The sequence below is a fragment of the Cryobacterium sp. TmT2-59 genome (genome assembly GCF_004403545.1).
GTDB classification, from domain to species: Bacteria; Actinomycetota; Actinomycetes; order Actinomycetales; family Microbacteriaceae; genus Cryobacterium; species Cryobacterium shii.
Genome location: NZ_SOGM01000014.1, coordinates 1 through 55,917 on the forward strand (window position 1 = coordinate 1; position 55,917 = coordinate 55,917).

53 protein-coding genes, 1 tRNA gene and 1 riboswitch (1 of these 55 only partly in view) are annotated in these 55,917 nt (G+C 69.4%); of the genes, 24 read left to right on the forward strand and 30 right to left on the reverse strand.

Annotation, left to right across the window (positions count from 1 at the left end; all coding sequences use genetic code 11):
• Positions 1-129 precede the first annotated feature (129 nt).
• The 4 genes from rlmB to E3T24_RS01840 all read right to left on the reverse strand — a co-directional run bounded on the left by rlmB (position 130) and on the right by E3T24_RS01840 (position 4,430).
• Positions 130-1,239, reverse strand: a complete 1,110-nt coding sequence (gene rlmB / locus E3T24_RS01825; RefSeq protein ID WP_134365281.1) for a 23S rRNA (guanosine(2251)-2'-O)-methyltransferase RlmB — start codon at positions 1,237-1,239, stop codon at positions 130-132.
• Positions 1,239-2,654, reverse strand: coding sequence for a cysteine--tRNA ligase (cysS, locus tag E3T24_RS01830; protein ID WP_134365282.1), 1,416 nt, complete (start codon positions 2,652-2,654; stop codon positions 1,239-1,241). The genes rlmB and cysS overlap by 1 nt, the downstream gene beginning before the upstream one ends.
• Positions 2,651-3,862: a 2-C-methyl-D-erythritol 4-phosphate cytidylyltransferase gene (ispD, locus tag E3T24_RS01835; RefSeq protein WP_134365283.1), complete on the reverse strand. Its 1,212-nt coding sequence runs from the start codon at positions 3,860-3,862 to the stop codon at positions 2,651-2,653. Before ispD ends, cysS begins: the two co-directional genes overlap by 4 nt.
• An 85-nt stretch (positions 3,863-3,947) precedes the next feature.
• Positions 3,948-4,430 (reverse strand): CarD family transcriptional regulator, encoded by a 483-nt coding sequence (locus E3T24_RS01840; protein ID WP_134365284.1) that lies wholly within the window; start codon positions 4,428-4,430, stop codon positions 3,948-3,950.
• A gap of 167 nt (positions 4,431-4,597) precedes the next feature.
• On the opposite strand from E3T24_RS01840, the gene E3T24_RS01845 reads away from it, so the two are divergent.
• Positions 4,598-5,077 (forward strand): hypothetical protein, encoded by a 480-nt coding sequence (locus E3T24_RS01845; protein ID WP_134365285.1) that lies wholly within the window; start codon positions 4,598-4,600, stop codon positions 5,075-5,077.
• A gap of 74 nt (positions 5,078-5,151) precedes the next feature.
• Here E3T24_RS01845 and E3T24_RS01850 read toward each other — a convergent pair whose 3' ends face one another.
• Both E3T24_RS01850 and E3T24_RS01855 read right to left on the reverse strand, forming a co-directional pair.
• A complete protein-coding gene (locus tag E3T24_RS01850; protein ID WP_134365286.1) occupies positions 5,152-5,832 on the reverse strand; it encodes a response regulator transcription factor in 681 nt (226 codons plus the stop codon).
• Positions 5,829-6,983, reverse strand: a complete 1,155-nt coding sequence (locus E3T24_RS01855; RefSeq protein ID WP_134365287.1) for an ATP-binding protein — start codon at positions 6,981-6,983, stop codon at positions 5,829-5,831. Before E3T24_RS01855 ends, E3T24_RS01850 begins: the two co-directional genes overlap by 4 nt.
• A 179-nt stretch (positions 6,984-7,162) precedes the next feature.
• Here E3T24_RS01855 and phoU point away from each other — a divergent pair, with 179 nt between their 5' ends.
• Positions 7,163-7,819, forward strand: coding sequence for a phosphate signaling complex protein PhoU (gene phoU, locus E3T24_RS01860; RefSeq protein ID WP_134365288.1), 657 nt, complete (start codon positions 7,163-7,165; stop codon positions 7,817-7,819).
• A 76-nt stretch (positions 7,820-7,895) separates the two neighbouring features.
• On the opposite strand, the gene E3T24_RS01865 is transcribed toward phoU, so the two are convergent.
• From E3T24_RS01865 to E3T24_RS01880, 4 genes are all read right to left on the reverse strand, one after another.
• Positions 7,896-8,648 (reverse strand): phosphoglyceromutase, encoded by a 753-nt coding sequence (locus E3T24_RS01865; RefSeq protein ID WP_134365289.1) that lies wholly within the window; start codon positions 8,646-8,648, stop codon positions 7,896-7,898.
• Between the two features lie 54 nt (positions 8,649-8,702).
• Complete coding sequence (locus E3T24_RS01870; RefSeq protein ID WP_134365290.1) at positions 8,703-9,896, reverse strand: folate-binding protein YgfZ; 1,194 nt, start codon at positions 9,894-9,896, stop codon at positions 8,703-8,705.
• Between the two features lie 18 nt (positions 9,897-9,914).
• Complete coding sequence (locus E3T24_RS01875; protein WP_134365291.1) at positions 9,915-10,529, reverse strand: FABP family protein; 615 nt, start codon at positions 10,527-10,529, stop codon at positions 9,915-9,917.
• 155 nt (positions 10,530-10,684) lie between these two features.
• Positions 10,685-10,948 (reverse strand): hypothetical protein, encoded by a 264-nt coding sequence (locus E3T24_RS01880; RefSeq protein WP_134365292.1) that lies wholly within the window; start codon positions 10,946-10,948, stop codon positions 10,685-10,687.
• A 73-nt stretch (positions 10,949-11,021) separates the two neighbouring features.
• On the opposite strand from E3T24_RS01880, the gene E3T24_RS01885 reads away from it, so the two are divergent.
• From E3T24_RS01885 to pstB, 8 genes are all read left to right on the forward strand, one after another.
• Complete coding sequence (locus E3T24_RS01885; RefSeq protein WP_241976268.1) at positions 11,022-11,714, forward strand: response regulator transcription factor; 693 nt, start codon at positions 11,022-11,024, stop codon at positions 11,712-11,714.
• The gene (mshD, locus tag E3T24_RS01890) at positions 11,689-12,630 is read left to right on the forward strand and encodes a mycothiol synthase (protein ID WP_134365293.1); all 942 of its coding nucleotides are present in this window, start codon (positions 11,689-11,691) and stop codon (positions 12,628-12,630) included. The genes E3T24_RS01885 and mshD overlap by 26 nt, the downstream gene beginning before the upstream one ends.
• 56 nt (positions 12,631-12,686) lie before the next feature.
• A complete protein-coding gene (locus E3T24_RS01895) occupies positions 12,687-14,861 on the forward strand; it encodes an RNA degradosome polyphosphate kinase (protein ID WP_134365294.1) in 2,175 nt (724 codons plus the stop codon).
• Positions 14,858-15,793 (forward strand): NUDIX domain-containing protein, encoded by a 936-nt coding sequence (locus E3T24_RS01900; protein ID WP_134365295.1) that lies wholly within the window; start codon positions 14,858-14,860, stop codon positions 15,791-15,793. The genes E3T24_RS01895 and E3T24_RS01900 overlap by 4 nt, the downstream gene beginning before the upstream one ends.
• 179 nt (positions 15,794-15,972) lie before the next feature.
• A complete protein-coding gene (gene pstS / locus E3T24_RS01905; protein WP_134403388.1) occupies positions 15,973-17,067 on the forward strand; it encodes a phosphate ABC transporter substrate-binding protein PstS in 1,095 nt (364 codons plus the stop codon).
• Positions 17,068-17,215: 148 nt separating this feature from the next.
• A complete protein-coding gene (gene pstC, locus E3T24_RS01910; RefSeq protein WP_134365297.1) occupies positions 17,216-18,160 on the forward strand; it encodes a phosphate ABC transporter permease subunit PstC in 945 nt (314 codons plus the stop codon).
• Positions 18,160-19,248: a phosphate ABC transporter permease PstA gene (gene pstA / locus E3T24_RS01915; protein ID WP_134365298.1), complete on the forward strand. Its 1,089-nt coding sequence runs from the start codon at positions 18,160-18,162 to the stop codon at positions 19,246-19,248. The genes pstC and pstA overlap by 1 nt, the downstream gene beginning before the upstream one ends.
• A 41-nt stretch (positions 19,249-19,289) precedes the next feature.
• A complete protein-coding gene (pstB, locus tag E3T24_RS01920; RefSeq protein WP_134365299.1) occupies positions 19,290-20,069 on the forward strand; it encodes a phosphate ABC transporter ATP-binding protein PstB in 780 nt (259 codons plus the stop codon).
• 138 nt (positions 20,070-20,207) lie between these two features.
• On the opposite strand, the gene E3T24_RS01925 is transcribed toward pstB, so the two are convergent.
• From E3T24_RS01925 to E3T24_RS01940, 4 genes are all read right to left on the reverse strand, one after another.
• The gene (locus E3T24_RS01925; protein WP_134365300.1) at positions 20,208-21,095 is read right to left on the reverse strand and encodes an aminodeoxychorismate lyase; all 888 of its coding nucleotides are present in this window, start codon (positions 21,093-21,095) and stop codon (positions 20,208-20,210) included.
• Between the two features lie 21 nt (positions 21,096-21,116).
• A complete protein-coding gene (locus E3T24_RS01930) occupies positions 21,117-22,049 on the reverse strand; it encodes an anti-sigma factor (protein ID WP_134434221.1) in 933 nt (310 codons plus the stop codon).
• The gene (gene sigK / locus E3T24_RS01935) at positions 22,046-22,630 is read right to left on the reverse strand and encodes an ECF RNA polymerase sigma factor SigK (protein WP_241976266.1); all 585 of its coding nucleotides are present in this window, start codon (positions 22,628-22,630) and stop codon (positions 22,046-22,048) included. Before sigK ends, E3T24_RS01930 begins: the two co-directional genes overlap by 4 nt.
• A 224-nt stretch (positions 22,631-22,854) precedes the next feature.
• Positions 22,855-23,484 (reverse strand): DNA-directed RNA polymerase subunit beta, encoded by a 630-nt coding sequence (locus E3T24_RS01940; RefSeq protein ID WP_134365315.1) that lies wholly within the window; start codon positions 23,482-23,484, stop codon positions 22,855-22,857.
• A 110-nt stretch (positions 23,485-23,594) separates the two neighbouring features.
• On the opposite strand from E3T24_RS01940, the gene E3T24_RS01945 reads away from it, so the two are divergent.
• The 3 genes from E3T24_RS01945 to E3T24_RS01955 all read left to right on the forward strand — a co-directional run bounded on the left by E3T24_RS01945 (position 23,595) and on the right by E3T24_RS01955 (position 25,492).
• A tRNA-Lys gene (locus E3T24_RS01945) sits at positions 23,595-23,667 on the forward strand.
• Positions 23,668-23,708: 41 nt separating this feature from the next.
• Entirely contained in the window at positions 23,709-24,866 is a 1,158-nt protein-coding gene (locus E3T24_RS01950) for a cation:proton antiporter (RefSeq protein ID WP_166789152.1), read from the forward strand.
• 137 nt (positions 24,867-25,003) lie between these two features.
• Positions 25,004-25,492 carry a hypothetical protein gene (locus E3T24_RS01955; protein ID WP_134365304.1) on the forward strand — a complete coding sequence of 163 codons (489 nt, stop codon included), beginning with the start codon at positions 25,004-25,006 and terminating at the stop codon, positions 25,490-25,492.
• Positions 25,493-25,730: 238 nt separating this feature from the next.
• Here the strand turns inward: E3T24_RS01955 and E3T24_RS01960 are convergent, their stop codons facing one another.
• Positions 25,731-27,056 carry a DUF445 domain-containing protein gene (locus tag E3T24_RS01960; RefSeq protein ID WP_134365305.1) on the reverse strand — a complete coding sequence of 442 codons (1,326 nt, stop codon included), beginning with the start codon at positions 27,054-27,056 and terminating at the stop codon, positions 25,731-25,733.
• Positions 27,057-27,177: 121 nt separating this feature from the next.
• Positions 27,178-29,091, reverse strand: a complete 1,914-nt coding sequence (locus E3T24_RS01965) for a primary-amine oxidase (RefSeq protein WP_134365306.1) — start codon at positions 29,089-29,091, stop codon at positions 27,178-27,180.
• Between the two features lie 107 nt (positions 29,092-29,198).
• Between E3T24_RS01965 and E3T24_RS01970 the strand changes: the two genes are divergently transcribed.
• The 3 genes from E3T24_RS01970 (at position 29,199) to E3T24_RS01980 (ending at position 32,489) form a co-directional block, all read left to right on the forward strand.
• On the forward strand, positions 29,199-29,843 hold the full coding sequence (locus tag E3T24_RS01970) for a TetR/AcrR family transcriptional regulator (protein ID WP_134365307.1): 645 nt from the start codon (positions 29,199-29,201) through the stop codon (positions 29,841-29,843).
• A gap of 44 nt (positions 29,844-29,887) precedes the next feature.
• Positions 29,888-30,850 carry a helix-turn-helix domain-containing protein gene (locus E3T24_RS01975; protein WP_134365316.1) on the forward strand — a complete coding sequence of 321 codons (963 nt, stop codon included), beginning with the start codon at positions 29,888-29,890 and terminating at the stop codon, positions 30,848-30,850.
• Between the two features lie 133 nt (positions 30,851-30,983).
• Entirely contained in the window at positions 30,984-32,489 is a 1,506-nt protein-coding gene (locus E3T24_RS01980) for an APC family permease (RefSeq protein WP_134365308.1), read from the forward strand.
• A 93-nt stretch (positions 32,490-32,582) separates the two neighbouring features.
• Here E3T24_RS01980 and E3T24_RS01985 read toward each other — a convergent pair whose 3' ends face one another.
• Entirely contained in the window at positions 32,583-33,587 is a 1,005-nt protein-coding gene (locus tag E3T24_RS01985; protein ID WP_134403384.1) for an aldose 1-epimerase family protein, read from the reverse strand.
• A 9-nt stretch (positions 33,588-33,596) separates the two neighbouring features.
• On the reverse strand, positions 33,597-34,469 hold the full coding sequence (locus E3T24_RS01990) for a DeoR/GlpR family DNA-binding transcription regulator (protein ID WP_134403383.1): 873 nt from the start codon (positions 34,467-34,469) through the stop codon (positions 33,597-33,599).
• 84 nt (positions 34,470-34,553) lie between these two features.
• Here E3T24_RS01990 and galT point away from each other — a divergent pair, with 84 nt between their 5' ends.
• Positions 34,554-35,774, forward strand: coding sequence for a galactose-1-phosphate uridylyltransferase (gene galT, locus E3T24_RS01995; RefSeq protein ID WP_134410464.1), 1,221 nt, complete (start codon positions 34,554-34,556; stop codon positions 35,772-35,774).
• Positions 35,771-36,931: a galactokinase gene (gene galK, locus E3T24_RS02000; protein ID WP_134365312.1), complete on the forward strand. Its 1,161-nt coding sequence runs from the start codon at positions 35,771-35,773 to the stop codon at positions 36,929-36,931. Before galT ends, galK begins: the two co-directional genes overlap by 4 nt.
• A 425-nt stretch (positions 36,932-37,356) precedes the next feature.
• Here galK and E3T24_RS02005 read toward each other — a convergent pair whose 3' ends face one another.
• Positions 37,357-37,833, reverse strand: a complete 477-nt coding sequence (locus E3T24_RS02005) for a YbaK/EbsC family protein (protein WP_241976264.1) — start codon at positions 37,831-37,833, stop codon at positions 37,357-37,359.
• Positions 37,834-38,033: 200 nt separating this feature from the next.
• Between E3T24_RS02005 and E3T24_RS02010 the strand changes: the two genes are divergently transcribed.
• The gene (locus E3T24_RS02010; protein ID WP_134434222.1) at positions 38,034-38,582 is read left to right on the forward strand and encodes a gamma carbonic anhydrase family protein; all 549 of its coding nucleotides are present in this window, start codon (positions 38,034-38,036) and stop codon (positions 38,580-38,582) included.
• 293 nt (positions 38,583-38,875) lie between these two features.
• Here the strand turns inward: E3T24_RS02010 and E3T24_RS02015 are convergent, their stop codons facing one another.
• From E3T24_RS02015 to E3T24_RS02050, 8 genes are all read right to left on the reverse strand, one after another.
• On the reverse strand, positions 38,876-39,760 hold the full coding sequence (locus E3T24_RS02015) for a bifunctional methylenetetrahydrofolate dehydrogenase/methenyltetrahydrofolate cyclohydrolase (RefSeq protein ID WP_134365734.1): 885 nt from the start codon (positions 39,758-39,760) through the stop codon (positions 38,876-38,878).
• A 300-nt stretch (positions 39,761-40,060) separates the two neighbouring features.
• Complete coding sequence (glyA, locus tag E3T24_RS02020; protein WP_134365733.1) at positions 40,061-41,359, reverse strand: serine hydroxymethyltransferase; 1,299 nt, start codon at positions 41,357-41,359, stop codon at positions 40,061-40,063.
• A 44-nt stretch (positions 41,360-41,403) separates the two neighbouring features.
• Positions 41,404-41,493: riboswitch (ZMP/ZTP riboswitch) on the reverse strand.
• A 23-nt stretch (positions 41,494-41,516) separates the two neighbouring features.
• A complete protein-coding gene (gene mnhG / locus E3T24_RS02025; RefSeq protein WP_241976262.1) occupies positions 41,517-41,855 on the reverse strand; it encodes a monovalent cation/H(+) antiporter subunit G in 339 nt (112 codons plus the stop codon).
• A complete protein-coding gene (locus E3T24_RS02030; protein ID WP_134365732.1) occupies positions 41,852-42,115 on the reverse strand; it encodes a monovalent cation/H+ antiporter complex subunit F in 264 nt (87 codons plus the stop codon). Before E3T24_RS02030 ends, mnhG begins: the two co-directional genes overlap by 4 nt.
• Entirely contained in the window at positions 42,115-42,750 is a 636-nt protein-coding gene (locus E3T24_RS02035; RefSeq protein ID WP_134403381.1) for a Na+/H+ antiporter subunit E, read from the reverse strand. The genes E3T24_RS02030 and E3T24_RS02035 overlap by 1 nt, the downstream gene beginning before the upstream one ends.
• Complete coding sequence (locus E3T24_RS02040) at positions 42,747-44,315, reverse strand: Na+/H+ antiporter subunit D (RefSeq protein WP_241976260.1); 1,569 nt, start codon at positions 44,313-44,315, stop codon at positions 42,747-42,749. The genes E3T24_RS02035 and E3T24_RS02040 overlap by 4 nt, the downstream gene beginning before the upstream one ends.
• Complete coding sequence (locus E3T24_RS02045) at positions 44,312-44,857, reverse strand: NADH-quinone oxidoreductase subunit K (protein ID WP_134403380.1); 546 nt, start codon at positions 44,855-44,857, stop codon at positions 44,312-44,314. Before E3T24_RS02045 ends, E3T24_RS02040 begins: the two co-directional genes overlap by 4 nt.
• Positions 44,854-47,808 (reverse strand): Na+/H+ antiporter subunit A, encoded by a 2,955-nt coding sequence (locus tag E3T24_RS02050; protein WP_134365729.1) that lies wholly within the window; start codon positions 47,806-47,808, stop codon positions 44,854-44,856. Before E3T24_RS02050 ends, E3T24_RS02045 begins: the two co-directional genes overlap by 4 nt.
• 228 nt (positions 47,809-48,036) lie before the next feature.
• On the opposite strand from E3T24_RS02050, the gene E3T24_RS02055 reads away from it, so the two are divergent.
• Positions 48,037-49,542 carry an amino acid permease gene (locus E3T24_RS02055; RefSeq protein ID WP_241976270.1) on the forward strand — a complete coding sequence of 502 codons (1,506 nt, stop codon included), beginning with the start codon at positions 48,037-48,039 and terminating at the stop codon, positions 49,540-49,542.
• Between the two features lie 73 nt (positions 49,543-49,615).
• Here E3T24_RS02055 and E3T24_RS02060 read toward each other — a convergent pair whose 3' ends face one another.
• Complete coding sequence (locus tag E3T24_RS02060; RefSeq protein WP_134410462.1) at positions 49,616-50,983, reverse strand: hypothetical protein; 1,368 nt, start codon at positions 50,981-50,983, stop codon at positions 49,616-49,618.
• Positions 50,984-51,043: 60 nt separating this feature from the next.
• Positions 51,044-52,363 carry an MFS transporter gene (locus E3T24_RS02065; RefSeq protein WP_134410460.1) on the reverse strand — a complete coding sequence of 440 codons (1,320 nt, stop codon included), beginning with the start codon at positions 52,361-52,363 and terminating at the stop codon, positions 51,044-51,046.
• 174 nt (positions 52,364-52,537) lie between these two features.
• On the opposite strand from E3T24_RS02065, the gene purU reads away from it, so the two are divergent.
• The 4 genes from purU (at position 52,538) to E3T24_RS02085 (ending at position 55,597) form a co-directional block, all read left to right on the forward strand.
• A complete protein-coding gene (gene purU, locus E3T24_RS02070; protein ID WP_134365725.1) occupies positions 52,538-53,410 on the forward strand; it encodes a formyltetrahydrofolate deformylase in 873 nt (290 codons plus the stop codon).
• Between the two features lie 29 nt (positions 53,411-53,439).
• Positions 53,440-53,790, forward strand: a complete 351-nt coding sequence (locus E3T24_RS02075) for a YrdB family protein (protein WP_241976258.1) — start codon at positions 53,440-53,442, stop codon at positions 53,788-53,790.
• A 66-nt stretch (positions 53,791-53,856) separates the two neighbouring features.
• Positions 53,857-54,807 (forward strand): ABC transporter ATP-binding protein, encoded by a 951-nt coding sequence (locus E3T24_RS02080; protein WP_134434223.1) that lies wholly within the window; start codon positions 53,857-53,859, stop codon positions 54,805-54,807.
• The gene (locus E3T24_RS02085) at positions 54,797-55,597 is read left to right on the forward strand and encodes an ABC transporter permease subunit (protein ID WP_134403376.1); all 801 of its coding nucleotides are present in this window, start codon (positions 54,797-54,799) and stop codon (positions 55,595-55,597) included. Before E3T24_RS02080 ends, E3T24_RS02085 begins: the two co-directional genes overlap by 11 nt.
• A gap of 199 nt (positions 55,598-55,796) precedes the next feature.
• Here the strand turns inward: E3T24_RS02085 and E3T24_RS02090 are convergent, their stop codons facing one another.
• Positions 55,797-55,917 carry the 3' end of an MFS transporter gene (locus tag E3T24_RS02090; protein WP_134365722.1) on the reverse strand. Its footprint extends 1,118 nt past the window's final position, so only the last 121 of its 1,239 coding nucleotides appear in the window; its start codon lies beyond the right edge, outside the window — the gene reads right to left on this strand; its stop codon occupies positions 55,797-55,799.

A 55,917-nucleotide genomic window follows, 5' to 3' on the forward strand; every position in this document is an offset into this window, starting at 1 on the left:
GGACGGGACGGGACGGGACGGGACGGGACGGGACGGGACGGGACGGGACGGGACGGGACGGGACGGGACGGGACGGGACGGGACGGGACGGGTGCCCGGTTGGGCGGGTGCCCGGTTGGGCGGGTGGGGTCAGGACGCGGCGGCGGCCTTCGCCGCTGCGGCGGCGGCGGACTTGACTGCCTTGGCGGCCTTGGCTGCGGCGCGCAGGCGGGAGACCTCGTAGAGGGTCACTCCGGCCGCGATGCCGGCGTTGAGCGACTCGGTCGACGCGCTGATCGGGATCGAGACGATCGCATCGCAGGTCTCGGTGACGAGGCGGGACAGGCCCTTGCCCTCGCTGCCGACCACGATCACGATCGGGCGTTCGGCGAAGCCGATGCCGAGCTCGGGCAGCTGCGTATCGCCGTCGCCGGCCAGGCCGATGACGAGCACGCCCTGCTCCTTCAGCGACTTGAGCGTCTGGGTCAGGTTGGTCGCCATGGCGACGGGGAGGCGGGCCGCGGCGCCGGCGGAGGTCTTCCAGGCCGACGCAGTCACACCGACGGAGCGACGTTGCGGCACGATCACGCCGTGACCGCCGAACGCGGCCGTCGAACGGATGATCGCGCCCAGGTTGCGGGGGTCAGTGATGCCGTCTAACGCGACGAAGAGGGGCTTGTGGCCGCGGCTGATCGTCAGTTCGAGCAACTCGAGCGGCTGGGCGTACTCGTAGGCGGGCACCTTGAGCGCGAGGCCCTGGTGCACGGAATCGCGGCCGGCCAGACGGTCGAGTTCGGGGCGCATCACCTCGAGCACCGGGATGCCGCGGGTGGTGGCCAGGGTGAGGACCTCCTTCACCCGCTCGTCCATCTCGATGCGCGTGGCGATGTACAGGGCCGTGGCGGGGATCTTCGCCCGCAGCGCCTCGAGAACGGAGTTGCGCCCGGTGACGACCTCATGCTCGTCGATCTGCTTGGCGCGACGGGTCGACGCTCCGCCGCCGCCCGTGTTGCCGGTGCTGGCACCGCGAGGCGCGCTCTTGGGGCCCGCGCCGGTGCGGCTGCGGCCGCCGCCGGCCGCGGTGAAGCGGTCCTGGGCTGCCTTGCGCTTGCCGGCGGGGTGGTACGGACGGTCTTCGGCCTTCGGGGTGGGCTTCTTGCCCTCGAGGGCCTGACGGCCCTGGCCGCCGGAGCCGACCTGCGGTCCCCGGCTGCCCTTGCGCACGGCTCCGGTACGGGACTTGCGGTCTAAGTTCTTCATCAGTCAAAGCTCCAATGGGCACCCGACGGGGTGTCTTCGATGGTAATTCCGGCGGCGACGAGCTCGTCCCGGATACGGTCTGCGGCCGCATAGTCGCGGCCCTGCCTGGCGATTTCGCGGTCATCCAGAAGGCGCTCCACGAGTGCGGTGAGCGCGATCATCGCCGGTTCGTCCGTGGACACGGACCAGCCGGGCGAGAGGGGGTTGATCCCCAGGACCTCGCTCATGGCGAGAACGTGCCCACGCGCGGCTGCCGCGGCGTGCAGATCTTCGGCGTCCAGCGCCGCGTTGCCGGTGCGCACGGTCTCGTGCAGCACGGCGAGGGCCTGGGGGACGGCGAGGTCGTCGTCCATGGCCGCGGCGAATTCGTCCGGTACGATCTCCACGCCGGAGCCCGCGAACCGGGTGTCGGCCAGGCGCCGGTCGGCCCGGTCGAGGAAGCTCTCGATGCGTTCGAGGGCGGCTTCGGCCTCGACGAGTGCATCCTCGTGGTAGTCGATGGTGGAGCGGTAGTGCGCGGCCCCCAGGTAGTAGCGCACGACGATGGCGCGGGCCTGGCCGAGGAGCTCGGCGGCGAAGACGGAGTTGCCGAGCGACTTGGACATCTTCTGCCCGTTGACGTTGACCAGCCCGTTGTGCATCCAGTAGTTCGCGAATCCGTCACCGGCCGCAGCGGACTGGGCGAACTCGTTCTCGTGGTGCGGGAAGCGCAGGTCGAGTCCGCCGCCGTGGATGTCGAAGTGCGGGCCGAGGTACCGGGCCGCCATCGCCGAGCACTCGATGTGCCAGCCCGGACGGCCGGAGCCCCAGGGGGACGGCCAGGAGGCGGACTCGGGCTCCTGGGCTTTATGGCCCTTCCAGAGGGCGAAGTCGCGAGGGTCCTTCTTGCCGCGCGGGTCGGCATCCGCGGCCGCTTCCATATCGCCCCGCTGCTGGCGGGTCAGGACCCCGTATTCGGGCCAGCTCGCGGTGTCGAAGTAGACGTCGCTGGATCCGTCGTCGGCGGGATAGGCGTGGCCGAACTCGATCAGCCGGGAGATCAGGTCCTGCATCTGCTGGATGCTGGCGGTCGCGCGCGGCTCGTAGCTGGGGGCGAGGATGCCCAGCCGCTGGTACCCGGCCGTAAACTCGAGCTCGTAGCGGTACGCGAGCGCCCACCACTGCTCCGTGGTGCCGGCCGCATGGGCCAGGATCTTGTCGTCGATGTCGGTGACGTTGCGCACGAACGTGACGTCGAGGCCCCGGTAGGTGAGCCAGCGACGCAGCTGGTCGTAGACGAGGGCGCTGCGCAGGTGCCCGATGTGAGGGGAGGACTGCACGGTGGGTCCACAGACGTAGACCCCCACGGCGCCGGGCACGCGGGGAGTGAAGTCACGGAGGGCCTGGGCCCGGGAGTCGTACAGTCGCATGGTCACGCTTCCCAGCTTAGGTCAGGGTTCGCGGGGCGTTCGGGGAGAATCAGGGCGGTCGCGATCGCCGCAACGCCTTCGCCCCTGCCCGTGAAGCCGAGCGTATCCGTCGTCGTCGCCGACACGTTGACCGGAGCGTGCAGCAGCGCGCTGAGCAGCGCCTCCGCTTCAGACCGCCGGGGGCTCAGTTTCGGCCGGTTGCCGATGATCTGCACCGCGACGTTGCCGACCCGGAAACCGGCCGCCGTCACCAGTCGGAGGGTTTCGGCCAGGAAGACGTCGCCGTGGGCGCCATCGAAACGAGGGTCCGACGTGCCGAAGATCCCGCCGATGTCGCCGAGGCCGGCAGCGGAGAGGAGCGCGTCGCAGATGGCGTGCACGGCGGCATCGCCGTCGCTGTGGCCGGACAAACCGCGCTCCCCCGGCCAGTGCAGACCCGCCAGCCAGAGGTCGGAGTCCTCGTCGAAGGCGTGGACGTCCATGCCGGTGCCCACCCGGGGGGCGGACGCGCCCGGCAGGGAACTGCCCCGGAGAAGGGATTCGGCCCGGCGCAGGTCCCAGGGGGTGGTGATCTTGAAGGCGAGCGGGTCGCCGGGGATCACGCTGACGGGGTGCCCGGCGGCCGCCACGACGGACGCATCGTCGGTCGCCTCGGCGGTCGCCACGGCGGCGGCGGCCACCAGCATGTCCCGGGGGAATCCCTGGGGCGTCTGCACGGCGGACAACTCGGCCCGGTTCACCGTTCCCGTGATCACCCCGGCGCCAGACACGCTCTTGATCGTGTCCACCACGGCAAGCCCCGGCACGATCCCGTGCCCGGTCGAGCCGACGGCATCGACGACCGCGTCGCACAGCGCGGAGGGAGTGAGCGCCCGGGCCGCGTCGTGCACGAGAACCGTTCGCACCTCGGGCCCGAGCACCGCGAGCCCGCGGTTGACGGACTCCTGCCGGGTCGCGCCGCCCGCAACCACGAGAACGGATGCGTCGTCGCTCACCCGTGCCGCCAGCTCGCGCGCGACGGCCAGGCGGTCCTCCGGCGCCACGACGATGACTTGCGCCGGATCACGCATCCCGAACACGGACACCAGGGCGCGCTCGAGCAGGGTGGCGCCGGCCAGGGGGACGAAGGCCTTGGGCAGCTCGTGCCCGAGCCGGCTGCCGCTGCCGGCGGCGACGACGATGACCGCGACCACGGGCGCGGGGGATTCAGTCATATCAGGAGGCTATCTGGTGGGGTCGTGCGGCAGGGGAAACGCGAAAGGCGGCACCTCACGGCGCCGCCTTCCAACGAGAGCGTGGTTATGAAGCGAGGACCTGGTCGAGAACGGTGGAGGCCTTCTCTTCGTCGGTCTTCTCCGCGAGGGCCAGTTCGGAGATCAGGATCTGCCGGGCCTTGGCCAGCATGCGCTTCTCGCCGGCGGACAGGCCGCGGTCCTGGTCGCGGCGCCACAGGTCGCGGACGACCTCGGAGACCTTGATGACGTCACCGGAGGCGAGCTTCTCCAGGTTGGCCTTGTACCGGCGAGACCAGTTGGTGGGCTCTTCGGTGAACGGCGCGCGCAGCACCTCGAACACCTTGTCGAGTCCTTCTTTGCCGATCACGTCGCGAACGCCGACCAGGTCGACGTTCTCGGCGGGCACCTCGATGGTGAGGTCACCCTGAGTGACATTGAGCTTCAGGTACAGTTTTTCTTCACCCTTGATGATCCGCGTCTTCACCTCGGTGATCGTTGCGGCTCCATGGTGGGGATAAACGACGGTTTCTCCGACCTCAAAAAGCATGTATGGATATCCCTTCAGCAGCGTCTATGATACCACAGCCGTCGGTGGTAGGGTTCGCCGCGCCGATTGGCGCGCCGGGCGGCCCGCTCCAGCCAGTAAGCTGGTGCCAAAGCGAAATTTGCAGCGTTTGGCCATCGGGCAAAACGGTGAACTGTTGTGGAGGTCTTGTGAGAGCTCGAATCATCGTGTCCGTCGTCGTGGCGGCCGGCATCCTGTTGGGAACCAGCGGCTGCAATCTGCTGGCTCCGCAGTCGACGACGGCGAAGTATGACGCCAGCGACGGCGTCAGCGGCGATGTGGGCGACCTCGCCATCCGCAATGCGGTCCTGCTGTCCGAGGACGGCTCCACCGCCAGTCTCCTGGTCACGGTCGTGAACACCGGAGACTCGGCGCACAGCCTCAACGTGCAGTACAAGGGGGCCACGGAGAAGGTCACCCAGAAGGTCAACGTCGACGCGAACTCGAGCGTGACCATCGGTACACCGGATGCCCCGACCGTGTCGGTCACCGACGCCGACACCCAGCCGGGCTCGCTCTTCCCCGTCTTCATGCAGTACGGCAACGAGACCGGCATCGAACTGCTGGTTCCGGTCCTGGACGGCTCCCTGGAGACCTACTCCACGCTCGTTCCGACCGCCGCGCCGTAACCACCAGCAGCCGACCAGGCGCGACCGGCCGGGCCCCGCGGGGCTTGGCCGGCGTCGGCACGCCGCGCGAGCGGTCAGGCTTCGAAGCGGTAGCCCAGCCCGCGCACGGTGACCAGCATCTGCGGCTCCGACGGGGTGGACTCGATCCGTGAACGGATCCGCTTGATGTGCACGTCCAGCGTCTTCGTGTCGCCGAAGTAGTCGGCGCCCCAGACCCGGTCGATCAGCTGGCCCCTGGTGAGAACCCGGCCGGCGTTGCGCAAGAGGTATTCGAGCAGCTCGAACTCCTTCAGCGGCAGGTTCACGGTGTCGTCGGACACCGTGACCGTGTGACTTTCGAGGTCCATCCGCACCGTGCCGGCCGCCAGCACGGTGTCGTCCTCGGCGACCTCCTCGGTGCGCCGCCGGGACACCGCCCGGATGCGGGCCAGCAGTTCCCGGGTCGAGTACGGCTTGGTGACGTAGTCGTCCGCCCCGAGTTCGAGGCCGACCACGATGTCGACCTCGGAGTCCTTGGCGGTCAGCATGATGATCGGCACCGAGGAGCGGGTGCGGATCTCCCGGCACACCTCGGTGCCCGGGATGCCCGGGAGCATCAGGTCGAGCAGGATCAGGTCGGCGCCGGTGCGATCGTATTCGCTGATCGCGCTCGGTCCGTCCTCGGCGACCGTGACCTCGTACCCTTCCCGCTCGAGCAGGAAGCTCAGCGGCTCGCTGAGCGCACGCTCGTCTTCGACCAGCAGAATGTGGGTCACGGGGTGTCTCCTATCGCCGCCGGGGCGGGGTGTGGTGCCTCTGGAAGGCGGATGGTGAATGTCGAGCCGCTGCCGGGCTGGGACCAGACGCGGATGTCCCCGCCATGGATCTGCACCACGTGCTTGACGATCGACAACCCCAGGCCCGTGCCGCCGGTGTGTCTGGACCGAGCCTGGTCCACCCGGAAGAAGCGCTCGAAGATGCGTTCCAGGTCGGCTTCCTGGATGCCCACACCCTGGTCGGTGACGGTGATCTCGACGACGCCGTCGTTGCGGCGCACCCCCACTCCGACCCTCGCCCCCTCCGGAGAGTAGTTCACGGCGTTGGCGACGAGGTTGTGCACCGCCATCACGAGTAGTCGCTCGTCACCGTTCACGAGCGCGCCGGACTTCTTGCCGACGGCGATGGTGATCTTCGCCGCGTCGGCCACCACCCGGCTCAGGTCCACCGCGGAGGCGACGATCGTGTCCACGTTAAGGAGTTCGGGTTCGGTCAGGGCGTCCTGGGCCTGCAAACGGGAGAGTTCGATGATCTCCTGGGTCAGCCGGGTGAGCCGGCCGGACTCGGTCGTGAGGCGGCTGGCGAAGCGCCGCACCTGCACCGGCTCGTCCGCGGCCTGCTCGAGCGCCTCAGCCAGCAATCCCACCGCGGCAATCGGCGTCTTGAGTTCGTGGCTGATGTTCGCGACGAAGTCCCGGCGCACCTCGTCGAGGCGGAACGCCTCCGTGCGGTCCTCGGCCAGGAGGAGCACGTACCGTGTGCCCAGCCGGGCCAGCCGCACGCGCACGCGCATGCTCGCGTCGCCGAAGGGCCCACGGGAGAGCACGAGGTTCTCCGAGACCGGCTCGCCGGTGCGTCGCACCCGCTGGGCCAGTTCCAGCAGTTCCGGATGCACCAGCTGGCGGTTCCAGACCAGCCCCATCGACACCGCCGCCTGCGAGGCCTTGACCACGTTGTTGGAGGGATCGAGGACGGCCCCCGCGGTCTCGAGCGCGTCGAGCACCTGGTCGATGCCGTCGGGAACGGCGGGGTTCACGACCTCGGCCGCCCGCCGGCCGTGACGTTCGGCCACGTGCAGCAGGGTCATGAATCCGGCGCCGACGGCGAGGCCGAGTGCCAGCGACACCAGCACAAGCCCTGTCGATTCCATATACCCAGATTACTGATACTTGTTGCGTCGTCTGACGAAGCAACCCGGCGCCCTGACCGATTCAGGTAGTGTTCAGTATCTCGGCACCTGCCGTTCACCTCGGTCCGCAAGGATCGTGAACGGGGCCAGGTGCGTCTCACGTGTCTGCGCGTACCGCGCGCCCAGGAAGGACCACACACATGCGTGAAGTTTTCCAGCAGGAACTCGCCGAAGTGCAGGATCGTCTCATCGAGATCTCCCGCCTCGTCGCGATCTCCATCGACAAAGCCACTCGGGCCTTCAACGAGTCCGACGTGAGTCTCGCCGACGAAGCGATCAGTGAAGACGAGAAGATCGACGAACTGACCATCGAACTCGACGAGCTCGCCATCACAATCCTCGCCCGCCAGCAGCCGGTCGCGCGCGACCTCCGCATCGTGGTCAGCGCGCTGCGGATCAGCGCGTCCCTCGAGCGGATGGGTGACCTGTCCACGCACATCGCCCAGCTCGCCCGTTACCGCTTCCCGGACAAGGTCGTTCCCAAGAGCCTGCGCGGCACGTTCGCGGAGATGGGCGCGCTCGTCACGGCGATCGCGAAGATGCTGACCGAGCTGCTGACGAACGAGGACATGCTCCTGGCCGAGACCATCCGCAACGAGGACGACAAGGTCGACGCCCTGCACCTCAGCGTGTTCGACGCCGTGCTGGGCGAGACCTGGAAGGGCCAGGCCGCTGACACGGTCGACTCGACGCTCGCCAGCCGCTATCACGAGCGTTTCGCCGACCACGCCGTGTCGATCGCGAAGAAGGTGCAGTACCTCGGCACCGGGGCGTGGCAGCAGAACACCAACGCGTAACCCCGAGCGCGAGAAAGCCCCGGAAGCGATCGACTGCTTCCGGGGCTTTCTTCTTAATGGGGTGCGGGGATGCGGTCTACTTCTTGTTTCCCTGCGCCGCGACGGCGGCGGCGCCGGCGGCGGCGGCCTCCGGGTCGAGGTAGCGGCCGGGGCCGAGAGGCATCAGGTCTTCGCCCAGGCGGTAGACCAGCGGGATGCCGGTCGGGATGTTCAGCTCGGCGATGTCGGCGTCGCTGATGCCGTCAAGGTGCTTGACCAGGGCGCGCAGCGAGTTGCCGTGGGCGGTGACGAGCACCGTCCTGCCCGCGCGGAGGTCGGTCGAGATGTCGGATTCCCAGTAGGGCAGCATCCGGTCGACGACGTCGCTGAGGCATTCGGTGCGCGGCAGGTCGTCGCCGAGGTTCGCGTAACGCACGTCGTGCGCCTGGGACCAGGGGGAATCGTCGGCCAGCACGGGCGGCGGCACGTCGAACGAGCGACGCCAGAGCTGGAACTGTTCGGGGCCGAACTTGGCCAGCGTCTCCGCCTTGTCGAGGCCCTGCAGGGCGCCGTAGTGACGCTCGTTGAGGCGCCAGGAGCGCTTCACGTCGATCCACAGCCGGTCGGCTTCCTCGAGCGCGATGTTCGCGGTCTGGATGGCGCGGGTAAGTAATGAGGTGTGCAGGACGTCGGGCAGCAGGCCCGACTCGGCGAGAAGTTCACCGGCGCGCTTGGCTTCGGCGGCTCCCTGCTCGCTCAGCCTGACGTCCACCCAACCGGTGAAGAGGTTTTCCTGGTTCCATAGGCTTTGGCCGTGACGGAGAAGTATGAGGTTGTATGCATCTGACATGACTTCAACTCTACCGATGTGGCGGGCGCCGGGAGTAAGCGCGGCAGGCGGGACCTAACGACCGGGCGTGCGGATGCCCAGGCGCGGCAGCCGGGGGATCTCGGCGACCGACCCGGCCGACTGCGGCACGATCACTTCCTGCGCCGCGGCGACGGAGATGCCCTGGGACTGCACGTGCAGGGTGACCGTGGCCGGCACCGTGCGTTTGACCACGGCGAGCGCGATCGGCCCGAGCTCGTAGTGGATGGCGCTGGAGGTGATGATTCCGACGCCGCGGTGCTCCTCGGTTGCGTCCGGCAGCTTCCGCACCGCCTGGACCTCGTCACCGTGGGCGGGAAGGACCGAGTCCGAGCCGTCGAGGTGCAGCAGCACCAGGCGCCGGGGCGGGTGGCCGAGGTTGTGCACCTTCGCCACGGTCTCCTGCCCCCGGTAGCAGCCCTTATTGAGGTGCACCGCGGTGCGGAGCCAGTCGAGTTCGTGCGGCAGGGTCTTCTCGTCGACCTCGGTCGCCCGGCGTGGACGCCAGGCGGCGATCCGCAGGGCTTCGAGGGCGAGCAGGCCGGCGACGCCGACCGTGCCGTGGCGCACGGAGTCGCGCAGGGCGGGCAGGGTCGCGCGCGGCACCAGGACCTCGGTCCAGCGCCAGGCGGCTCCGGGGTGAGTGGGGGCATCCGCGTACTGGAAGCCACCGCTCGCGACCTGGTTCCAGGGGTCGTGCCAGACCAGCAGAACACCGTTCGGGGCCGCGGGGCTGAGGGGCAGCGCGGACACGTCCGCCGCCATCGACCCGATTACCGCGTAGGCGAGGGTGTGGTCGACGATCTGCACCCGCAGCGTGAACCGCATCTTGTCGAGCCACGCGTGCAGGCCGGGCAGCTGTGCCGATTCCAGGAGCAGCCAGGTCTCCACGCCGTCGTCGATGACCTGCATCGCGTACTCGACGCGGCCGGTCGGGTCGAGCAGGAGGGTCTCGGAGGATTCTCCCGCGGCCAGGTGGCGCAGCTCCTGGCTGGAGATCGAGTTGAGCCAGGTGAGCCGGTCCGGCCCGGCGACGCTCAGCACCCCGTAATGGGACAAGTCGACGATGGCCTCGCCGGCGAGCAGGCGGCGCTGTTCGGTGAGGGGGCCGCCGTAGTGCGCGGCCACGCCGGCGTCGATCCCGTCGGCCTGCACGGCGCCGTCGAGTTCGAGCAGCGGGGACACGTTTTCCGAGGGCACGTTTTCTGAGGGCACGGATGCGGCGGTCATGGCGCTCTTTCCAGCTGGTTATTCGACGCGCTTGAGGCGTCCGGAGGCGTGCGTTCGCAGGCTCTGGCCGAGTGCGGCGATGTCCCAGGCCCAGAGCAGGTGGCCGTCGACCAGGCCGTAGAGCCTCGTCGCGGCGGAGTAGGGTTTAGCGCCCTGGGTGCGCATCACGGCATCCGTCGCGAGGTCGATCCGCGGACCCTTGACCTCGCCGAGGTAGATCTCCGCGACACCGCCGGGGTGCACGATGGTCACGTCGATGTCGAAACCGCCATCCGCGTTGCGGAGCGTTTCCACCGCCGACGCCGTCACGAACGGATGCGCGCCCTCCGCTGGCAGCAGGCCGGGACCCGGGTCGCCGGCGCCCTGGGGGCGGCTCAGCCGCCAGTACCCGGTTTCGGTCATCAGTGGGGTCTTCTCACCGTTGTCGGAGCCGGGTTCCGGCTCGAGCCAGGTGTACGAGCTGTAGTTCAGGTGCGGCAGGCCGTCATGGCTGAAACTGAGCCGGTGGCCGAACTCGCGGCTGACCGACTCCTCGCCGACGACATAGTCGAGCACTCCCGAGCCCTCCCAGACACCGAGCAGCCACGACAGTGGAACGAGTTCGGCGGGGAGCTGGGTGGGGAGCTCGAACATCGAAGGTTACCGCTGCCCCCGGAACAGCTTGAACAGGACCATGCCGGAGACCCAGGCGATCGACAGGCTCGCCAGCGCGAGAAGCCCCAGGAAGAAGATTTCGAGTGCAAGGGTAGACATGCGTTCACTCTATCCCGCCGCGGGAGGTTCGATTACTAGACGAGGCCAATCAGGGCGAAGATTCCGGAGGCGACCGCGAGCACGACCACCGCTCCGGCCAGGCTCCGCGTCACACGGTCCACGTAGCCGTCCTTACGGCCGGTGGCCAGTTGCACGCAGAGGGTTCCGATCACGCAGCCCGCGAAGGACAGGCCGACCCAGACCAGGTGCTGGCCGGGCAGGGACAACGCTCCCACCAGGACCGCGCACACGACGGCGAAGGCCCAGACCCCCACGACACTTCTCCACTGCCAGCTCACTCTCTTATTCTGCCCTGCCCGGCGATCATTCGGCGGCACGCTAGTATGGGGCCACGATCTTTGGAGGGTGCGCGTGGCCCAGTTGTTGATCCTGACCTCGGCGGTCAACACTGACGTTCTTCCCGCCCTCGCATTGCTGTCGCACAGCACACGCATCATTCCGGCCCAGCCGGATCAGCTCGTTCGTGCGCCCGATTCCGATCTGGTCCTGGTCGACGCGCGCACCAACCTGATCGGGGCCAAGTCCCTCTGCCAGATCCTCCGCACCACCGGGAGCCTGATGCCGGTGCTGCTGGTGATCACGGAAGGCGGTCTCGCGGCGGTGAGCCCGGACTGGGGCGTCGACGACGTCATCCTCGACACGGCCGGACCGGCCGAGGTGGACGCCCGCATCCGTCTGGCCGCCGGTCGTACCCCGCGGCCGGAGGAATCCGCCACCATCCGCGCGGCCGGCGTGGTCATCGACGAGGCCAGCTACTCGGCGAAGGTGCACGGCCGCCCGCTCGACCTCACCTACAAGGAGTTCGAGCTGCTGCGTTTCCTGGCCGCCCACCCGTCGCGGGTCTTCACCCGGGAGCAGCTGCTCAGCGAGGTCTGGGGCTACGACTACTTCGGCGGCACGCGCACGGTCGACGTGCACGTGCGACGGCTGCGCGCCAAGCTCGGCGACCAGGAATCGCTGATCGGCACGGTGCGCAACGTGGGCTACCGCTTCAACGTGACCGAGCAGGACGGGACCCGTGGCATTCATCCGGTCCGCGACTAACCTCTCCGACCCGGCCTTCGCGGCCGAGTTCGACCGCGTCGCCGCGGCGGCGACGGCCCACGACGACTACCAGCCGTTCAACGAGCAGGCCCGATTCGACCTGGCCTCCGGGCGGCGCACGCCGTTCCTCGTGACGAGCGGGGACGCGGACACCCACCCCGGGGACGCGGACACCGGCGTCGTGGGCGCGGGGATCATCGGCGCGGGCGAACTCGACCTCGTGATCGACCCCGCCGCCCGGCGGCTCGGGCACGGCGGCGACGCCCTCGGCCGGCTTTTGACGGATGCCCCGGGCGACCTCCGCCTGTGGTCACACGGTGACCACCCGGCGGCCCGGGCCCTGGCCGAACGCTTCGGGTTCGCCGCCGAACGCACCCTGCTGCAGCTGCGGAAGGACCTGACGGCCGCCCCGCCCGTTCCGGACGGGGCCGACCCGGCGAACCCGGCCCACCTCGCCCACCCGGCGGACGGCATCGTCATCGAGGCGTTCCGGCCCGGCACGCACGACGCGGACTGGGTGGCGCTCAACGCGCTCGTCTTCGCGAGCCACCCGGAACAGGGACTGATCACCGAGCAGGACCTCGCGGCCCGCCAGGCGGAATCCTGGTTCGACGCCGGCGACTTCCTGCTCGCCCGGGAGGCCGCGTCCGGCCGACTACTCGGCTACAACTGGCTCAAGGTGGAGCCCGGCTCCCCCGTCGGCGAAATCTACGTCATCGGCGTGCATCCGGATGCCGCCGGGCGCGGCCTCGGCCGCCGGCTCATGCAGGCCGGCCTCGACCGCCTCCGCGAACGCGGCTGCAGCACCGTGGATCTCTACGTGGAGGCCGACAGCGTCGCGGCGGTGAACCTGTACCGCTCCCTCGGTTTCACCGACCGAACGGTCGATGTGCAGTACCACCGACACATTCGTTAGCCGGTGTTCATGCCGGATCGTCGCATCCGTGTGCCTCACAGTGTCAAGATGGGGAGATGGACGGCGATAACATCCAGACCGAATCGGGACTGGGCAGCGACTTTGACGACGACTTCGATCCCCTGATCGGAGTGAACGATCCGGCGTTACCCAAGGAGCGGTACCTCGACCGCGAACTGAGCTGGCTGGCGTTCAACCAGCGGGTGCTCGAACTCGCCGAGGATCCCGACCTGCCGGCGCTGGAGCGGGCGAACTTCCTCGCCATCTTCGCCAGCAACCTGGACGAATTCTTCATGGTGCGGGTGGCCGGACTGAAACGGCGCATCCTCACCGGGCTGGCCGTGCCGACCAACATCGGGCGCGCACCCCAGGACGCCCTCTCCGACATCTCCGCCACGGCGCACGTGCTGCAGGACCGGCACGCCCACGCGTTCCAGGACCTCGTCAGCCCGGCCCTGGCCGAAGCCGGGATCGACATCGTCAACTGGGACACCCTGGACGAAGCCGACCGCCGTTCCCTGCGCGACTACTTCTCGAACCAGATCTTCCCGGTGCTGATGCCGCTCGCCGTCGATCCGGTGCACCCGTTCCCGTACATTTCGGGGCTCTCGCTCAACCTCGCCGTGCGCGTGCGCAACTCGAAGACCGGCAAGCAGGAGTTCGCCCGGCTCAAGGTGCCCACCATGCTCCCGCGCTTCGTGCGCGTGGACCGCCGGGAGAACGTCGACAGCGTGCGCTTCATCACCCTCGAGGACCTGATCGCGAACCACCTCGGCGACCTGTTCCCCGGCATGGACATCCTCGAACACCACGTCTTCCGGGTCACCCGCAACGAAGACGTCGAGATCGAAGAGGACGAGACCGAGAACCTGATCAAGGCCCTCGAGAAGGAGCTGCTGCGTCGCCGCTTCGGCCCGCCCATCCGCCTCGAGATCACCGAGGACATGGACGAGGTCACCCTCGGCCTGCTGGTGCGCGAGCTCGACGTGACCGAGCAGGAGGTCTACCGCCTGCCCGCGCCGCTCGACCTGGGCGGCCTGTTCGACCTGCGCATCGACCGGCCCGACCTGCGGTACGCCAAGCATGTCCCGACGACGGCCGTGCAGCTGCTCGCGCCCGAGCCCAACGCGGAACCGGACATCTTCAGCGCCATCGGCCGCCGGGACATCCTGCTGCACCACCCCTACGAGTCGTTCGCGACCAGCGTGCAGGCGTTCCTGGAGCAGGCCGCCGCCGACCCGAACGTGCTCGCCATCAAGCAGACCCTGTACCGCACCTCCGGGGACAGCCCCATCGTGGAAGCGCTCATCGCCGCCGCCGAATCCGGCAAGCAGGTGCTCGCGCTGGTCGAGATCAAGGCCCGCTTCGACGAGCAGGCGAACATCACCTGGGCCCGCAAGCTCGAAAAGGCCGGCGTGCACGTGGTCTACGGCCTCGTCGGCCTGAAGACCCACTGCAAGCTCGCCCTCGTCGTGCGGAACGAAGGCGGGGTGCTGCGCCACTACAGCCACATCGGCACCGGCAACTACAACCCCAAGACCAGCCGGATGTATGAGGACCTCGGTCTCCTGACTGCGGACCCGCAGGTCGGGAAGGACCTCACCCGGCTGTTCAACGAGCTCTCCGGCTACGCCATCGAGAAGAAGTTCAAGCGCCTGCTCGTGGCGCCGCTGCACCTGCGCCGAGGGCTGCTCAAGAGCATCGCGGCGGAGACCGCAGCCGCCCAGGCCGGCAAGCCCTCCGGCATCCGGATCAAGGTCAACTCCATGGTCGACGAGGCCATCATCGACGCTCTCTACCGGGCCAGCCAGGCCCGGGTGCCGGTCGAGATCTGGGTACGCGGCATCTGCAGTCTCAAACCGGGCGTGCCCGGGATGAGCGAGAACATCAAGGTGCGCTCCATCCTCGGCCGCTACCTCGAACACTCGCGGATCTTCTCCTTCCACACGAACGGCGACCCGCAGGTCTACATCGGCAGCGCCGACATGATGCACCGCAACCTCGACCGCCGCGTCGAGGCACTGGTGCGCCTGGTCGACCCTGACCACCTCACCGAAATCGACGCCCTCTTCACCCGGGCGATGGACGACCGCACCTCGTCGTGGTGGCTGGACAGCTCGGGCGAGTGGACCAGACACCACCAGGACGAATCCGGGCAGCCGCTCGACGACATGCAGAACAGGCTCATGCAACAAATCTCCCTCCGCAAGCGCCCAACGGGCCGTCGATGACCGACCCCGTCTACGCCGCCGGCGCCGTCTGCTGGCGTTTGATCGACGGCAAGATGAACGTCCTGCTGATCCACCGCACCGTGTACGGCGACGTGACCATTCCGAAGGGGAAACTCGATCCGGGTGAAACGCTGCCGCAGACGGCCGTGCGCGAGATCGAAGAGGAGACCGGGCTGGCCGTGGCCCTGGGGGTGCCGCTGGGCATCTCGGCCTACTCTCTGCTCAACGGACGCGAGAAGATCGTGCACTACTGGGCCGCGGAGGTCTCCCCGGAAGCCATCCAGCAGTCGACGTTCGTCCCGAACGGCGAGGTGGCCGCGATCGAGTGGGTCACCATCAAGAAGGCCCGAACCTACCTGAGCTACACGCCCGACGTCGACATCATCGACGCGTTCGCGAAACTCGTCGACACCGGCGTCACCCGCACGTTCGCCCTGATCGCGCTCCGGCACGCCAAGGCGGTGCAGCCGGGCAACTGGGACGGCACGGACAGCAGCAGGCCCCTCACCGAGCGGGGCGTGAAGCAGGCCACCGCCATCGTGCCCACGATCACCGCCTGGCAGCCGCGCCGGATCGTGTCGAGCACGGCGACCCGCTGTGTGACCACCGTCGCCCCGTTGGCCGCGGCCACGGGCATCCCGGTCAAGCGCACCGAGCGGTACAGTCAGGACGCGTTCGAGCAGGGCACCGCGGATGTGCGGTCCGGCATCGGCAAGCGGGTGCGGTCGCGCAAGACGGCCGTCATCTGCAGCCACGGGCCGGTGCTGCCGAAGATCCTGCACGAGATCGCCCTCGCCACGGGCAGCACATACGGTTCCTACATTTCGGATGCCGCGGCGCTGGAAACGGGATCGTTCTCGGTCGTGCACCTCTCCGCCGACAATCCGAGCGCCGGGATCGTCGCGATCGAAACCCACTCGCCCGCGGTCTGACCGGGCATTCCTTCAACGCGTGGTGGCGGACCCATAGCGGCCCGCCACGATGCGTTAACCTTCCGTTCACCTGCGTGCAGGGGTGTCGTTAACCACGAGGAATAGTGTCTCCCCGAGGCCAGCACCGGTCTCGACTACGCAGTCATTTTCTTTGCAGTCAACCCTCGAAAGGGATCCTTGTGAACTTCACGCGTTTTGGCCGACCCGCGGTCATCGCCGTCGTTGCCGCTCTTGCACTGTCTTCTTGTGCCTCGAACGAATCCGCCACTCCTGCCAGCACCGAGGGCGCTGCCAGCGCTCTCACCGGCACCCTCACCGGCGCCGGTTCCTCCGCGCAGGGCTCGGCCCAGGAAGCCTGGATCGCAGCGTTCCAGACGGCCAACCCCGACGTCACGGTCAACTACGACCCGTCCGGCTCCGGCGCCGGCCGCGAAACCTTCATCGGCGGCGGCTCCGACTTCGCCGGCAGTGACTCCTACCTCAAGGACGAAGAGCTGGCCGGCACGTTCGCCGCCTGCGCTCCCGGCTCCTCGGCCGTCGACCTCCCGGTCTACATCTCCCCGATCGCCGTGATCTTCAACGTCGAGGGCGTCAAAGACCTCAACCTGGACTCCGACACGCTCGCCAAGATCTTCAAGGGCGAGATCACGACCTGGAACGACCCGGCCATCGCCGCGTTGAACCCGAAGGCGACGCTCCCCGCGACCGCGATCACCGCCGTGCACCGCTCGGACGACTCCGGCACCACCAAGAACTTCACGGACTACCTGTTCCAGACCGCCCCCGACGTGTGGACCGATGCACCGGCCGACCCGTTCCCGCTGCAGTCCGGTGAGGGCGCCAAGGGCACCTCCGGTGTCGTCGACGCCGTCACCAACGGCGTGGGCACCATCGGCTACGCGGATGCCTCGAAGGCCGGCGACCTCGGCGTCGCCAAGATCAAGGTCGGCGACAAGTTCGTCGGCTACACGGCCGATGCTGCTGCCGCCGTCGTCGCCGACTCGCCCCTCGTCGAAGGCCGCGACAAGAGCGACCTCGCCATCAAGATCAACCGTCTCACCACGGACCCGACGCACTACCCGCTCGTTCTCGTGAGCTACGCCGTCGTCTGCACCGAGTACGCCGACGCAGCACAGGGCGAACTGGTCAAGGCCTACGTCAGCTACATGGCCGGCTCCGACGGCCAGTCCGTCGCCGCATCCGCCGGTGGCGCCGCGCCGCTGTCAACCGAACTCGCCGACAAGGTCTCCGCAGTTCTCGCCACCATCAAGTAACACTCGTCACCAGCATCACCTCAGGTCAGCCCGGTTCGGGAGGCGTCGCATTGCATGCGCCTCCCGGACCGGGCAGACTGAGGTTTGTGGCCAGCGGCTCGAACCTCCCCCACACTCACCACCTCACCACCTCAGGGAGATGCCAGGCATGACCACCGCAGTTGCCCGTGGAACGATCCGGGCGCCTCAGCGCCCGGGCGACCGCATCTTCTCCACCGCCACGGTGGTCTCCGGCGGCCTGATCCTCGCCGTGCTCGCCTCCGTTGCCGCCTTCCTGCTGGTGCAGAGCCTCCCCGCCTTCGTGGCCAAGCCGGAGGACTTCACCGGCGGCTACACCAACTTCTGGTCCTACGTCTGGCCGCTCGCCTTCGGCACGCTCTGGTCCGCGTTCCTGGCCCTGCTCATCGCCGTTCCACTGGCCATCGGCATCGCGCTGTTCATCTCCCACTACGCTCCCCGCAAGCTCTCGCAGGGACTGGGCTACATCGTCGACCTGCTCGCCGCCGTGCCATCCGTGGTCTTCGGCCTCTGGGGCATCGGCGTTCTCGCGCCGCTGCTGCAGCCCTTCTACGCCACCCTGGTGGCATGGTTCGGCTGGATCCCGCTCTTCGCCGGTCCCGTCTCCGGCACCGGCCGCACGATCCTGACGGTCGCGATCGTGCTGGCCGTCATGGTGCTGCCGATCATCACCGCCCTGTGCCGGGAGATCTTCCTGCAGACCCCCGTTCTCTACGAGGAGGCGTCCCTCGCCCTCGGAGCGACCCGCTGGGAAATGATCGCGATGGCCGTGCTGCCCTTCGGCCGCTCCGGAATCATCTCGGCGTCGATGCTCGGACTGGGCCGCGCGCTGGGTGAGACGATGGCCGTGGCCATGGTGCTCTCACCCAGCTCCCAGGTGGTCTTCCAGCTGCTCACCTCGCAGAACCCCACCACGATCGCCGCCAACATCGCCCTGAACTTCCCGGAGGCGCACGGGACCGGCGTGAACATCCTGCTGGCTACCGGCCTGGTGCTCTTCGTGATCACGCTGGCCGTGAACATGGTCGCCCGCCTGATCATCAACCGCCGCAAGGCCTTCTCGGGAGCGAACTGATGAGCACGACCACCATGGCGGCGCCCATGACGAACTCGCTCACGGCCGGCAAGCTTCCGAAGCACTCGGGCCTCGCCGTGCTGCTGGGCAGCTGGCTGGTCACCGCCGCGGTGTTCTTCGTGGTGCAGCTCTCCGGAGCCAGCGAGAGCTTCAACATCGCCGGCACGCTCTTCTTCGGCACGGTGCTCTACTGCGTCGCGATCTACCTGCTGTCCTACTTCGTCGAGGGCGTGCGCAAGGCCAAGGACCGTCTGGTCACCGCCCTGGTCACCGCCGCCTTCGTGGTGGCCCTGCTCCCGCTCATCTCCCTGGTGGCCACCACGGTGATCAACGGCCTGCCCGCCTTCCTCACCCCGACGTTCTTCACGGCGTCCCAGCGCAACGTGGTCGGCGCGGGTGGCGGCGCCCTGCACGCCGTGATGGGCACGCTGCTGATCACGGGAGTCGCCACCCTCATCTCGGTGCCGATCGGGCTGCTCACGGCGATCTACCTGACCGAGTACGGCCGGGGCCGGCTGTCTCGGGCGATCACCTTCTTCGTCGACGTGATGACGGGCATCCCCTCGATCGTCGCGGGCCTCTTCGCCTTCGCCCTGTTCTCCCTGCTGTTCAACGACCCGGGCATCCGGTTCGGTTTCGGTGGCGCGATCGCCCTGTCGGTGCTGATGATCCCGGTGGTCGTGCGCTCGAGCGAGGAGATGCTCAAGCTCGTGCCGAACGAGCTGCGCGAGGCCGCGTACGCGCTCGGCGTGCCGAAGTGGCTGACCATCCTGAAGGTCGTTCTGCCCACCTCCTTGGCCGGTATCGTCACCGGCATCATGATCTCGATCGCACGCGTGATCGGCGAGACCGCGCCGCTGCTGATCATCTCCGGGTTCACGGCGAGCATGAACTACGACCTGTTCAACGAGCGCATGATGACCCTTCCGGTGTTCGTGTACACGCAGTACGCCAACCAGGGCGCTGACACCCAGGCCTACCTGGACCGGGCCTGGGCCGGCGCGCTCACCCTCGTCCTGATCGTGATGCTGCTGAACGCCCTCGCCCGCATCATCGCCAAACTCTTCTCCCCCAAGCTCGGCCGCTAGGCTCCACCGGCGGCCGCTGGCCGTCCAACTCGAAGGAATGCATGTCCAAGCGCATTGAAGTCAACGACCTCAACGTCTATTACAGCAAGTTCTTGGCTGTCGAAGGCGTGTCGCTGACGATCGAGCCTCGCACCGTGACGGCCCTGATCGGGCCCAGCGGGTGCGGCAAGTCCACGTTCCTGCGCACCCTCAACCGCATGCACGAGGTCATCCCGGGGGCCTACGTCACCGGCGAGGTGCTCATCGACGGCAACAACCTCTACGGCCCCGGCGTGGACCCGGTGCTCGTGCGCCGGCAGGTCGGGATGGTGTTCCAGCGCCCGAACCCGTTCCCCACCATGTCGATCGGCGACAACGTGCTGGCCGGCGTGAAACTCAACAACCGCCGGATGGCCAAGACCGACGCCGACGACCTGATCGAGAAGTCCCTGCAGGGTGCGAACCTCTGGAACGAGGTCAAGGACCGGCTCGACAAGCCCGGCTCGAGCCTCTCCGGCGGTCAGCAGCAGCGCCTCTGCATCGCGCGGGCGATCGCAGTGCAGCCCGACGTCATCCTGATGGACGAGCCCTGCTCGGCCCTCGACCCGATCTCGACGCTCGCGATCGAGGACCTGATCGAGGAGATGAAGTCCGAATACACGATCGTGATCGTCACTCACAACATGCAGCAGGCATCCCGGGTCTCCGACCGCACCGGCTTCTTCAACATCGCCGGCACCGGCAAGCCCGGCAAGCTGATCGAGTACGACGACACGACCACGATCTTCTCCAACCCGAGCATTCAGGCCACCGAGGACTACGTCTCCGGCCGCTTCGGCTAACCCGCCGCCCACCCCGGCTCGCCCCGCACGAGGGCCTGCCCCGAACGAATTCGACGGAGATTTTGGCCAAAACGCGCCAAAATCGCCTGATCCGGCCCCGTGGGAGCAGAATCTCCGTCGAATTGGTTCGGGCGGGGCTCAGGTGGTGCGGGCCAGGAGGTGCCGGTTCAGGGCGAGGGTGCGCTCCGGGTCGGTCGGCAGGGACTGCCCGTCGAGTTCGGTGACGTGCACGGCCATCCGGATGCTGGACACCAGCCAGACCGCGTCCGCCGCCCGCAGCTCCGGGGCGGTCAGGTCACGGTACTCCGTGCGCTCCCCGGCCGCCTGCAGGTATTCGAAGACGCTCTGCTGGGTCGTTCCGTGCAGGATGGCCCCGCTCGGCACCGGCGTGACGTAGACCCCGCCGGACCGGATGACGACGCTCGAGGTGGGGCCCTCCAGCACAAACCCGTCATGGGTGAGGAAGATCGTGTCGTCGGCGCCGCGGCGCTTCGCCTCCCGCAGCGCCGCCATGTTCACCGCGTAGCTGAGGGTTTTGGCCCCCATCAGCAGCCACGGGGCCTGCTCGGCCACGCCCCGCGGATAGCCGCGGTCCAGCGTGACCGCGCGCACGCCATCCGTGCGGACGGGCCCGAAGTCGGGCGCCGCGGTCGCCTGCAGCCAGGCCGTGGCGACCGGACCGGGTTCGACCCCGCGGCTGAGCACGATCTTCAGCGCGATCTCGCCCGTGCGCGGCAGCCGCTCCATGGCATGCGTGATCGCGGCGAACCACTGGGCGACGTTGGGCGCCGGCAACTCGCAGATCTCGGCGGAGTTGCAGAGCCGACCGATGTGCGGTCCCACCTCCTGCGGGGACCCGTCGATGAACCCCAGGGTTTCGAAGATCCCGTCCCCGCGCTGGGCGCTGAGGTCGTCCACGCGCAGGGCGGGCGCGTCGGAGTTCACCTCATGGAACGTGTCGCTGAAATCCGTGCGGGGTGAATCGGCCGGAACCGGGTCGATCAGCAGCGTGAATGGCAGTGTCATACGCCGAGCATAAACGATGCGTCAGGAACTCTGGATGGCGACAATCGGGTCGGTGGTGGGCTGACGGGAGCCGCCGCGGGGTTCCACGGTGACGCCGATCGTGTCTCCCGCCGTCATGCTGCCGTCCAGCACGCGCCAGACGGTGCCCGCGCCGGAGGAGTCGAAGGTGCCCGCCGGGACCGCGCCGTCGCCCCCGATGTACCAGAGCTGGTAGTCCTTGTCGGAGGGCAGGGACGGCAGGTCGTCGACCAGCAGCGCCGAAAGGTGGCGCTCGCTGGACCAGACCAGGGTGGCCGGATGCCCGTCGGCCGTGGTCGTCGACGCCCGCTGCGAATCCGGGGCGGCGTTGATCTGGGCCAGGCCGGCGGCCTGCTGCTGCTCGAACTGGTTCGTGTTGAAGGCCTGCCCGGCGAATCCGCCGGCCACGAACAGCGCCACGGCCGCTGCGGCGGCCAGCAGGAGTCCGACCGGGCGCTGGAACCAGCGGCTGCGGGCCCGCTGCGCGGCCGCCCCGCCGATCGGGGTCACGGTCGCGGGGGCCGGCGCGGGGGCATCCGTCGTCTCGGGCTTCGTCGTCTCAGGCCTCGTCTGAGCGGGCTTAAGCGTCTCGGGCCGGGCGGCCTCGGTCGCGCCCGGTTCGGCCTGCGGGGCAGCGACCGGAGCGACCGCAGCCGCCGGACCGGCCAGCGCGGGCAGCTGGGGTGTCGCCGCGAGCTTGGCCATCAGCGAGGCCTTCAGCCCCGGGGTGGGCTGCACGGGCGCCGCGGCCAGACCCAGCGCGACGGCGGTGTCGCCGAGCTCGGCAGCCTCAATCCGGGCCTGCTCCGATTCGGCGAGGTGCCCCTCGTAGGCGGCGGCGTCGTCAGCGCCGAGCGCGTTCAGGGCGTAGGCGCCGGCCAGGTCGCCCGGGTTGTCGCCGCGTTCGACGCCGTTCTGGCGGGTGTTCTCGCTCATGACGCCACGCCCAATTCGTCGCGCAGCCGGATCATGCCGTCTCGCAACCTCGTCTTCACCGTTCCGAGCGGGATCTGCAACCGCTCGGCCACTTCACTCTGGCTGAGGCCGCCGTAGTAGGCGAGGCTGATCGCCTGACGTTGCAGTTGCGTCAATCTGGACATCGCCTTCTCCACCCTTTCGTGCTCGAGCCGTACTTCCACTGTTTCGGATACCTCGTCGTAGGCGACCGCGAGGTCGCGGATGCCGATCTTCGTGTCACGATCGCGACTGGCCTGCGACGACCGGATCCGGTCGACGGCGCGCCGGTGCGCCATCGTCAGAATCCAGGTCGAGGCGCCGCCACGCTGAACCTCATACCGTGTCGCCGACTGCCAGATTTCCAGGAAGATCTCCTGGGTCACCTCTTCCGACTGGGCGGGATCGACCAGCAACCGTCTGACCAGACCCAGCACGCGTGGTGCCATCTGGTCGTACAGCTCGCCGAACGCCGCTTCGTCCCCCCGCGCCACCCGGCCGAGGAGTTGTTCCTTGGATTCCGGGACCGTCGACTCTAGGTCGAAGTCGAAGTCAGCAGTCATGAGAACAAGCATGTCAGGTCTTTTCCCGTTCCATGACTGAGGTTCGGGGCCGAGTCCGGATCGGATTGGTCACGATTGCGACCGCAGACCGCGGGGAGGACGAGTGAAGGCCGGGCCGCAGAACGCCTCTCGGCGCGAGGCCGCTCAAAGCGGCGAATATTGGAGCCCGGGGTTACTGCGGCCCGACCAGGATCCAGTGTAAACGACGCGGCCGGCGAATTCGTCTAGTCCAGCGACTCGCTGCGCCACAGCCGGGCGCAGGAACCGAACTCCTGCGCGGTGGTCGAGAAGCGCAGGGCGCGGGTGGTGAGTTCGGTCGACCGCACCGGCTGCGTCGTCTCCAGGTCGTCGGCGATGCTCGTGCACCCGACGGAGGTGACGCGGCAGAACGCCGCCGCCCGGTCCAGCGCCACGGCGAAGTCGCCGGTGAAGATGCCCCGCAGGATCTGGTCGGCCAGGGCGATGATCTCCCCCGGCCCCGTGGGCGCCACGGCGCCCGCGACCAGCGGATCGATGGCGACCGTGACCTCGGTTCCGCGCTGGTACAGGAACGCGGTGCCTTCCGGATCCTGACGGATCAGCAGCCGCACCAGGTAGAGCCGCCAGAGCGCGCCCGGGAGACTGCGCGGCGTCGCCCGTGACCACAGCTCGGCCACGGCGTCGATGCCGTGCTCGTCGGTGTAGGCCACGAGGCGATCCACGACGGCCGGGTCAGGGTCGCGGCGCACGCGCGCCAGAAGAGCGTGCGCCGTTTCGTGCGCGACCCGGCTGATCAGCGCAGGGTCCTCGCCCCCCTGGAAGGATTCGAATTTGCTGCCGGAGAACTGGGTCGGCTTGTGGAAGTCTTCGGCCATCGCATCCTCCTGTGTGTTCGCTGTGGGCGCATCCGTCTCGACGCTTGCGGGACGTTCTCTCACGGTACCGAGAAAAACCCTCGGGCAATCCCCTGTACATTATTAACCGCGGGCCTCTAGCTCAGTTGGTAGAGCAAAGGACTTTTAATCCTTGGGTCGTCGGTTCGAGCCCGACGGGGCCCACTTTCTTCATTCGGGGCATGCAACCTGAGATGGAATTCGCGATGACCTTCCAGACGCTGGCGATCATCTCCGTGGTGGCATTGCTCGGCCCGTTGCTGGCGATCCCCCGCCGGTGGAGCCTGCCGGTGATGTTCGGGCAGCTGCTGGCCGGCATCCTCGTGGGCCAGACCGGGCTCCGGCTCGTGGATCCGACCGATCCGACGCTCACCTTCCTGGCGGACGTGGGCTTCGCCCTGATGATGTTCGTCGCCGGCAGCCACGTGCCTATGCGGGACGGGCAGCTTCGCTCCGCGCTCGGTACGGGTGTGGCCCGTGCCGGCCTGGTCCTGGTTCCCGCCGTCATCCTCGGCGTCGGCATTGCCGCCCTGTTCGGCACCCTGCACGCCCCGCTGTACGTCGTGCTGATCGCGTCGTCGTCCGCCGTCCTGGTACTGCCGATCGTGCAGTCCCTGCGGCTGCGCGGTACCCCGCTCCTGCAGCTGACGGCCCAGGTGGCCGTCGCCGACATCGCCGCGATCATCGCGCTCCCCCTCGCGATCGATCCGCCCAACGCCGCACGCACGGCCCTGGGCGCGCTCATCGTCTCGGCCGCGGCCCTGTCCCTGTATCTGGTGCTGTCCTGGCTGGAGCGGAACGGATCGCGGATCGCGGTGCACCATCTGTCGGAGCAACGCAAGTTCGCCCTCGAACTCAGGCTCCAGCTGGCCACCCTGTTCGCGATGGCCGCCCTCGCCGTGTACCGCAATGTGTCGATCATGCTCGCTGGCTTCTCGTTCGGACTCGCGGTCGCGGCGGTCGGCGAGCCGCGTCGGCTGGCCCGGCAGCTGTTCGCCCTCGCGGACGGATTCCTGGGGCCTCTGTTCTTCGTCTGGCTCGGCGCTTCCCTCAACCTGCTCGACCTGGTCGACCATCCGCAGATGATCCTGCTGGGGCTGCTGCTCGGCGGTGGGGCGCTGCTGGCCCACATCGTCACGCGGCTGCTCGGGCAGGAGCTCCCGCTCGGCGTCTTGTCCGCGGCCCAGCTCGGGGTGCCCGTCGCGGCCGTGACGATCGGCACCCGGTCAGACCTGCTGCTGCCCGGCGAAGGGGCGGCCGTGATCCTCGGGGCGCTCATCACCGTCGTGGCCTCCGCACTCGCGGGCGGCCGGGCAGCCAAGAAGCAGGCCCGGGCGGCGGAGACGACCCCCGCAGCACCCTGACCGGCCCCGCACGGATGCTCTGCCCGGGAATTCCCGGCCCGCACCCAGCGTTGACACGGTCAGCGCTCGGGTAGCCCCTTCATACTTCACGTCAATGGAGCGGCCAGAGCCGCACCAGCGACAGAAGGAGGTCGCAGATGGGAAAAGTGAATGAAGAAGTTGAAATCGAGTCCGGCGTCGTGACGAAGTACCGACGCCACGCCAACGGGCACGGCCTGGTGTCCCCCGACGCGCGGGTGCACCCCGGTGCGTTCGTGTCCCGCACGGCGTATGTAGAAAGCGGCGCACGGGTCGGACCGGAGGCGTGGATCGGGCCGGGCAGCTGGATCGACCACGACGCCCGAGTCGGATCACGGGTGTTCATCGGCCAGAACGTGCATGTCGGCGCGGAAGCGGGCATCGGCAGCGGAGCGCGCCTGGGCAGTTATGTGCGCATCGGCCGGCGCGCACGCGTGGCCTCGGGCAGCATCCTGGACCGCGACGTGAGCGTGCCGGACGACGGCGTGGTCGGCACCGCACCGGCCTCCGCCGGGCGCGGATCCGCAGCCATGGCACCACGGAGCATCTCCGCTGGCGCGCCCGGATTGCCCGGACCGGCACCGGCCCGGCTCGACGTGGCGGCGTAACGCCCCCCCAGCACCGCTGCGCCGCTGCGGTCGGCCGACAGGTCACTGCCTGTAACCAAGTGCCTGTAACCAGTTCGACGGAAATTCTGCGGTAAAAAACGATATCGGGCCTGTTTCGGGCCGATTTTGGCAAAATCTCCGTCGAATTCGTTAGGGCAGGGTCGTTCAGGGGAGTCGCCGGGAACCGGGCGGGTTCCCGGCCAGAGCAGGACTAGCGCAGGGCGACCAGGGCAGCGGCCTAGAGCAGGGTGAGCAGGGCCTGCGCCGCCGCGAAAATCAGCAGCCCGGCGAGCGCGCCGACGACCGTGCCGTTGATCCGGATGAACTGCAGGTCCTTGCCGACCTGCAGTTCGATCTTCTCGGCGGTCTCGGCGGCATCCCACCGCGCCACGGTCTCGGTGATCACGCCGGCGATCTCATGCCGGTAGCTGCGCACCACGTAGCTCGCCGAGTCGGCCAGCCAGCGGTCGATACGGGAGCCCAGCGCCGCATCCGTGGTCAGGCGAACGCCCACCTCCATGGCGGTCGAACGGATGCCCGCGCACAGTTCGCTCTCCGCATCCTTCAGCGCCTCGACCAGCGACGCTTTCACCGATTCCCAGGTCTCGCTCGCGAACTCGCGCAGCCGGGCGCTGTCGAGCAGCTCCACCTTGACGGTTTCGATCCGGTTGATCATGGCCGGGTCGTGCTGCAGATCGTCCATCACCTCGGCGAGGTAGCGGTCGATCGCCTCGCGGAGGGGATGCGCGGCATCCGCCCGCACGCCGGCGATGAAGGCGAGCACCTCCCGGTGGGCCTTGTCGTCGACCAGTTTGTCGACGAAACCGGGCATCCAGCTCGGCAGCCGCTGGGACACGGCCCGGCCGAAGGCTTCCGGATGCGTGAGCAGCCAGCCCTCGGCCCGCTCGAGCAGCAGGTCCACGAGGGCGTGCTGCCGGCCGGACTCGACCATCCGCTGCCCCACCCGGCCGATCGGCGGAGCCCACTCCGGCCGCAGCAGGTGCTCGCGCGCCACGGTCTCGATCAGATCCTTGATCGCGTCGTCGCTGAGCAGCTCGAGCAGTCCGGCGCCGGCCACGGCCACCTCGTCGGTGAGCCGCCGGGCGTTCTCCGGCACGGACAGCCAGGCTCCGAGCCGGCGGGAGACCCCCATCGACTCCAGCTTGCCGCGGATGACCGCCTCGGAGAGGAAGTTGGTCTCGACGAACTCGCCGAGGCTGGCCCCGATCTCATCCTTGCGGCTCGCGATGATGTTCGTGTGCGGGATCCGCAGCCCCAGCGGGTAGCGGAACAGGGCCGTCACGGCGAACCAGTCCGCGATGGCGCCGACCATGCCGCCCTCGACCGCGGCGCGCACGTACTGGAGCCACGGGTAGGTGTCCTGGAGGGCGAACGAGGTCGCGAACACGACGGCCATGACCAGGAGCAGGCCGATCGCGAGTCGCTTCATCCGGATGAGCGCGCGGAGGCGGACGGCATCCTGCGGGCTCAGCGGCGGGCGGCCCGCCCCCGGCAGGGTCGCTGCCGCGGCCCCGGTCACGTCATTCCTCTGATGTTCGGCCATCCTCCCACCCTGCCCGATCAGCGCCGGGGAAGGAAACCGTGCGGGGCAGGTGCCGCCGAATCGGACAACTGTTGCCGGTGTGACGGCACCAGTGGTCCGGCTCGGGAACAGGTACCGGCGATCAGCAGTGGCAGTGGCCCTCCGGGGCCGGGGTGCTCGCCGGCACGTCCAGCACCGGGCTGCGGTCGAAGAAGCCGTCGGGCTTCAGCTTGAAGCCGGCGGTGTCGACGGGCATGATCGGCCAGTCCTCGATCCGCGGGTAGTGGGTCAGCCCGAAGGTGTGCCAGACCACGATGTCCTGGCCGTCGAGGTCCCGGTCGGCCGCCATGTAGGCCGGCAGCCCGGCGCCGCCGGCGTGCTGGTTCACGAAGTCCCCGGTGGGGTAGCGCTCGTCTTCGGCGAAGCGGGTCACCCAGAGGTCCTTGGTCGCGAAGGCCGCGCGCCGGGCCACCGAGGAATTCTCGTCGGCGAGCAGGGTCGGCTGCCCCTCCGGGTAGAGCTTGTAGCCCACGGGCTCCCCGAGCCGGTTGAGCACGTTCGGGTTGGAGATGAGCCAGGTGCGCCCCGACCTCATGTCGGCCTCCCGCACCGCGTCCGATTCACGGGCCAGCAGGGTGCGCTTGCGGCTGAAGGCGTTGCCGCGTTCGTTCCCCTCGCCCATCGGCACGCGCACGGCCTCCTCCTCCTCGACCCGGTTCGTGTCGCCGTCGAGGGCCATGTCCAGGCGGGCGCTGAACAGGTGCTGGTGGAACGGTGCGCCCAGGCCGGGAGCCAGTTCGGAGGCATAGGGGTAGCCCTTGCCGGGGTAGGCGCTGGTGAAGACGACACCCGTGGCCTTGGCCTCGAACTCGATCGTGCCGTCGAGGTAGAGGTACCAGTAGAAGCCGTAGTCGTAGTTGCCGACCGTGGTGAAGAACGAGATCACGAAGCGACGGTTGCGCCGGGTGTAGTCGATTCCGGTCCAGAGGTCGCTGTGCTTGGCGAGGATACTCCAGTCCTCTTCGTGCATGCAGATTCCGTTTCGGATCTCGCGCGGGTTGCCGAAGCCATCCGTGATCACCGGGCTGAGGTAGGTGATCTCGCCCAGGCAGTCGCAGCCGAGCTCGAGCGAGTTGGCGTACTGGCCCACCAGGTATTCCCCGGTGTCGAAGTAGTTCTGCCACGAGCGCACGGGTGCGGGGTCGCCGTAGGGGACCACCATTTCCGCGATCGAGGCACGCCGGACGATGGAGCGGCGCACCCCGGCGTCGTCGAAGCCGATGTTGTGCAGCACGACGCCCTCGCGCACATCGAAGCCCACGTCCAGGCTCCACTTCTCCCACTCCACGTGGTTGCCGCCGGTCACCGTGAAGCTCGGCCCTTCCGGCTGGGTGATCTCGATCGGCTTGAGGGTCTCGCGGAGGGGACCGGTCAGCGTCGGGTCGGTGTAGTTGCCGTGCTCGGCCGGGATCGGGACCACGCCGAAGTCGATCACCTGGTCGACGGTCTTGCTGACGATGTCGACGTAGGCGACGAGACCGTCGACGGGGTGTGCCCAGGCGCTGTCCTCCGGGAAGTCCTGCACGAAGGCGAGGCCGCGCAGGATGCGCCGCCCCTTCTCCTCGGGGTATTCGAAGACCCCGGCGGACAGCGGCGCGACGCGCACGGTGTCGACGTCGAGGCCGCGTGCGGCGAGCGCCGCCAGCCAGCGCTCGTCATGCGTGAGCAGTTCCTCGACCGCGGCGAACTCCTCCTCGAGGACCGGCAGTTCGCCGGTCTCGGCGGTGTCGAGCACGACCACGGACTCGACCAGCTCCCGGGTGGCGGACACGGTGACGTCCTTCGGCGCCGCCCCGGAGACGTCGTGCAGGAACACGCGGAACCGGCGGTCGGGTTCGGCGGCGGCACCGCGGGGCGGGTCGAGCAGGCCCAGATAGGCCACCCGGATGCTCTCGCCCAGCAGCCCGGCATCGGAGAGGATGCCGCGCACGGCGACGATCTCCGTATCCGAGGCCAGGGCGTAGGCGGCGTTGACTACGAGCGAGACGGGAGTCATGGTTTCCCTTTCCGGGGCTGTTTTCCTATGGTTGTAGAATAATAAGGTGTTACTAAGCTCGATGGCAAGGGTCTGTTTCCGGCCCCGTCCGGTCACGAGAGGGCAGCATGCCGAAGGTTGTCGACCACGACCAGCGCCGAGTGGAGCTCGTCAACGCGACCTGGCGCATCATCGCCCGCCAGGGCATCGAGGGTGCCACCATGCGTGAGATCGCCGCGGAAGCCGGCTTCGCCAACGGCGCCCTGAAGCCCTATTTCCCGACGAAGGACGACCTGCTCACCTTCGCTTTCGGCCACGTCTTCAGCCAGACCAGTCGACGGATGCGGGACGCCACGGCCGGGAAGGCCGGACTCGCGGCCCTGCGGGCCTACTGCCTCGAGATCCTGCCGCTCGACGACATCCGTCTCAGCGAGGCCCGCATCGTGATCCCCTTCTGGCAGAAGGCGCTGACCGACCCGCAGAAGGCCGCGGAACACGAGAACTCGATGCTGCAATGGCGCGCCACGATGCGCGAACAGCTCGGCGAGGCGCGGGAGCTGGGCGAGCTCCGGGGCAGCGTCCCGGACGACGAGGTCACGGGGCTGCTGATGAACTTCGTGCTCGGGGCGCAGATCACGGCCGTGCTCTCCCCGGCCGAGAATTCTCCGGACCAACTCGTCGCCCAGCTGGACGGCTACCTGGGCCTGTTCACCGCCGATCTTTTTTCAACGAGTGTTGAAAAAAGGCGTGACAAGCCGGGTGCGCTGGGCTAGGTTACTGGGAATCCGTTCACGCCAGCAAAGGAGCTACCGTGACCATGGCAACCCTCCCCCTGATCTCACGAGGATCAGACGACCGGGTGCAGAGCGCAGAGGCGAACACCTTCGCCCAATGGCGCACCCTCGTCTCCGATTCCTTCGTTCCCCTCGACGTCCGGTCTGACGCGAGCGAGTTCCACGGCACGCTGCGGTCCCGGGTGCTCGACGAGCTCTCCATCGTCGAGGTCACCGCGAACGGCCACCAGGTGCTGCGCACCCCGGCGCTGATCGCCCGGACGGACCGGCACTACTTCAAACTCAACCTGCAGCTCTCCGGCCAGGGCATCCTGATCCAGGACAACCGAGAGGCCACCCTCCGGCCCGGCGACCTCGCCGTCTACGACACGCACCGCCCGTACACCCTCGCCTTCGAGCAGGATTTCCGCACCCTGGTGCTGATGTTCCCCCACGACGCCCTCGACCTGCCCGTCGACGCCGTCGGCCAGCTCACGGCGAGACGGATGCCCGGCGACGCGGGCCTGGGCCGGATGATCAGCCCGTTCATGGTGCAACTGGCCGAGAACCTGGACGCGCTCAGCGGCAGCACCGGCCACCGGCTGGCCTACAACGCGGTCGACCTGGTCGCGACGATGTTCGAGAGCGAACTGAACATCCACCGCGAGCCGACGTCCGGCCCGCGCGGGGACCTGCTCGCCAGCATCCGCTCGTATATCGAAGGCGCCCTCGGCGACCCGGGGCTCTCCCCCGCGACCATCGCCGCGGCGCATTTCATCTCGACCCGCCACCTGCACAACGTGTTCCACGCGGCCGACACCACGGTCTCAAGCTGGATTCGGGCCCGCCGGCTCGAGCACTGCCGCCGGGACCTGCGCGACCCCATCCTGGCGGACCGCTCGGTGGGCGACATCGCCGCGCGGTGGGGCTTCATCGACGCCGCACACTTCAGCCGGATCTTCCGCGCCGCCTTCGGCGAGCCGCCCAGCGCCTACCGTCGCGGCTGAGCCGGCCGGGGGCGCCGGACCCTTCCCTGGGATCCAAGCTTCGTTCCCGGATTGGCAAGTGCGCAGCCCCGCACTGAGCCAGAGTCGTGACACTGGCTTCCACGAGAAGAAGCCGCTCAATGAGGAGCACCCCATGACAAGCACCCGAACCACCCCCGAGGCCGACGCCCCGGCCACCCTGCACACCGGCCGCCTGGGCGTCATCGGCATCGTCTTCTTCGTTGTCGCCGCCGCCGCACCGCTGGTCGGCATGACCGGCGCGGTACCGGTCGCCATCGTGCTCGGCAACGGCGCGGCCGCCCCCGGCGCCTACCTCGCGGTGGGCATCACCCTGCTGCTGTTCAGCGTCGGCTACGCCGCCATGAGCCAGCGGGTCACCAACGCAGGCGCGTTCTTCGCCTACATCGGCCGCGGGCTCGGCCGGCACCTCGGCAGCGCCTCGGCCTTCGTGTCGATCCTCGCCTACCTGGCCATCCAGCTCGCCATCTACGGTTTTTTCGGCGGTCTCCTGGCGGCCCAGGTCGGCCTGCTGCCCTGGTGGGCCTGGTCGCTCCTGGCCTGGGCCGTCGTCACGCTGCTCTCCCTGCTCAGCGTCGACGTCGGAGCCAAGGTGCTCGGCGTCCTGATGCTGCTGGAACTCGGCGCCCTCATCGTCACCTCGATCGCCATCCTCACCGACGGCGGTCCGGAAGGCCTCAACTTTTGGGCCTCCTTCAGCCCGGCCGCGATCCTCGCCGGCGGACTCACCGGCTCTGCCGGGATCGCCTTCGCCTTCGCCTTCGCCTCCTTCATCGGCTTCGAGGCCACGGCCATCTACGGCGAGGAATCGAAGGACCCCAAGAAGGTCGTCCCCCGGGCCACCTACCTCGCGGTCGGCGTCATCACGGTGCTGTTCGCGCTCACTGCCTTCGCGATGGTCACCGGCATGGGCGCATCCCAGGTGGTCGAAAAGACGGTAGAGCTCTCCACGCTCGACGGCGTGCCGCTGGCCGACCCGGCCGCCGTGCTGTTCGCCCTCGCCACCGAGTACGTAGGCCCGTGGATGGCCACCGTGATGGGCATCCTCGTGCTCTCCAGCCTGTTCGCGGGGCTGCTCGCCTTCCAGAACGCGGCGAGCCGCTACCTGTTCGCCCTCGGCCGCGGCGGCGCACTCCCCCAGCCGCTCAGCCACGTCAACCGCCGCGGAGCGCCCAGCACGGCCTCCCTCGCCACCTCGGTCGTCAGCGGACTCGTCATCGCCGTCTTCGCCCTGTTCCGGCTCGACCCGATTCTGAACATGTTCTACTGGTTCAGCGGACTCGCCGTCGTGGCGATCGTCCTGATCGAGATCCTGGTCTGCATCGCGGTGATCGCCTACTTCCGCCGCAACCAGGGCAGCGAGAACGTATTCCAGACCGTCATCGCCCCGGTGCTGGCCACCATCGGCCTGATCCTCGGCGAATACCTGCTGATGAGCCGCTTCGGACTGCTCGCCGGCACCGTCGCCGAGGGCATCGACCCGACCGTCACCTCGTGGGGCCTCAGCCCGATCGGCTGGGTGCTGGTCGGGCTGCCGTTCGCCGTGCTCCTGGTCGGCTACCTGCACTCACTCTGGACCAAGACCGAGAACGAAGCGCTCGTGCAGGATGTGCTCTCCTAGAGAGAGCACCGCAGTCAGAAAGCGGGTCCCTACCATCGGCGGGGGCCCGCTTTTCGGTGCCGCCCGCTCTTCTGTGTCGCGCGCTTTTCGGTGTCAGAGTCCGAAACCGGTGTGGCGGATGCCCCAGCGCACCGTCCAGGTCGCCCCCGGTTCCAGCCAGCGCAGCCCCGCTCCCGAATTGAACGCATCCGCCGGGGCGGTCATCGGCTCGATCGCGACCGCGCGCCCGGGCACGGGCTCGTCGGCGTCGCTGCCGGGAGCCGTGACGGGGAAGTTCCGCGGCGTGAAGACCTGCACGTAGCGGATGTGCTCGTCCCCCCAGAGGATCACGCTGCGCCCGTCGGGGGCGGTCAGGGAGTGCTCGCTGCGCGCATCCGGGTGCCCGAGGGGGGCCGGGTGACCGAGCGGGTGGGAGGACGACGCGCCCGGTCCCACGCCGCCGAAACCGTCGTCGAGGTCGAGGTCACGCACCTCCCGGCCCTCCCTCAGGTCGAACCGGGTGCCGGCGACGGGGCTTTCCCCGACCGGATTCAACCGGTCGTCGACGTCGATGTGGGTGTCGGCCGCGAGCCGCAGCCGCAGGTCGTCGGTGGGCACGCCGCCGATCTTCAGGTAGGGGTGCGCGCCGAGGGCGACCGGGGCGGGCTCGGTGCCCACGTTCCGCACTGTGTGGGTAACATCGAGCCCGTCGTCGGTGAGGGTGTACGTCACCGTCGTGTCGAGCTGGAACGGATAGCCCGGCTGCGGGAAGACGGTGGCGGCCAGGGTCACCGCGTCCGTGCTGCGACTGAGCAGCCGATAGGGCGAGTAGCGCAGGAGGCCGTGGACGGCGTTGCCGAGTTCGGGTTCGGTCAGGGCGAGTTCGCGCCGCACCCCGCCCTGCTGCCAGACCCCGTCCCGGATGCGGTTCGTCCACGGCATCAGCACGATCCCGGCGCCCTTCGGCGGGACCGACCGGGCCGGGAAGGGCTCGACCAGGTCTATGCCGTCTACGGAATACATCCGCAGGCCGGCGGCAACCTCGGTGACCACCGCCAGGGCGGGCCCGCTGGGCGTCGCCGCCCTCAATTCGTATTGGAACCCCGTCGCTGCGCGCATGATGCCAACTTACTCCGGTTGCAGAACGGTCAGTCCGGCCTCGCGGAGGGAGTCCAGCGCGGCGGCGGTGGCCGTCGCATCCGTCACCAGCGTGTCGAACGCCCGGAGCGGCCCGACCTGGCCGAGGTGCACCTGACCGAGTTTGGACCCGTCGGCCACGACGACGACGCGGGATGCCGCGGCGAGCATGAGCGTCTTCACGCCCGCCTCGGGCAGGTTGATGTTCGTGATGCCGTGCTCGGCGTCGACCCCGTTGCAGCCGATGAACGCGAGGTCGGCGTGCACCTGGCTGAGCACGGTCCGGGCCAACGGCTCGACCAGCGAGTGCTGCAGCGGGCGCAGCGACCCGCCGGTGACGATCACGGTGAAGCGCGGGATCGCCGGTTCGAGTTCGAGGGCGATGCTGAGGCCGTTGGTGATGATGACGACATCCGTGAGGTCGGTGCGGGCCAGCAGCGCCCGAGCGATCGCGAGGGTGGTGGTGCCCACGTCGAGGATTACGCTCTGCCCGCTCGTCACGAGCGAGGCGGCGAGCGCGCCGATCTGCTGTTTCGGGAGAACGGATGCCGCGAGCGCTTCCTCGAACGAGTACTCGCGGATCGGCCGCCCGCTCGTCGGCGTCGCGGGCACCGCGCCGCCGTGCACGCGCTGCACCACCCCGGCGTTCTCGAGCACGTCGAGGTCGGCCCGCGCCGTGACGCCGGACACCCCGAAGGCCTCGCGCAACTCCCTGACCCGCACGAATCCGCGTTCGTCGACCAGACGCTGGATCCGCTCGCGCCGCTGGTATGCGGACAGGGTGTCCCGGTCAGCGGTGAGATCGACCCCGACGCCGGTCGGCTCGGTGGCGACTGCGTCTGTGTCTGGTGCATTAATGGTCATGCTCCATCTTCACTTAGTTTGTTTTGGTTTTCAATACGAAACCTCTGGTTTCGCATGCGCAGATCAGATAGCGTGGTTTCTGCCATGAACACACCACACTTCGTCGCCGACACCGGCATCGTCCGTCACCGCCACACGCTCGCTGATGGGCGTGACCTCATCTACTTCGATGACCCCCAGACCACCCTCGCCCCCGAGCGTGCCGCCGACCTGCGCGAACTGGACCCGCGCCCGGCCACGGCCCGGATGCGGCAGGATCCGCTGACCGGGGAATGGGTCTCGATCGCGGCCGCCCGCCAGAACCGGGTGTTCCTGCCGCCGGCCCACCTCGACCCGCTCGCCCCCTCGACCCCGGGCAACCCGTCCGAGGTGCCGAGCAACTACGACGTGGCCGTGTTCGAGAACAAGTCGCCGTCGTTCGGGCCGTTGCTCACGGATGCCGACGCTCCCGCCGGGCTCGACGACCTGGCCACGATCGGCCTGGGCCGCACGCGGACCTCGGTCGGGCGCTGCGAAGTCGTCTGTTTCAGCCCGGAGCACGAGGGGTCGTTCGCGAGCCTGTCGGTGGTGCGCGCCCGCACCGTGATCGAGGCCTGGGCCGAGCGCACCCATGCCCTGTCCCAGCTGCCCGGCATCGAGCAGGTGTTCCCGTTCGAGAACCGCGGCGAGGCGATCGGAGTGACGCTCCACCACCCGCACGGACAGATCTACTCCTACCCCTACGTCACGCCGCGCAGCCAGCGCGTGATCGCCTCCCTCGACCAGTACGGCCCGAACCTGTTCGGCGACATCCTCGCCAGCGAGCAGGCCGGCGGCCGGGTCATCCTCAGCGGTGAGCACTGGACCGCTTTCGTGCCGTTCGCGGCGCGCTGGCCGATCGAGGTGCACATGCTGCCGCACCGCCACGTGCCCGACTTCGCCGAGACGGTCCTCGCCGAACGCGACGAGCTGGCGGTGCTGTACCGGCGCCTGCTGCGCGGCATCGACGCCCTCTACGACACCCCCACGCCGTACATCGCGGCCTGGCACCAGGCCCCGGTGAACGTGCGCCGCGACGAGATCCGCCTGATGCTGCAGGTGACCAGCCCGCGCCGGGCCGAGGACAAACTCAAGTTCCTGGCCGGCTCGGAAGCCGCGATGGGAGCGTGGATCGGCGACGTCACGCCCGAGCAGGCGGCCGACAACATCCGCCTGGCCGTCGAACGGTCCGCCGCAGCCGACACCGACGAGGCCGCCGCGACCGCTGCCGCCGCCGGGACCGCCGCCGGGACCGCCGCCGCATTCGCCGGGAAGGCCCGCTCATGAGCGCCCTCGCCCAGTCCGTGCGCGCCGGCTTCGAGAGCCGCTTCGCCGCTCAGCCGGCCAGCCTGTGGTCGGCCCCGGGCCGCGTCAACCTGATCGGCGAGCACACAGACTACAACGACGGCTTCGTCTTCCCGTTCGCGATCGACCGGCGCACGGTGGTCGCGATGGCCCTGCGCCCGGACCGCCTGCTGCGGGTGGCGAGTTCGTTCGCCGAGGAGACCGTCGAGCTGTCCCTCGACGACCTGACGCCGGAGAACCTGGCCGGCTGGTCCGCCTACCCGCTCGGGGTGGCCTGGGCGCTCGGCCAGTTCGGCGCGGACCTGGCCGTCGTGGCCGGCTTCGACGTGTTCATCGACTCCGACGTGCCGATCGGGGCCGGGCTCTCCTCGTCGGCCGCGATCGAGAGCGCGGTCGCGGTCGCCCTGAATGACCTCTGGCAGCTCGGACTCGACCGGCGCGTGCTTGCCCGGGTCGGCCAGCTGGCGGAGAATCGCGCGGTCGGCGCGCCGACAGGCATCATGGACCAGTCGGCGTCGCTGCTCGGCCAGGCCGACGCCGCCGTGTTCCTGGACTGCCGCAGCCTCGACGCCGAGGTGATCCCGCTCGGCTTCGCCCCGGCCGACCTCGAACTCCTGATCATCGACACCCGGGTCAGCCACGCGCACTCGACCGGCGGGTATGCCTCGCGCCGGGCATCCTGCGAACTGGGCGCCCGGATGCTGGGCGTCGCCTCCCTGCGGGACCTCACCGTGAACGACCTGCCGCGGGCCGCCGAGCTGCTCGACGACGAGACCCTCCGCCGGGTGCGGCACGTCATCACGGAGAACCAGCGCGTGCTCGACACCGTGCGCACCCTGCGCGAGCAGGGACCGACCGCGATCGGTGCTCTCCTGGACGCCTCGCACGTGTCGATGCGCGACGACTTCGAGATCTCGGTGCCCGAACTCGACCTCGCCGTCGAAACCGCGCGCGGTGCGGGGGCCATCGGCGCCCGCATGACCGGCGGCGGATTCGGCGGGGCCGCGATCGCGCTCACCCCGCGCTCGCTCATCCCCCGGGTCACGGCGGAGGTCACGGCCGCGTTCGCGGCCCGCGGTTTCACGGCCCCGGACCTGTTCGTGGTGCACGCCGCAGACGGGGCAAGCCGCGCGGAGTAGCCGCCCGGGCCAACGCGCACCCTCTGCATAACTCCTGCAATCTGGTCGGCCGGGGCTCTTTTCGGCCGAGTTTCGGTCCGTTTCGCGGAATCTGCAGGAGTTATGCTCGGGGCGCCTCCGGCTCGGGCAGGGCCTGCCGGAGCCGCGCTTGCTCGGTGGCTAACTCAGGAAGAACCGGTGGGACCACCCTCTGCACCCGCTGCATGTCTGGCGGAGGCGGCCCGCGGCATCCGTTTCTCCTGAGTCAGCCACACGGAGCAACGCGCACCCTCTGCATAACTCCTGCAATCTGGTCGGCCGGGGCTCTTTTCGGCCGAGTTTCGGTCCGTTTCGCGGAATCTGCAGGAGTTATGCTCGGGGCGCCTCCGGCTCTCGCTGTCAGGGAACGACAGCAGTGGACTCGCCGCCGGTGATCCGCNTCGCTGTCAGGGAACGACAGCAGTGGACTCGCCGCCGGTGATCCGCAGCAGTTCGTCGAACGACGTGGGGAACACGGTATGCGCGTGGCCCGCGGCGGCCCAGACCACCGCGAACTCGGCCAGCGCGACATCCACCAGGGTGCGCAGGGGCGACGGATGCCCGACCGGCGCGACCCCGCCGATCACCTGCCCGGTCGCCTGCTTGACCACATCCTTCGAGGCGCGGCCGATGGTGCCGCCCAGCCTCTCGCCCAGCCAGGCGGTGTCGACGCGGTGCGCTCCGCTCGTCAGCACGAGCAGGGGTTCCCCGTCGAGCGTGAAGACGAGCGAATTCGCGATCGCGCCCACCGGGATACCGAGGGCGGCTGCTGCCGTCTGGGCGGTCGTCGCCGCTTCGTCGAACCATCTGATCTCCGGATCGAGGCCGAAACCGTGCAGGGTGCCGCGCACCCGTTCGACGGACGGATGCATGCTGTTGACCATGCCGGAATCCTAAGCGGTCAGCCGCCGAACCGTGAGAAGCGCCCCTCTGAAGGCCCTACGGAGGGTGCGTGGAGGGGCGAAACTCACGGCTCGGCGGAGGGCTGGGCAGGGCCGTCCGCGCCCGGCCGCGCCCGGCCGCACGTGGGCGCACGTGGGCGCACGTGGGCGCCGGGGCGCGGCCGGGCGATAGGCTGGCGCGTATGACTGCCGACAGCGCCGCCCGCATCATCACTCTCCCCGACCGCCCCGGACCCGTCGTCGCCGACACCGCCTATGTCGCCCCCGGCGCCGTGCTGGTGGGCAACGTCGTCCTGGCCGAGCATGCCAGCGTCTGGTACAACGCCGTGCTGCGCGCGGAGGCGGAGCCCATCCGCATCGGCCCCGGATCCAACCTGCAGGACAACGTCTCCTGCCACGTCGACCACGGGTTTCCGCTCATCCTCGGCCGGGACGTGTCCGTCGGCCACGGCGCCGTGCTGCACGGGTGCACGATCGAAGACGGTTCCCTGATCGGCATGTCGGCGACGGTCCTGAACGGTGCCGTCATCGGTTCCGGGTCGCTCGTCGCGGCCGGAGCCGTCGTGCTCGAGGGCTCCGTGATCCCGCCGCGCTCGCTGGTCGCCGGCGTCCCGGCGAAGGTGCGCCGGTCGTTGACGGATGAAGAGGTGGCCGGCCTCAGCCACAACGCGGAGGAGTATCTGCGTCACTCCGCGCTGCACGCATCCGTGGGCGCCGCACCCCAGGCCTGAGCTGCCCCGGCGGATCACAACTCGTTTGAGTCCGCCCGCCGGTCTCGCTGCGCGCACCGCGGTTCAGGGCTCAGGTTGTGGCTCGCGGCGCCCGCTGCAACATGCGCCGGCGCACACAGCGTGCGCCGCGACGGCATCCGTACCCGGGCTTGCCCGGATCGCGCGCCGGAGTGACCTGCGCCACCGGCGGCATCCGTACCGGGTCTCGCCGGATCGCGGGCCGGGTTGACTTGCGCCACCGGGCCAGCCGGGCGACCGGCGCCACACGGCGGCACCGCGACGACCGTCGAGAGCTACCGACGGAGCGAGAGTTCGGCGGCCTTGACCACGTTGCAGAGCAGCATGGCCCGGGTCATCGGTCCCACGCCCCGCGGGTTCGGGGAGAGGAAACCGGCCACCTCGGCGACGTCCGGGTGCACGTCCCCGGTCAGGGTGCCCTTGCCGGTGATCGGGTCGGTCACCCGGGTGATGCCCACGTCGAGCACGGCGGCGCCGGGCTTGACCCAGTCGGCCTGGATCAGGTGCGGAACACCGACCGCCGCCACGACGATGTCCGCGCGGCGCACCTCGCCGGGCAGGTCGACCGTGCGGGAGTGGGTGAGGGTGACCGTGGCGTCCAGGCCCTTGCGGGTGAAGAGCAGGCCGAGCGGACGCCCGACCGTGAGCCCGCGGCCCACCACGACGACGCGACGGCCGACGATCGGCACGTCGTAGCGGTGCAGCAGTTCGACGATGCCGGCCGGCGTGCAGGGCAGCGGTGAGTCCAGTTCGCCCTCGATGCCGAGTACCAGCCGGCCGAGGTTCGTCGGGTGCAGGCCGTCGGCATCCTTCGACGGGTCGATAAGTTCGAGCATGGCGTTGTCGTTGTGCCCGACCGGCAGCGGCAACTGGATGATGTACCCGGTCACCTCCCGGGCGGAGTTGAGGTCGGCGATGGCCGCGCGCACGTCGGCGGTGCTGGCGGAGGCCGGCAGGTCGACGCGGATCGATTCGATGCCGACCTCGGCGCAGTCGCGGTGCTTGCCCGCGACATACGAGCGCGACCCTGGGTCGTCGCCGACCAGCAGCGTACCGAGCCCCGGCACGACGCCGTGCGCCCGCAGCTCGCTGATGCGGCCGATGAGTTCGGACTTGACCGCGGAGGCGGTCTTGACTCCGTCGAGGGTGATTGCCGTCATTGTGGATCCATTCGATTCAGTCGATCGTTCTCAGATGCGGGTTCCGGCCGGCTGCTGCGGTTCCGGAGTGCTGCCGGTTCCGGACCGCGCGTGTGCGAATTCGACGGAGATTTTGACCGACACGCCGGTGACGGATGCCGTCAGCGTGTTTTTAAGGCGAAATCTCCGTCGAATTCGTTGGGGCCGGGCTTCCGGGGCCGAAGCCGAAGCTGGAGCCGAGCCGGGGCCGGGACAGCCCGGGGCGGGACAGCGCGGGACGTGGCGGGTGAGGCGCGACGGGCGCCGCGCCCGCGGGGCGGGCTACTGCTGCAGGCCGGGGTAGAGCGGGAAGGCGTCGGTGAGCACCTTGACCCGGGCGCGGAGGCCCTGGATGTCAGCGTCCGGCTTGAGCGCCTCCGCGATGACATCGGCGACGACCGTGAACTCCTCGTCGCCGAAGCCGCGGGTGGCCAGGGCGGGCGTGCCGATCCGCAGGCCGCTGGTGACCATCGGCGGGCGCGGGTCGAATGGAACCGAGTTGCGGTTGACCGTGATGCCCACGGCGTGCAGGGCGTCCTCGGCCTGCTGGCCGTTGATGGGCGAGTTGCGGAGGTCGGCGAGCACGAGGTGCACGTCGGTGCCGCCGGTGAGCACGTCCACGCCGCCGGCGCGGGAGTCGTCGGCCATCAGACGGTCGGCCAGGATGCTGGCGCCGCGGAGGGTGCGTTCCTGGCGTTCCTTGAACTCCGGCTCGGCCGCGAGCTTGAACGCGGTCGCCTTGGCGGCGATGACGTGCATCAGCGGCCCGCCCTGCTGGCCCGGGAACACGTTCGAGTTGAGCTTCTTCGCCAGCGCCATGTCGCGGGAGAGGATCAGGCCGGAGCGGGGGCCGGCCAGGGTCTTGTGCACGGTGGTCGAGACGACGTCCGCGTACGGGATCGGGGACGGGTGCAGCCCGGCGGCGACGAGGCCGGCGAAGTGCGCCATGTCGACCCAGAGCATCGCGCCGACCTCGTCGGCGATGCTGCGGAAGGCCGCGAAGTCGAGGTGGCGCGGGTAGGCCGACCAGCCGGCGATGATGACCTTGGGCTTGTGCTCGAGGGCCTTCTCGCGGACGACGTCCATGTCGACCAGGAAGGTGGTCGGGTCGACGCCGTAGGCGACCGGGTTGTAGAGCTTGCCGGAGAAGTTGAGTTTCATCCCGTGGGTGAGGTGACCGCCGTGGGCCAGTTCCAGGCCCAGGATGGTGTCGCCGGGCGTCGCGATGGCGGAGAGCACGGCGGCGTTCGCGGTGGCGCCGGAGTGGGGCTGCACGTTGGCGTACTCGGCGCCGAAGAGCGACTTGGCCCGGTCGATGGCGAGCTGCTCGGCGACGTCGACGTACTCGCAGCCGCCGTAGTAGCGGCGCCCCGGGTAGCCCTCGGCGTACTTGTTCGTGAGCACCGACCCCTGCGACTGCAGCACCGCGCGGGGAACGAAGTTCTCGCTCGCGATCATCTCGAGGTAGTCGCGCTGACGCCCGAGCTCCTGCTCGAGGACGGCGGCGATCTCCGGGTCGACGACCGAGAGCGGCTCGTTGAACGTGGATCGAAGGACGTTGGACTGCACAGAATCGGGCACGGGGTCTCCTTAGACGTCTTGAGTGAACGACGTGATGAAAAATTCGTCGTAGCCCAGGCGTGCGGCCACTAACCGTGTCAGTCGCTCCCCGATGGTGACCCATCTTTCGTGCTACGCCAGTTGCGACAGGCTCGATCTTAGCAGGCGCCCTCGGGTCTCAGTCGGTGCGCTTTCCCAGCTCGTCGACGATGAGCAGGTCGGTGCGGAGGTGCTCGCTGTCGTGCCCGGCCCGGGCCACCAGGTGCGCCGCCATCGGGGCGGTGAGCGCCTGGAAGACGACGATGGCGACCACCAGGGTCACGGTCCCGAGCGAGAAATTGTTAACCGCGACATCCGTCGTCACCGCGATCAGGCCGAAGATCTGTGGTTTCGTGGCCGCGTGCAGGCGGGTCAGCACGTCGGGGAAACGGATCAGGCCGACCCCGGCCGCGAAGCACATCACCGCCCCGGCCAGCACCAGCACGGCCGTCACCACATCATTGGCCACCTGGTTCACGAGCGCTCCCGAACCGACAGGAACCGGGCGACGCTGAGGGAGCCGAGCACCGCGAACAGGGCCAGGACGAGCAGCACCGGCAGGGTGTCGACGTGCCGGTTGAGGGCCATCTCCGCGCCCAGGGCGCAGATGACCGTGGCCACGAGCACGTCCGAGGCGATCACCCGGTCGAGCACGGACGGTCCGCGGATGATGCGGTACAGGGCCAACAGTCCGCCGGCTCCGAAGAGGACTCCGGCCACAATCGCGACGATTGCCATCACTCGTCTCCTGTCTTCTCGGTGGACGTCTCGGTGGAGCTCTCGGGTGACTCCTCGGGTGACTTCTGGGGTGACTTCTCGGTGGCGGCGGCGCACACCCGCAGCCGTTCCAGGTCTTCTCTCGACCCGAACGCGAGCACGATTCGCCGTTCGGTCTCGAACACGCTCGCCCGGAACCGTTCGATCTGCTCCGGCGTGCGCATGCTCAGCACGTGCAGGTAGAGCGTGGAGGTGACCCGGTCGATGTCCACGACGAGGGAGCCGGGCACGATCGACGTGGCGACCGCGGTCCAGGTCAGGATCAGGTCACTGCGGGTGTGCAGCGGCACGGCGAGGATGGCATTGCTGGCGCGGTAGCGCGGCGACAGGGCCGCGGCGGCCACCTGCACCGACGCCGACACGATGTCCACCAGCAACCGCAGGAAGAAGAGCACCGTTCGCCACGGATTCAGGCGCCCGCTCAACTGCACCGCCGGCAGGTAGAACACGACGGAGACCAGCGCCGCCACCAGCACCCCGGTGACCAGACCCCTCCGGTCGAAGCTGCCCCAGAGCAGCATCCAGAGCAGCACCAGCCCGCCGCCCAGGGTGAGCCGGCTGACGTATCCGTTCAGGCGTTCGGAGCGCGTGGTCACGGCGCTCCGTCCGGGAACACCGCGTCGATGTACGCGGCCGGTTCCTCGATCTCGGCGGCGGCCCGGGCGGCAAACGCGAAGACCGGTCCGGCGAAGACCGTGAGGCTGAGCGTCAGCGCGAGCAGGGCCGTCGTCGCCCCGATCATCAGCGGCGAAATGGTCTTGGTGATGACGGTTCCCTCATCGTGCGGGTCGTCCGTGAGCCGGTCGAGCATGGGCGACTCGTAGTCCTCGATCTCCCGGCGCGGGCGCCAGAAGGCCATGTTCCAGGCCCGGGTGAGGGCGTACAGGGTGAGCAGGGACGTCGCGGCGCCTGCGGCGATCACGATGAAGGGGAGCGGGCCGCCCAGTTCGGCCCCGGCCTGGAAGAGCGCCACCTTGCCGAGGAAGCCGGAGAACGGCGGGATTCCGCCGAGGTTGAGCGCGCCGACGAAGAAGAGGCCGGCCACCAGGGGCGCCGTCTTGAGCATCCCGCCCAGTCTGGCCAGCGAGGTGGTGCCGCCGACGCGTTCGATCAGCCCGGCGCAGAGAAAGAGGGTCGTCTGCACCGTGATGTGGTGCACCACGTAGAAGATGGTGGCGGCGATGGCCAGGGGGGTGCCCAGGGCGATGCCGAAGATCATGTACCCGATGTGGCTGACCAGGGTGAAGGAGAGCAGCCGCTTGATATCGGCCTGCGCGAGCGCGCCGAGGATGCCGATCAGCATGGTGAGCAGGGCCAGGACCAGGAGCGGCACCGACAGCGGGTTCTCCGGGAACAGAAGGGTCTGGGTGCGCAGGATGGCGTACACGCCCACCTTGGTGAGCAGCCCGGCGAACACCGCGGTGACCGGCGCGGGGGCGGTCGGGTAGGAGTCCGGCAGCCAGAACGACAGCGGGAACACGGCGGCCTTGACGCTGAAGCCCAACAGCAGCATCAGCCCCAGCACGAGCTGCACATCGGGGGCGAGCTGGGGCACGCGCTCGGCCAGCAGGGCCAGGGTCACCGTACCGGTCGCCCCGTAGAGCAGCGCGATCGCGCTGAGGAAGAGCACGGACGAGACCAGGCTGACGACGATGTAGGTGACGCCGGCACGGATGCGCGCACCGGTTCCGCCGAGGGTGAGCAGCACGTAGCTGGCCGAGAGCAGCATCTCGAATCCGACGTACAGGTTGAACAGGTCCCCCGCGATGAACGCGTTGAACAGCCCGGCCGCCAGCACCAGGTAGGTGGGGTGGAAGATCGACACCGGGGTTTCCCGGTCGCCGTCGAGGATGCCCTGGCCGACGGCGAACAGGAGCACGCCCAGCAGCATCAGCGCGGAGACGATCAGCATCAGGGCCGCCAACCGGTCGACCACCAGCACGATCCCCCACGGGGCCTGCCAGCCGCCGACGTGCACGACCACCGTGCCGCCCCGGTCGACGAGCACGAGGAGCACGGCACTGATAACCACGACGGCCGCCAGCACGAGCACGCTGATGCCGATCTGGCGTCCCGGCCGCCGGCCGAGGGCCAGCGCGATCGCCGAACCGAGCAACGGGAGGGCCACGACCAGGGGCACGAGGATGCCCGCCGGGTTCACCGTGCACCCCCGTCCGGGCGCGCGGTGCGGCCGGACGTGTTCGCGGCGTCTCGAGCGCCGACGTTCGCACCGCCATCCTCGTCATCGTGCTCGTCGTCGTCGTCGTGCTCGCCGTCCTCGTCGAGCGAGGCTTCCACGGCCGCGTCGTCGTCGCTGGAGGACCGGAAGTCCCGCTCGTTCTGGCCCGGAGCTTCGGTGGCGTGCTCGTCGGTGAGGTTGTCGCCCTCGTCGCCGAGCTGCGCCAGCCACCAGGAGCGGTAGATGAGCGCCAGCAGGAGCGCCGTGATGCCGAAGTTGATGACGATCGCGGTCAGCATCAGCACCTGCGGCATCGGGTCGACCATGCTCAGGTCCCGGGCGGTGCCGGTGATGATCGGGGAGCTGCCCGGGCGGCCGCTCATGATGAAGATCAGCAGGTTCGTGGCGTTGCCGACCAGCACGAAACCGATCAGCACCCGGGTCAGGCTCCGCTCGAGCATGATGTAGACGCCGGCCGCGTACATCACGGCCATGACGATGACGAGGGTCAGGGACGCGCTCACGGCAGCACCTCGGTTCGGGCCAGGGCCTCGGGCTCGGCACCGCTGGGCTCGCCGCCGCTCGGCGTCTCCTGCTCGGGCGTCGGGGCAGTGCCGGCGTCGCTCTGCCGGTCGATCTCACTGCCGAGGCTGCGCAGGATGTCCAGCACCAGGCCGATCACGACCAGGTACACTCCGATGTCGAAGATGGTGGAGGTGCCGAACGAGAGGGCCCCGAGCACCGGGACCTCCGCGCTGAAATACGCCGACTCGAGCGGGATCCCGGTGAAAAAGAGCGACCCGACCGCCGAACCGACCGCCAGGATGACGCCGAGCCCGAGGATCTTGCCGGGGTCCACCGGCACGGCCTCGCCCAGTTCGTAGCGGCCGCCGGCCAGGTACCGGGCCACGAGGGCCAGGCCCGCCAGCAGTCCGCCGGCGAATCCGCCGCCGGGGGCGTTGTGGCCGGCGAAGAGCAGGAAGACGGAGACGACGATCGCCGGGTGGAAGAGCAGCCGCACGAGCACCTCGACCAGGATGGACCGGTCCGGTGCGGGGATGGTGCGCCCGGCCAGCAGCCAGGACTGGCGGGTGACAGCGTGCCCGGCGGAGGACGCGTGCGGGTCGGCGACCACGCGGCGGCGGTTCCGCGGCGACCGCTGGGTGCGGGAACCCTTCAGTCGCGGCACGACCTCGTTGCGTCCGGACACGAAGAGCAGGCTGGCCACCCCGGTCGCGACGACGATCAGGACGGAGATCTCGCCCATGGTGTCCCAGGCCCGGATGTCGACGAGCACGACGTTGACGATGTTGGTGCCGTGCGCCTCCTGGGTCAGGCGCGGCAGTTCGGCGGAGATGCTCACCGCCTGCCGTGCGCCGAGGGCGATCACGCCGATGGTTCCCATCACGGCGCCGACCAGCACGCCGATCAGGGCGCGGCGGCGGCGGTGTATCGGCCGGTTGTGCTGCATGATCCCGGTGGGCAGGCGGCGCAGCACGAGCACGAACACGACCAGCGTCATCGTTTCGACCAGCGCCTGGGTGAGGGCGAGGTCGGGTGCGCCGTGGAGGGCGAACAACGCCACGAGGCCGTAACCGGTGACGCCCGCGAGCAGCACCGACGTCATCCGCTGGCCGACCCGTGCGGCCGCGACCGCCGCGATGCCCATGATCAGGGCGATCACGACCTGGGCCGGGTAGTCCCAGGGCACCAGGGCGTCGGGCCAGGTGCGGTTGACCAGCGCCGCGAAGCCGAGGGCGAGCACGAATACCACGAGGATGGTGGAGAGGTACTGCGGCAGGCCACCGCGCTGGGCGAAGTGGGTGAGGCGGGCCGCGGCCCGGTCGATGCCGCGCACGGTCACGCCGTAGCCGTGGCCGGCGTCGACCCAGGCGGGGACGGTGGCCTGCAGGAGCGCGACCCGGCGGCGCGCTGCGAACATCAGCGCGCCGAGGAGGACCAGGACCAGGCTGATCAGCAGCGCCGGCTCGAGGCCGTGCCAGAGCGCGAGGTGGTAGTCGCCGCCGCCGGCGACCGTGTCGGCGTAGGGGGCCAGCAACGGGTCGATCCCGGCGCTCAGCGGGCCGAGCAGCACGGTGCCGGCGGTGAGGACGACGGGGGCCAGCAGCACGCCCCACCGGTCCGGGTGCAGCGCGGTGGGAGCCATCGTCGGCCGGGTGCCGAACGCACCCCAAATGAAACGGATGCTGTAAGCGACCGTCAGCACCGAGCCGATGCCCGTGCCCACCAGGGCGATCCAACCCCAGCCGTCGCCGGCCCGCCCGGCCTCCAGGAGCGCGGTGAATACGGCCTCCTTGGCGACGAATCCGAACAGGGGCGGCAGTCCGGCCATCGAACCGGCGGCGAGCACGGCGATAAACAGGAGCGCGGGCTGGCTGCGGCCGAGGCCGGACAGCCGGCGCAGGTCGCGGGTGCCGGCCCGGTGGTCGATGATGCCGACGACGAGGAACAGCGTGGCCTTGTAGAGCGCGTGGGCGAGCAGCAGCGCCGCCCCGGCGAGCGCAGCGTCCCGGGTTCCGAATCCGACCGAGACCATCAGGAACCCGAGCTGGCTGACGGTCCCGTAGGCCAGCAGCAGCTTGAGGTCGTGCTGCCGGAGCGAGCGCCACGCTCCGACGAGCATCGTCCAGACGCCGATGGTCACCAGCACCGGCATCCAGGCGTCGGTGTCGGCATAGCCGGGGGCGAGCCGGGCGACCAGGTAGATGCCGGCCTTGACCATGGCTGCCGCGTGCAGGTAGGCGCTGACCGGGGTCGGGGCGGCCATTGCCGCGGGCAGCCAGAAGTGGAAGGGGATCAGCGCCGACTTGGACAGCGCGCCGACGAGGATCAGCAGGATCGCCCAGGTCGCGGCGGGCCCGGAGACCGGGTCGGCGACGATCACGGCCAGGGAGGTCGTTCCCGCCGCCACGGAGAGCATGATGACGCCCACCAGCATGGCGAGCCCGCCGAACGTGGTCACCAGGAGAGCCTGCAGGGCGGCGCCGCGGCTCGCCCGGCGGCTCGTGTAGTGCCCGATCAGCAGGTACGAGAGCACACTGGTGATCTCCCAGAAAATGAACATCACCACGATGTCGTCGGCGGTCACCAGCCCGTACATCGTGCCGGCGAAGGCCAGCAGGAGGGCCGCGAACCGGCCGAGGGACAGCTCGTCGGCGGCGAAGTAGCGGGCGCAGTAGAGCAGGACCAGCGCGCCGACCCCGGTCACGACCAGCGCCAGCAGCCAGGCCAGGGTGTCGACGCGGAAGGAGAGGGAGATACCCAGCGTCGGGATCCACGGGATGCTCTCGGTCACCGCGTCTCCCGCGGTCACGGTGGCGGTCTGGCCGAGGGTGTAGGCGAAAGCGGCCGCCGGCAGCAGGGCGATCAGGTAGAAGGCCCGCACCGACAGGAGGCGCGTCAGCAGCGGGGTGAAGGCGGAGACGACACAAAAAGCCAGCAGGATTGTCGCCATGCGGCCTCCCGGCTCTCTCTCTGAGTGTCGAACTCCAGTCTAACCGAGAGGCTCCTGACCGCATCCCGGCACGCGCGGCACACACCCCGTGCGGGAGGCCGATAGTGTTGAGGAAAACCCGATTATCGGAAGAGCCCCATGACGCGTGCAAATCAGGGGCCAGAAGTGCCCCTCAAACATGAACACCACGAGTACCACGGTCGTGGCACGGAGACCCCCCTCGAGCACATCGCGGACGCCGTCAACGTGCACGAGGACGAGGGGCTGCATAAGGGCCTCAAGGCCCGGCAGGTGCAGATGATCGCGATCGGCGGGGCCATCGGCACCGGGCTGTTCCTCGGCGCGGGCGGCCGTCTCGCCACCGCGGGCCCGTCCCTGGTGTTCGTGTACGCGATCTGCGGATTCTTTGCGTTCCTGATCCTGCGCGCTCTCGGCGAGCTGGTGCTGCACCGCCCGTCGTCGGGCTCCTTCGTCTCCTACGCCCGTGAGTTCTTCGGCGAGAAGACGGCCTTCGTCACCGGCTGGCTGTACTGGCTCAACTGGGTGATGACCGCGATCGTCGACGTCACCGCCGTGGCGCTCTACATGAACTTCTTCGCCCGGTACTGGGCGCCGTTCGGAGACGTGCCGCAGTGGCTCTACGCGCTCTTCGCCCTCGCGGTCGTGCTCTGCCTGAACCTGCTCTCGGTGAGCGTGTTCGGCGAACTGGAGTTCTGGTTCGCACTTATCAAGGTGCTCGCCATCGTCGCGTTCCTGCTGGTGGGAACGTGGATGGTCATCTTCGGCACGCCGATTCCCGGGCAGGAGGCCGGTTTCAGCCTCATCGCCGACAACGGGGGCTGGCTGCCGAACGGGGTGATCGCATCCGTGCTGGTCGTTCAGGGCGTCGTGTTCGCCTACGCGTCGATCGAGCTGGTCGGCACGACCGCCGGGGAAACGAAGAACCCGGAGAAGGTGATGCCCAAGGCCATCAACACGGTCATCGTGCGGATCGCCGTGTTCTACGTCGGCTCGATCCTGCTGTTGTCGCTGCTGCTGCCGTACACCGCGTACCAGGCCGGCGAGAGCCCGTTCGTGACATTCTTCGGCACGATCGGCATCGACGGCGTCGACGTGATCATGAACCTGGTGGTGCTCACGGCGGCCCTCTCCTCCCTCAACGCGGGCCTCTACTCGACCGGACGCATCCTGCGCTCGATGTCCCTTGCGGGCTCGGCGCCGCGATTCGCCGGCAAGGTGAGCCGCACGGGCGTGCCGTTCGGCGGCATCCTGCTCACCGGCGCGGTCACGCTGCTCGGCGTCGGCCTGAACGCGGTCGTCCCCGACGCCGCCTTCGAGATCGTGCTGAACATGGCGGCCATCGGCATCATCAGCGCCTGGGGCATGATCGTGCTCTGCCAGCTGCGCCTGCACGCCTGGTCGAAGCTGGGCATCCTCGAGCGGCCGGCATTCCGGATGTTCGGGGCCCCCTACACGGGCTACGCCAGCCTGGCCTTCCTCGTCGCGGTACTCGTGCTGATGGCCTTCGACTGGCCGGTCGGCACGCTCACGATCAGCTCGCTCGTGATCATCATCCCGCTGCTGATCGTCGGCTGGTACGCCTCGCGCGGGCGCATCCTCGAGATCGCGGCCGCCCGGGAGGGCTTCACCGGCCAGGTGCCGATCATCCCCAACCGCCCGCTCGCCGACCAGATGCGCGGCACGGACCCGACGGATGCGGGCCGGAAGGGCTAGCGGAGGGCGCCGGGGCCGGTTACCGGCCGGCGCCGGTCAGGTCACGCCCGGGTCAGGTCACGCTCAGGCCAGGTCACGCTCTGGCCAGCACCTCGTCGACGACGGCGGCCAGACCGGCTGCCGCCTGCGGGAGGTCGCTCTCGGACCGGGCCCCGGTCTCCGCCTCCACGGAGAGGGAACCGTTCCGGGCGCCGACCAGGACCGACCATTCGTCGCCGACGCGATACGCGACGGCGTAGGAGGCCTCACCGTTGGTCGTCACCTCGAGTTGCAACAGGTCCCAGGTGCGTGTCACGGCGCCGGGCCGGGTGCCCTGAACCGACGTGCAGTCCTGGAAGAGGGCCGCCTTGGCGTCGAAGGGATACGGCGGGGCGGCGGCCGGCGGCAGGCTTGTCACCCGCACTCTGATCCCGTCCAGCTTCTCCTCCCCCTGGATATCACCGTCGGCCGTGGACGCTCCGGCCTGCGAGCCCGTGTAGGCCACCTCGTCGTAGACGCACGCCTCCGATGAAGGCATCACAGCCGTGTCCCCCGGCCGGATCGTCGATCCTCCGGCCACGTCGATGGCTTTCCCGGTGGGGCCGGTGACCCCGTCCAGGAGGCCGGCCAGCTGCTCGGGCGTGAAGGCGTTGCTCGGTGGTGCGGGCACCGACGGCGCTCCGTCCCGCACCACGGCGACGATTCGCGTGGCCAGCTCGGCCAGGTCGGCGGCCGTGGCGTCGGCGTCGGCCGTCGCCACCATGCGACCCATTCCGATGGACACCGTTCCGGCCAGCGCCTGCAGGCTGACGGTGACGTCTCCCGGTTTCAGGCCGCCGGTCACCACGGTGGCGAACGTCCGATCGCCGACCGCGGGCACTTTCACGAAGCGTGCGTCCTGAGGGGTCTCGGTGCCTGATTGCGTGAGCGTGAAGGTCGAACAGGCGGAGGCCTGGTCATCCGTGCAGGCGAAGTTCGCGTTCGTCAGCTCGCCGGTCGGGGCGCTCTTCAGCAGGATCATGGTGGTGTCGGTGCCGAACGGGGTGCTGGCGGGCAACGCACCCGCCGCGAATTGCATTTTCAGCGTTTCGGGCCGGGTCAGCATGCTCTCGGGCTGGAATGCGGCACAGGCCGCGGGCTCGGCGGCGGGTCGTGGCGGAAGGTCGGCGCCGTCCTTGAAGGCGATTCTCACGCTGCCGGCGTCGCTGTAGGGGATGACGGTGTTGCCGGCGCCGTCAGCGAGCGTGGCGAGCAACGCCGTCAGCTGCGCGTCGGTGAACACCGTGCCGACGGACCCGCCGGGGTCTGCCGACGGCTGCGCTGTCCCGCCGGGACCGGCCGGGGGCGCCGTTGTTCCGCCGGCGCACCCGGCCAGCAGGAGCGCGGCCAGCGCTGCGACGCACACGAGACGGGGGCCCGGCGTTCGGCGCGGTCGGGTGCCCGGTCGAGGCCGAGCGTCCATCGGGGGGCCTCCTCCAGCTCGGTGCCCTCACCCTAGGCTTCCGCCCGCACTCCGGATAGGTCAGACGGCGCGGCGGCAGGTGACCGCGTGACTGACGATGACGAGCACGAACGCCAGCGACAGGATGCCGATGTAGGCCAACGGCACGGCGGGCATGCCCACGGTGTTCAGCAGCGCGGCGCCCAGCAGTGCGCCGCCGCCGATGCCGGCGTTGAACGCGGTGGTGTAGATGGCGCTCGCGGTGTCACGGATGCGCCGCGAGGCTGTGCGCAGCAGTCGCGTCTGCAGCAGCGGCGGCAGCGTGCCGAAGGCCAGCCCCCACAGCACGAAGGCGCCGATGGCCACCGGCAGCGTCGACGCGAACAGGGCGAGGACGCTGACGCTGATCGCGGAGACGGCGATGCCGATCACCAGTCCCAGCTGGGGCCGAGGGCCGAACACGGTGCCGGAGAGGACCAGCCCGACCGCGCCGGCGATGCCGTACGCGAACAGGAGCGGCGCGACGGCCGCGCCGTCCACGCCCATCCCGTCGATCAGGAACGGGGCGATGTAGGTATAGAAGGTGTAGTGCCCGACCATCGTCAGGGCCGTGATCGAGCAGAGCAGGATCACGGCTGGCATCGTCGGGTCGCGGCGCGGTTCGGCGGCCGTTTCGAGGGCGGGCACGGCGGCGGGTTCCGCCGCGGCGAGCGCGGCCGCCTCGGCAGCCTCGGTCGCCTCGGTCGCCTCGGCATCCGTGCGCCGGGCACCGTAGTGCGAGACGTGCGGCAGGAAACGCCACACGACGACGGCGCCGAGGAGCATCAGCACGGCGAGCGCGATGAACGACAGCCGCCAGCCCAGGAGGTGCCCGGCCGCCGTGGCCAGCGGAACGCCGAGCACGAACGCGAGGGTGCCGCCGGACACCGTGATCGCCACGGCCCGGCCGATCTGCTCCCGCGGCACGAGATGCGCCGCATAGGCGCCGACGACGGCCCAGAACAGGCCGTGGGCCATGCCGCCGAGGATGCGGCCGCCCACCATGAACGCGTAGTTGGGGGCGACCGCGGTGAGCACATTACTGACGGCGAGCACGACCAGCACGAGCACGATCAGGCCGTGCCGCGGCAGCCGGCGGGTCAGATGCGCCAGGGAGGTGCTCGTGAGCACCACGGTGAACGCGAACCAGGAGACCAGCAGCCCCACCTGGGCCTCGCTGACGCCGAGGGACCGGCTCATGTCCGGCAGCAGGCCGGTCGGCAGCATCTCGGAGGTCACCGACAGGAAAACGGCGGCCGCGAGGGCGATCAGCCCGACCCAGGGGAAGGGGCCGGGAGTTGACCCCGGGCGGCCCTGCCCGTCGCCGAGCGGGGGCAGGGTGATGGGCGCGGTGAATGACATGGTGGCTGTGGCTCACAGACGGGAACAGTGGCGCCCGCCGCTCTCGCGTCGCGGGGCCGGTCCGGATCGGCTGCGCGCCGACGTGCGCGCCCGGGGCCGGCATGCTGCGCCGACCACGTCCCAGCCTAGCCGACGGGTGGCCGGCGCGGCCAGAGAGGCCGGTAACCTAGTCGGATGACTTCTTCTCTGTCGCCGAACCCGCGCCACCACTGGGTGATCACCCTCGTCTGCGTCGACCAGCCGGGCATCGTGCACGCGGTCAGCGGTGCCATCGTGCGCGCCAGGGGCAACATCACCGAGAGCCAGCAGTTCGCCAGTGCCGACACCGGCCGGTTCTTCATGCGCCTGCAGGTGGAGTCCCCCGCCCCGCGCGAGGAGCTCGAGCAGGAGCTCGCCCCCGTCGTCGCCCACTTCAGGATGAATTCCGCCATCGACGTGGTGGGGCGCCCGGTGCGCACCCTCGTGCTCGCGTCGACGGCGGGCAACTGCGTGAACGACATGCTGTTCCGCCAGCGCGGCGGGCAGCTCCCGATCGAGGTCCCCCTGGTGCTCAGCAACCACGGCACGCTGCGCGACCTGGTCGGGTTCTACGGGGTGCCGTTCGAGTCCCGACCGGTGACGGATGCCGCGAGCAAGGCGGCCTTCGAGGCGCGCGTGATCGAGGCACTCGACGAGCACGACATCGAGCTGGTCGTGCTCGCCCGGTACATGCAGATCCTCTCCCCCGAGCTCTGCACGCTGCTCGAGGGCCGCGCCATCAACATCCACCACTCATTCCTGCCCGGGTTCAAGGGTGCCAACCCCTACAAGCAGGCCCACGCCCGCGGCGTGAAGCTGATCGGGGCCACCGCCCACTTCGTCACCGGCGACCTCGACGAGGGCCCGATCATCGAGCAGAACGTCGTGCGCGTGGACCATTCCCGCACGCCGGCCGAACTCGTCGCCATCGGGCAGGACGAGGAGAGCCGCACCCTGACCCAGGCGGTCACCTGGTTCGCCGAGCACCGGGTTCTGCTCGACGGTGCCCGCACCATCATCTTCAAGTAGCCGCCCGCCTGCTCGGTAAGATGGGGCAAGTGACCGATACGAGCGTGAAGACCAGCCCCAACGACATCCTGCGATTCCTGCTCGAACTGTTCGCGTTCATCAGCCTCGGCATCTGGGGTTTCGCGGCGTGGCCGCTGCCGTGGCCCGGCGTCGTGGTCGGCATCGTCGCCCCGGCCTTCGCGATCCTGCTCTGGGCTCTGTTCCGCTCCCCCAAGGCCGTGTTCAAGCTCGACCCGTTCGGCAAGGCCGTGGTCGAGATCTGCGTCTTCGGAGCAGCAGCTCTGGCCTGGTGGGACCTCGGCCTCCCGCTGGTCGGTGTGATCTTCGCCGTCGTCGCCACGGTCAGCGGCGTTCTCTCCGGCCGCGCGGAACTGCGCTAACCGCCTCCGCACGGCCCGGGACCATTGGCCCTTCCGGCGACTGGCCGTTCGGAGCAGGCTCGGCGCATGAACGAGCTCGCCCCGGTTCGCCTGACCCTGCTCAGGAAGCAGTTCGGCGAGGGCGTCGCTCTCGACGGCATCAGCCTCACCCTGGAGCCCGGTGAGGTCTTCGGCTACCTCGGACCCAACGGCGCGGGCAAGACGACCACGATCCGCCTGCTGCTGGGGATGCTCCGTCCGACCTCCGGCCAGGCGCAGGTCTTCGGCCTGGACTCGTGGCGGCAACCGGTCGAGGTGCACCGCCTGGTCGGGTACGTTCCCGGTGAATCGGCGCTCTACGGCCGGCTCACCGGCCGGCAGCACATCGCCTTCTTCGATCACCTGCGCGGCCGCGATGACCGGGCCGAGGCCACCGCTCTGGCCGCCCGCTTCGACGTCGACCTCGGCCGCCCGGCGCGGACGCTGTCCCGCGGTAACCGGCAGAAACTCGCGATCGTGCTGGCGGTCATGTCCGCGCCCCGGCTGCTGATCCTCGACGAACCCACCAGCGGTCTCGACCCGCTCGTGCAGCAGGAGTTCCACGCCCTGCTCGGCGAGTACACCGGGGACGGCGGCACCGTGCTGTTCTCGTCTCACGTGCTCGGGGAGGTGCAGCGGGTCGCCGACCGGATCGGCGTCATCCGTCGCGGCCGGCTGATCGCCGTCGAGCGGCTCCAGGAGCTCCGCGCCCGGTCGCTGCACCGGATTCGGGCGAGTTTCCTGGAGGAGGTGTCGGCCGAGGATTTCGCCGGGATCCGGGGCGTGCAGGACCTCTCGATCGGCGACCGGAGCCTTCGCTGCAGCGCGCCGCAGTACGCCCTCGATGCGCTGCTGAAACAGGTGTCCCGCCGGTCGGTGATCGATTTTGAATGCGCCGAAACCGACCTCGAGGAGACGTTCCTCGGCTATTACGGGCCGGGCGACACCGGCTCCGACACCGTCACCGAAACACACGGCGGTGAGACCGATGCTGGCTAGCCTGTTCACGAAGACCCTGTACGACCAGCGCCGAGGTCTGCTCGGCTGGTCGGTCTCTCTGGTGCTCCTGGTCGGCATGTATGTGGCCCTGTGGCCGAGCCTGCGCGACCAGCCGTCGATGAGCGATTTCCTGAAGCAGATGCCCGAGGCCTTCCGCTACCTGTTCGCCGCGACCGGCGCGGACATGTCGACCCCGGTCGGCTACGTGCAGGTCGAACTCCTGTCGTTCATGGGCCCGATCGCCGTGCTCGTCTACGCGATCGGCGTGGGTGTGGCCGTGATCGGCGGCGAGGAGGACCACCACACCATGGACCTCCTGCTGGCCAACCCGGTCGGCCGCACCCGGGTCGTCCTGGAGAAGTTCACCGCGCTGGCGTTGGGCACGTTCCTGCTCGCGGCGGTGACCGGGGTTTCCCTCGTGGGCCTGGGGTCGTTCGCGGACATGAACCTCCCGGCCGGTGACGTGGCCGCCGCCATGCTGCACCTGGCGCTGCTCGGCGTAGTCTTCGGCGCCCTGGCCCTGACGCTGTCGGCCTCGACCGGCAGGACCGGGCTGAGCCGCGGCATCCCGGCCGTCGTCGCGGTGGTGGCCTATGTGGTGAACGCGCTGGCGCCCCTGGTCGACTGGCTCGATCCGTTCCAGAAGCTCTCGCCGTACTACCAGTACATTGGCCACGACCCGCTCCGGGAGGGCGTGGACGGCCCCAGCGTGCTCGTGGCCGTGGCCACCGTCGCCGTGCTCCTCGGGCTCGCCGTGCTCGGGTTCCGTCGGCGGGACATCGCGGCCTGACCGGCCCGCCCCGCCCGCCCGCCCGCCCCGAGCCTTACCCAGCGCTGCCCCACCGCACCCAGCCCTGCGCCGTCTTGCCCCGCCGAGCCCCGCCGAGCCCCGCCGAGCCCCGCCGAGCCGTGATTAAAGCTCCTCAAAATTCAAAAAAACGGGGCGGAACTCACGGTTCGGCGGGTCTCGCGCGGGGCGTCAGCGGGTGTCAGGGGACGTCAGGGAGGCGGGTGCCTCGCGGCATCCGCAGGGCGGCGTAGCCGGAGGTCGCGAGGAAGAACAGGGCGCCCACGCCGAAGGCCACCGGATAGGAGACCTGGTCGGCGAGG

What these genes read in the sequence shown, in the direction of transcription:
- rlmB (WP_134365281.1), bottom strand. Translation starts at nt 1,239, where the DNA reads ATGAAGAACTTAGACCGCAAGTCCCGTACCGGAGCCGTGCGCAAGGGC.
- pstB (WP_134365299.1), top strand. Translation starts at nt 19,290, where the DNA reads ATGTCCAAGCGCATTGAAGTCAACGACCTCAACGTCTATTACAGCAAG.
- purU (WP_134365725.1), top strand. Translation starts at nt 52,538, where the DNA reads ATGACTTCTTCTCTGTCGCCGAACCCGCGCCACCACTGGGTGATCACC.
- E3T24_RS01900 (WP_134365295.1), top strand. Translation starts at nt 14,858, where the DNA reads ATGACCGACCCCGTCTACGCCGCCGGCGCCGTCTGCTGGCGTTTGATC.
- E3T24_RS01975 (WP_134365316.1), top strand. Translation starts at nt 29,888, where the DNA reads ATGGCAACCCTCCCCCTGATCTCACGAGGATCAGACGACCGGGTGCAG.
- E3T24_RS02085 (WP_134403376.1), top strand. Translation starts at nt 54,797, where the DNA reads ATGCTGGCTAGCCTGTTCACGAAGACCCTGTACGACCAGCGCCGAGGT.
- E3T24_RS01990 (WP_134403383.1), bottom strand. Translation starts at nt 34,469, where the DNA reads ATGACCATTAATGCACCAGACACAGACGCAGTCGCCACCGAGCCGACC.
- galK (WP_134365312.1), top strand. Translation starts at nt 35,771, where the DNA reads ATGAGCGCCCTCGCCCAGTCCGTGCGCGCCGGCTTCGAGAGCCGCTTC.
- E3T24_RS01950 (WP_166789152.1), top strand. Translation starts at nt 23,709, where the DNA reads ATGACCTTCCAGACGCTGGCGATCATCTCCGTGGTGGCATTGCTCGGC.
- E3T24_RS01980 (WP_134365308.1), top strand. Translation starts at nt 30,984, where the DNA reads ATGACAAGCACCCGAACCACCCCCGAGGCCGACGCCCCGGCCACCCTG.
- E3T24_RS01840 (WP_134365284.1), bottom strand. Translation starts at nt 4,430, where the DNA reads ATGCTTTTTGAGGTCGGAGAAACCGTCGTTTATCCCCACCATGGAGCC.
- E3T24_RS01855 (WP_134365287.1), bottom strand. Translation starts at nt 6,983, where the DNA reads ATGGAATCGACAGGGCTTGTGCTGGTGTCGCTGGCACTCGGCCTCGCC.
- E3T24_RS01965 (WP_134365306.1), bottom strand. Translation starts at nt 29,091, where the DNA reads ATGACTCCCGTCTCGCTCGTAGTCAACGCCGCCTACGCCCTGGCCTCG.
- sigK (WP_241976266.1), bottom strand. Translation starts at nt 22,630, where the DNA reads ATGACTGCTGACTTCGACTTCGACCTAGAGTCGACGGTCCCGGAATCC.
- E3T24_RS02030 (WP_134365732.1), bottom strand. Translation starts at nt 42,115, where the DNA reads ATGGCAATCGTCGCGATTGTGGCCGGAGTCCTCTTCGGAGCCGGCGGA.
- E3T24_RS01895 (WP_134365294.1), top strand. Translation starts at nt 12,687, where the DNA reads ATGGACGGCGATAACATCCAGACCGAATCGGGACTGGGCAGCGACTTT.
- E3T24_RS01985 (WP_134403384.1), bottom strand. Translation starts at nt 33,587, where the DNA reads ATGCGCGCAGCGACGGGGTTCCAATACGAATTGAGGGCGGCGACGCCC.
- E3T24_RS02050 (WP_134365729.1), bottom strand. Translation starts at nt 47,808, where the DNA reads ATGGCGACAATCCTGCTGGCTTTTTGTGTCGTCTCCGCCTTCACCCCG.
- E3T24_RS02080 (WP_134434223.1), top strand. Translation starts at nt 53,857, where the DNA reads ATGAACGAGCTCGCCCCGGTTCGCCTGACCCTGCTCAGGAAGCAGTTC.
- E3T24_RS02065 (WP_134410460.1), bottom strand. Translation starts at nt 52,363, where the DNA reads ATGTCATTCACCGCGCCCATCACCCTGCCCCCGCTCGGCGACGGGCAG.
- E3T24_RS01940 (WP_134365315.1), bottom strand. Translation starts at nt 23,484, where the DNA reads ATGGCCGAAGACTTCCACAAGCCGACCCAGTTCTCCGGCAGCAAATTC.
- E3T24_RS01870 (WP_134365290.1), bottom strand. Translation starts at nt 9,896, where the DNA reads ATGACCGCCGCATCCGTGCCCTCAGAAAACGTGCCCTCGGAAAACGTG.
- pstC (WP_134365297.1), top strand. Translation starts at nt 17,216, where the DNA reads ATGACCACCGCAGTTGCCCGTGGAACGATCCGGGCGCCTCAGCGCCCG.
- E3T24_RS01925 (WP_134365300.1), bottom strand. Translation starts at nt 21,095, where the DNA reads ATGACACTGCCATTCACGCTGCTGATCGACCCGGTTCCGGCCGATTCA.
- E3T24_RS02060 (WP_134410462.1), bottom strand. Translation starts at nt 50,983, where the DNA reads ATGGACGCTCGGCCTCGACCGGGCACCCGACCGCGCCGAACGCCGGGC.
- ispD (WP_134365283.1), bottom strand. Translation starts at nt 3,862, where the DNA reads ATGACTGAATCCCCCGCGCCCGTGGTCGCGGTCATCGTCGTCGCCGCC.
- galT (WP_134410464.1), top strand. Translation starts at nt 34,554, where the DNA reads ATGAACACACCACACTTCGTCGCCGACACCGGCATCGTCCGTCACCGC.
- pstA (WP_134365298.1), top strand. Translation starts at nt 18,160, where the DNA reads ATGAGCACGACCACCATGGCGGCGCCCATGACGAACTCGCTCACGGCC.
- E3T24_RS01960 (WP_134365305.1), bottom strand. Translation starts at nt 27,056, where the DNA reads ATGGCCGAACATCAGAGGAATGACGTGACCGGGGCCGCGGCAGCGACC.
- E3T24_RS02015 (WP_134365734.1), bottom strand. Translation starts at nt 39,760, where the DNA reads ATGACGGCAATCACCCTCGACGGAGTCAAGACCGCCTCCGCGGTCAAG.
- E3T24_RS01955 (WP_134365304.1), top strand. Translation starts at nt 25,004, where the DNA reads ATGGGAAAAGTGAATGAAGAAGTTGAAATCGAGTCCGGCGTCGTGACG.
- E3T24_RS02005 (WP_241976264.1), bottom strand. Translation starts at nt 37,833, where the DNA reads ATGGTCAACAGCATGCATCCGTCCGTCGAACGGGTGCGCGGCACCCTG.
- E3T24_RS01865 (WP_134365289.1), bottom strand. Translation starts at nt 8,648, where the DNA reads ATGTCAGATGCATACAACCTCATACTTCTCCGTCACGGCCAAAGCCTA.
- E3T24_RS02010 (WP_134434222.1), top strand. Translation starts at nt 38,034, where the DNA reads ATGACTGCCGACAGCGCCGCCCGCATCATCACTCTCCCCGACCGCCCC.
- E3T24_RS01930 (WP_134434221.1), bottom strand. Translation starts at nt 22,049, where the DNA reads ATGAGCGAGAACACCCGCCAGAACGGCGTCGAACGCGGCGACAACCCG.
- E3T24_RS01970 (WP_134365307.1), top strand. Translation starts at nt 29,199, where the DNA reads ATGCCGAAGGTTGTCGACCACGACCAGCGCCGAGTGGAGCTCGTCAAC.
- phoU (WP_134365288.1), top strand. Translation starts at nt 7,163, where the DNA reads ATGCGTGAAGTTTTCCAGCAGGAACTCGCCGAAGTGCAGGATCGTCTC.
- E3T24_RS01875 (WP_134365291.1), bottom strand. Translation starts at nt 10,529, where the DNA reads ATGTTCGAGCTCCCCACCCAGCTCCCCGCCGAACTCGTTCCACTGTCG.